The following is a 57671-nucleotide window of genomic DNA, read 5'->3' on the forward strand; positions in this document are numbered from 1 at the left end:
AGCGAGACGGAGAGATCCGATCGCAAGACTGCCGGCGTGGCGGAATGGCAGACGCATCAGACTCAAAATCTGACGGGGGCAACCTCGTGCCGGTTCAAGTCCGGCCGCCGGCATTATATTGAAAAGAGCATACAAAAGGAGCTGTGAATATCATTCACAGCTCCTTTTGTATGCTGGATCCGCAGCGCATGTTTAAGAACTTGAAATGCGTACGGCATAAATGTGTACGGTATATTGTCTGTGCCTGTCCGCAGCGGTTATGCCTGGACAGGAATCTTTTTGTCGGAATAGAGGATATGGTTGATCAGCCATCCAAGCAGAAATTCGATCAGGCTCTCCATATATTTTTGCGGATTTTCGTCCAGCTCGATCAGGTTGATGCTCTCAAGTCTGGCGACGAAGGAAGCGTGCGCATTTTTCTGTGCGGCAAGCCCCTCATAACCGATCTTCTCCATGTAAGCCTCTTCGTCGGCAAAGTGGGTTACGGTATATTCCGTGAGTTCGTGAATGATAGATAAAAGCTCATCGTAGCACGTAATGACGTCGTTGGATTTTACCAGCTGATAGGCGCGCTCCACGATGCAAAAGAGCTGCTGATGCTCCAAATCAACTATTTCAATGCCGGTCAGATAATCGTCTGTGAATTCACACGGGTTGTCGCGGATCATCCATTCCTCTAACGGCGGCAGCTTGCCGATCATGATGTCGCTTCCGAGAATATGGTGATACAGCCATTTGGCAAGGAAATTCAAAAGATCGGTGACAACCTGCTGCTGCTTTCCGGGGTCATCGATGTCTGCAAAGGAAAAATCGCGGATTTTGTCGCGGAAAAGAGAGTGCTGCATGCGCTGACGGATCAGCTCCGGATCGCGGATCTGCTCCATGTAAGCCTCCTCATGTGCAAAATGGGTATCGGCATACCGCGTCAGCTCCTCCAGCAGATGGGTGATCTGGGTGCAGCGGTCGTTGGAATCGGTATGGTTGAGTACATCCATAGCCTGATTGATCAATGAGAACAGACGGCGGTGCTCGTCGTCCAGCTCCTTGATCCCGATCAGGCAGTCATCTGTAAATTGGAACATGGTTTTATCCTCCGTGAAATCATGTGTTGTAAAAGATAGTTTTCTGTGTGCTTATTATAACACTGTCACACGAAGAAAGCTACTTTTGCAATCCAGGTTTTTTCTCGCCCAGAATAAAATAATCAATCATGCGGTTGATGGTATTCTGCTGTGTCTGAATAATTTTTTTGAAATTATCGTTTTCTTTTGCTAAGCGGTCCAATTCGAGATTCTCGTTCATAACAGCCACCTTTTCCATGAATTTATCATACAAGTGTAAGCATAGTCGAAGAACTTCCGGATGTCAATGAAAGTTGTTTGAATTGTGCGAATCAAAGCGGTCTATTAACAAGATGTGTCAAAAAATGAGCCATATTCGACAAAGTATGTGGAAAACTGGAAGAACATACGGAAATGCTTTTGTGAATTTTTTGCGAATTAAATAGGAAAAACAAATGCAGTGTGCTAAAATAAGAACCAAAATAATATGAGGCAGTCAAAATGAGTCAGAAAAAAACTTTATCAAAATATACAAAGTATGTGATGTGGGGAACTGTGGCATTGATTCCTCCCGCCGCATTTTTTTATTTGCTGGAATTTTACACACACAATCCGTTTGCGGAGGTACGGCCATGGGCGCAGCTTTTTAACATTGTATTGTTTGAACTGCTCGCCGGGATTTTTTTGTGCATTACCGGACGGCTCCGGGCAGCATATCGGATCGAGGGTACCGCGGCGCTGGTATTCGGGCTTGCCAATGCCTATGTGGTGCGTTTCCGCACCAACCCGCTGGTACCGTGGGACATTCTGTCCTGGAGGACGGCGGTAAGTGTGTCCGGCAATTATGACTTTACACCGGATACGCGTATGATCGTTGTGACAATTCTGTTTCTGGCGCTGATCATTGGATTGCAGCCGGTGAAGTTTAAAATTGGCAGACCCGGATTTTTTAAGCGGTGCCTGCCGGGCGTGGTGCTTGGCGCGGTGCTTGTGATGTTTGCGGGAACCTTGCAGCAGGAGAATTTCCAGAACGAGCACAGGCTTTACAATAAGCTGTTTACACCCGTCTTTATGACACAGGTGGACGGAATACCGGTTACTTTTGTGATGAACCTTGCGTATATGTCGATTGAGAAACCGCAGAAATACAGTGTAGGCGAGGCAAAGGAATTTTTAAAAAAATACGAGGAACCGCAGGAGACGGAGGAGTCGATCGATGCAATCCTGGAGGAAGAGGGAAAAGATGCCTCGGATGACACTTCGCAGAGCGGTGCAGATACCGGGATGCCGAATATCATTGTCGTGATGAATGAGTCGTTTTCGGATCTGTCCGTGTTAGGAGATTTTAAGACCAATGAGGACTATATGCCGTTTCTGCACAGCCTGCAGCAGGGGGCGGAAAATACCGTGACCGGCATGTTGAATGTCTCGGTGTGCGGTGGAAATACCGCAGATACGGAGTATGAGTTCCTGACCGGGAATACGATGGCGTTCCTGCCGCAGGGAAGCATCCCGTATCAGCAGTATGTGAGCGGAGAACGCCCGTCGTTAGCATCCTATCTGCAGTCGCTCGGGTATGAGACGGTGGCGACCCATCCGTATTATGCCACCGGCTGGAACCGTGACAAGGTCTATCCATGGCTGGGATTTGAGCAGAGCATTTTTAAAGATCAGTATTACGGGGCACGTTTTGTCAGAGATTATGTGAGCGATGCAAGTTGTGCGGACAAAATCATCCAGCTGTATGAGCAGAAGGAGGAGGGCAGACCGCTGTTTGTCTTTAATGTGACGATGCAGAACCACGGGGGATACGACCAGACCTACACGAACTTCTCGCCGGGTATTTCGGTGGACGGAGTGAACAGCATATCGGTCAGCCAGTATTTTTCGTTGATAAAGCTGTCGGATCAGGCATTAGAGCAGCTGATCGATTATTTCTCCGGTGTGGATGAGCAGACGGTCATCGTCTTTTTCGGGGATCATCAGCCGAGCGATACGGTGGCGGCGCCGATCCTCGCCATGAACGGCATGCAGTGGAATGCGCTGGATGAGGAACAGCAAAAGCTGCGTTACCAGGTGCCGTATGTCATCTGGGCGAATTACGATATTGATGAGGAACAGAATGCGGATACCAGCGCAAATTATCTGGGAGCAGAGGTGCTAAAGCGCGCCGGGGTACCCACGGATGCCTATCAGAATTTTCTGCTGACATTAAAGGAATCGTATCCGGTGATATCGGCGGTGCGTACCGTGGAAGCGGACGGAAGTGAGACTCCGGCGAAGGAGGAGCACGGCGAGATGGATATTTACCGCAAACTTCAGTATTATTTCATGTTTGACTGGGAAGAGGAGTCTGGAGAATGAAAAAGAGAGGACCGTTACTGGCAGCGTTTTGCATACCGCTTCTGATCACGCTGATCATCTGTGTGAACCGGGAAATCTATCCGTTCGGGGATCAGTGTATGCTTCATATTGATATGTACCATCAGTATTGTCCGTTTTTTACAGAGCTGATGGAAAAACTCAAAACGGGAGGCAGTCCGTTCTATTCGTGGAACATCGGGCTGGGAGCGGATTTTGTATCCCTGTATGCGTACTACCTTGCCAGCCCGTTAAACTGGCTTTTGATTCTGTGGCCGAGGGGATATGTGATTGAATTTATGACGGCTCTGTCCATCCTTAAGATTGCACTGAGCGGTCTTACGTTTACCTATTATCTGGGAGAGCATTTTCTTGTGTGGCAGGATGCCGGAAATGCGGCGGCAGTCATACGGACAGAGAAGAAGACGGCAGTGCGGCTTCCGGCAGATGTGGCATCCTATGCGGCGGCTGTATGCGGCGCGGCGTATGCGCTGTGCGCGTTTATGGCGGCATATGCCTGGAATCTGATGTGGACGGACTGCATGGTGCTTGCGCCGCTTGTGATTCTGGGATTAGAGCGGCTGATCCGTGATAACAGACCAGGGCTTTATTATGTGTCGCTGGCGGTCTGCATTCTGAGCAATTACTATATTTCGATCATGATCTGCATTTTTCTGGTGTTGTGGTTTTTGCTCTACTGGATGGAACACCGGGCATCGGGGTACCGGGCATGGATCCGCTTTGCGTGGTATTCGCTGCTTGCGGGAGCCACAGGCGCAGTGCTGATCCTTCCGACGGCAAAGGTGCTCTCCTTAAGCGGTGCATCCGGAATATCGTTCCCGGAGACGATGGAGTGGTATTTTAATATCGTATCGGAGCTGGCGCGGTCCCTTCTGGCAGTCGATGTATACACGGGAGATTCCCACTGGCCCAATCTGTACTGCGGAATTTTTGCGCTCTTTCTGCTGTTTCTGTATGTGTGGAACAGAGCGGTTCCATGGAAGAAAAAACTGCCAAGGCTGGCACTCGTCGTGTTTTTCTGGCTTAGCTTTTCAAATAATATGCTGGATTTTATCTGGCATGGCCTTCATTTCCCGACATCGCTTCCGGGAAGACAGTCTTTTTTGTACGCGTTTCTGGTACTTGTGATTGCCTATGAGGCGCTGCTTTACATCCGTGAATTAAAGCTGTGGCAGGTGTTTGCAGCGGGTGGAATGAGCGTTGTATTCCTGCTTTTCTGCAATCATTTTATGGACGAAACGACGATGGAGCAGACCTCCATATGGGCAAGCGGGGCATTCTTTGCCTGCTATTTTGTGATTGTACTCGGCATACTCATAGGAAAAAAGAGAATCCGGCAGCTGATGCTGGCGACCGGGTGTCTTGCGGTTGTGGCGGAGCTTGTGATCAACTATAACCTGACAGGGCTTGACACGATAAGCAGGACGGATTATGTGAAAAATCTGGCGGATTACCGGGCGGTTCTTTCGGAGACGGCGGAAAAAAGTGATGAAGATTCCGTGTTTTACCGGACGGAGGAACTGGAGCGCAAGACCAAAAATGATGCGGCGCTGTCCGGCTATCACTCCGGTACACAGTTCTCATCCCTGATGAATCTGAATGTCAGCCATTTTTATCAGGATGTCGGAATGGAGGGCGGCAAGAACTTTTATTGTGCCGGCGGTGCGACACCGCTTCTTTCGGCAATGCTTTCCATCCGCTATGTGCTTGCGGACAATGCGATGGAGGAAGGACCGCTCCGCACACTTGTGGCGCAGCGTGGAGACACGTATCTGTATGAGAACGCGTATGTGCTGCCGCTGGGATTCATGATGGATGAAGATGTGGCGGAAAAATGGGACTATGCCGGCGGAGGCGACATCGGCACACAGAATCAGCTCGCCAATCTTCTGGGAAGCGACAGACTGCTTCTTACCGCGGTGGAATCCGAATCAAAGGCGGGAGAGAGCTCTTTTGTCGCGCAGGATTCCGCATATTATTATGCCACCTACAGCAAGACGGGCGTTGACAATCTGCAGGAGCAGGTAAGCTCGGGAAGAACCAGAGGCTTTACAAAAGTTTCCCACGGATATATTCTGGATTTGGGATATTGTGAGGCGGGAGAAGAGGTAAAAGTTACCAACACCGCCAATGAGCTGGTGCAGCTTGTGGTTTACCGGCTGGATCTCATGGCGCTTCGTACGGCCTATGAGGCGTTTGCCGCACAGGCGGTGGAAGTGACGGAAGTTTCCGATACCAGGGTAAAGGGAAACGTGGACGTCACACAGGCGGGCAGACTGATTTTTTCCATCGCGGATGAGGATGGCTGGACGCTGTATGTGGACGGAAAGAAAACGGACAGTGAGACGTTTGGCGGCGCTTTTATCAGCACCTATCTGACGGAAGGCACACATGAGTTTGAACTGCGGTACAAAAGCCCCGGATTTCTGACGGGAGCCGTAATATCGGCGGCAGCCGTGGTGCTCTTTGCGGCGACCATGGCAGTGAGAAGAAAGAGGAAAAAAGGATGAAATTTGATTTTACAACGATTATGGATCGAAAAGGAAAAGACGCACTGGCAGTAGATAAGATTCCCTGTAAAGATGTAACGGTGCAGGAGGGGTTTTCTACCATCCCGATGTGGGTGGCAGATATGAATTTTGCCACGGTGCCGTCGGTACAGAAGGCGATGACAGATCGTATCGCACATCCGGCATTTGGGTATTTTGAGCCAAGAGAGGAATATTTCGATGCAATAATCCGCTGGCATGCGAAAAGGAATGGCGTACAGGGGCTGACGAGAGAATGCATCGGCTATGAGAACGGGGTGCTCGGCGGTGTCTTAAGCGCACTCAATGTGTTCTGTTCGCGGGGAGATAAAGTGCTCGTGCATTCGCCGACCTACATCGGATTTACCTTCAGCCTGAAAAACAACGGGTATGAGATCGTGCACAGTCCGCTTGTGCTGGATGAGAATGGCGTGTGGCGTATGGATTATGAAGACATGGAGAAAAAAATCCGCGAGAACCACATTCATGCGGCGATTTTCTGTTCCCCGCACAATCCGTGCGGCAGGGTGTGGGAGCGCTGGGAGATCGAGCGTGCCATGGAGATCTATGAGAAATATCAGGTTGAGGTGGTTGCGGATGAGATCTGGTCGGATATCATCCTCGGGGATCACCAATTCGTGCCGACGCAGAGTGTTTCTGAGTATGCCAGAATGCACACGGTGGCAATGTACGCACCGTCAAAAACCTTTAATCTTGCGGGTCTGGTGGGAAGTTATCATATTATTTACAATCCCGTTATCCGTGACCGCGTGAAAAAGGAATCATCGCTGTCACATTACAATGAAATGAACGTGCTTTCCATGTATGCACTCATTGGTGCGTATCAGCAAGAAGGCTATGAGTGGACAGATGAATTATGTAAGGTATTGACGAAGAATGCAGAATATGCGTATGATTATATCAGATCCCATTTTAAGGGCGTACAGGTAGCTATGCCACAGGGAACCTACATGCTGCTCTTAGACTGTACAGAGTGGTGCAGAAAGCACGGCATAACGATCGATGAACTGCAGAAGCGGGGTGTCGGTGTCGGAGTGATCTGGCAGGATGGAAGACCGTTCCACAGCCCGTGCGGCATCCGTATGAATCTCGCATTGCCGTTTTCTCTCGTGGAGGAAGCGATGGATCGTCTCCGGAAGTATGTATTTGTGTAGAAGTTAAGAAAATATTGCAGCGCGAACGAACAGATAAAAGGTGAAGGAGTCGTGCTATGGAAAATCATAAGACCGATGACCGGATGGAAGATCTGATGCAGAAAGTGAGAGAGGGTCGCGGCACGGATGCGGCGAGCATGCTTGACTACTGCACGCAGATTGAGGAATATGCAGAACGTGCGGGGGATGCCAGGCTGCTTGGATTTTCGCATTATTACAAGGGCAGAACCTACTATCTTAGCAATGAGACCGGAAAGGTGTTTGAGGAGATCGGCGAGGCACTCGGATATCTGGAACAGTCCGGGCAGTGGGAACTGGTGGCAGCCTCCTACAATCTTATGGCGATTGTATCCGTCGGCAAGGGCAATCTGTCGTTTGCGATCGAGTATTATCTGGCAGGATTAAAATATTGCAAAAAATATCAGCTAATTGAGGTGGAAAGCCGGATTGAGAGTAACCTGGGTTCCCTGTATATGGAGTGCGGACAGTACAGTGATGCCAGAGATTATCTGGAGCAGGCGCATCTCGATTACAAGCGCGTACCGGAAGAGGAGCGCAGCCTGGCAAGCCTTACCGCGATTTACAACAATCTGGCCCTGTGTTATATGAAAAGCGGCAGCCTGGAGAAGGCAGAGGAATATATCCGCAAACTGGAGACAGAGTGCGAAGCGCATTTTGAGGAGATGGATTACATTTATGTAAACTGTATGCGTGCACGTTACTGTCATCTGTGTGGCAATATTTCCATGAGAGACCAGTATATTGCGGATATTCAGAATCAGCTTTCCGGTGATGTACTGATTCTGGATTTGTTTGATGATCTGTATGATTTCTGTGAACTGATGTTAGAGATTGACCGCGGTGATGTCTGCCGCAATATCGGAGAAAAACTGAAGGCATTCGTGGAGCAGACCGGCATCGCCAATATGCAGCGGAAGATGACAGCGCTAGAGATGGATTATGTTAAGAAAACGAAGGACAGGGAACGCTATCTTAAGACGGCTGGCAGATTCTATGAACTGACCGAGATCGTGGAACAGGAAAACAGAAGCATGATTGTCAATATGCTTTATCTGCGCAAATCCTTAGAGCGGGCAAGAGAGCGCTGCAGGAAGCTGGAGGAGGATGCGGTGGAGCTGACGGAAAAGTCGGAGAGAGATCCGCTGACTGGACTGGCGAACCGGTACCGTCTGACAAATGATTCAGAAAAGATCGTGGAACAGTGCTTTGCGGAACATAAACCGTTGTCGTTTGAGATTTTGGATATTGATTATTTTAAGCAGTACAACGACCGTTACGGACATCAGGCGGGGGATGACTGTGTGCGTGCCATCGCGGCACTGATCCGGCAGATGGAAAGTGATCAGATTTTCTGTGCGCGCTACGGCGGAGATGAATTCGTCATTATTTACAGTGGAATGAGCGCGGAGGAAGTCTGTGAGCGCGCGGAGAAGCTGCGGCAGGATGTGATGGCACTGCATATAGAACGCCGCTATGCGGAAGGATCGTTCGGTGTGACCATCTCGCAGGGCATCTGCCATGACATCCCGAGCAACGGGAACAAGAACTGGGATTTTCTCCACGTGGCGGATCAGGCGCTCTACCGTGTGAAGAGGCGGGGGAGAAACCGGCTGTGTATGACCGATATTCACGGGCGTGAGATTGAGGTGTAAGGGTATGGTTTGCCTCGGATGTGGTACACATATAGCATGCGGTGCCGGGGTATTTATGTATTTGCTATACGATGATGTCATTTTTGTAATGAAATGCATTGGAGATTAAGCAGAGCATGAGGCTTGGCTTTTTCTTCTTATTTGAGAGACAATAGAATCGAGGATGTGATAGAGGATTAGGATCAGCTTGGGCTGGTCCTTTTTCAATTATGGCTTTAGCCAGTTGAGTACATCGGAATTTCTCAAAAGAGAAATGGAGATGCACGAAACAAAAATCCACCTGCTATGCGGGTGGAGTCAAATCGTTATACAGAAAAACACCTTTCCGTTACAATAGAGTTGTTCAGTCACTATTGCAAGAAAGGAAAGGTGTTTTATGGCGAATAAGTCTAATGATCTCGCCCATACAAAATGGATGTGTAAATACCATATTGTATTTACTCCTAAGTATAGACGAAAAATTATTTATAATCAATTAAAAGAGGATATACGTGATATTCTGAAACAGTTATGTGCATATAAGGGCGTGGAGATTATTGAAGGGCATCTCATGCCTGACCATATTCATATGCTAGTAAGTATTCCGCCAAAGATGAGTGTGTCGAGTTTTATGGGATATTTAAAGGGAAAGTCATCGCTTATGATTTTTGACAGACATGCAAATCTCAAATATAAATTTGGAAACAGACATTTTTGGTCAGAGGGATATTATGTCAGCACCGTAGGATTAAATGAAGCGACAATAAAAAAATACATTCAAGATCAAGAAAAGTACGATATCATGCAAGATAAATTAAGTGTGAAGGAGTACGAAGACCCTTTTAAGGGTTAAGTCGAAGTAGTACAAACGCCCATTCATGGGCATAAGCAACGCGTCAAGTGCAATAGTGACTTGAACGAAGAGAAAGTCTAGGGCGCCTTGAGACGCTGTCGGGTACCAAGGGGTTACACCCAGCGTCTCGAGCCACCCTTTTTAAGGGTGGCGGCGACTTGCGTCATAATGAATGAAATGACGAAGTTGAGTTCAAAATGAGGTAATTAGAATGAGACAATTTGATTACACGAAAAAATGGAAAAAAATGCTTACGCCAGAAATCGTGCGTTACCTTACAACAATTCATGAATACAAGGGGGAACAGCGCTTAATTGCGGAACACCATGCGGATGTATTAGAAAGTCTTGTTGAGGTGGCTAAGATTCAAAGTACAGAGAGTTCTAATAAAATTGAGGGTATCTATACTTCTGATGAATGTTTGAAAAAGAATGTTTTGGATAAGACAATGCCAAAGACAAGAAATGAGCGTGAGATTGCAGGATATAGGGATGTGCTTAACACAATACACGAGAATTTCCCTCACATTCCAATCCGTAAAAGTTCGTCCAACAGATCGCCCGATGACAACACCTTTATTTTTGCTTCGTTGCGTACAACTGGGGATTAGTATCCGAGACCTGGATTTGCTTACCATTGGCCTCGTGAATGATATGTATGCTGAAAACAGTGACGATGATTATAAAGGATATAAGGAAGTGGCGACTCAGGAGGACTTCGACAAATTTTAATCAACTGGTAGATTTTGGAGTATAAACAATTTGTAAAATATTGATTTTGTATTGCTTTTGTCCGTACAAATAGATATAATATAGTTAGAAAAACTCGAAAGGAGTGTTTACTATGGCAACGAAATCAGCAAATGTATACGCACGCATTGAGCCTGATGTAAAAGAACAGGCAGAAGGAATCTTAGCAGCATTAGGAATTCCTGCATCCAATGCAATAAATATGTTTTACAAACAAATTATTCTTCAAAGAGGACTTCCTTTTGAAGTGAAAATGCCATCCGCTCGTCCTGTAGACGTTAGTGCATTATCAGAAGCACAGATGAATGCAGAACTAGAGAAAGGATATGCGGATATGCAGGCTGGTCGCACTAGATCAGCAAAATCTGTTTTTGCTGATCTCCGCAAGGATTACAATTTATGATTTATGATATCGTGATTTCAGATCAGGCCGAGATAGACCTTCGTGGAATCTTGGAATACATTGCTTTTGAACTGCAGGCACCAGAAAATGCAAGTGGTCAGCTTGATAGGCTTGAAGCATGTATTATGGATCTTGATCATATGCCGAAGAGATATCGACAATATGAATTGGAACCATGGAAAAGTCGAGGGCTACGCGTAGCGCCAGTAGACAATTATCTTATTCTATATATTCCGGATGATGATACACAAGTGGTTACGATTATCCGTGTTATGTACGGTGGACGAGATGTGGATACGCAATTAAACAGATTTACAAAAACAAAATAATTTGAAAGCATCAATCAGAAATGGTTGGTGCTTTTTTCGTGAATGGAGAAATCTGTGCTTTTTTATGCCCATTTTTACGGAAGGAGGTATCGGCCGTGGCTAACAGAATTATGGGTATTACTGTCGAGATCGGCGGAGATACCGCCAAACTACAAGCAACATTAAAGTGCGTAAACGGTCAGATAAAAAGTACACAGCAGCAGTTGAAGGACGTGGACAAGTTATTAAAACTTGATCCAGGAAATACAGAGCTGCTTGCACAGAAACAAAAATTGCTTGCTGCTGGATTGGAGATGAGGTTCCTTTCCAAGGAAAGACATATATTATAGAAGCAATTCAAAAGTAGAGAACAGTTAAAAAATTGTTTTCAGTGGTGACACTTTTTAACGATAGCCTCGACCTATTGTTAAAAGGTTCATGGATATGTTTCTTTTCACGATGGTAATTCATAGACAGCAGTCCTTTCATGTGGAGACGATAGTTGTACTACATCGGACAGATTTGTAAAACTTCTCGACTTCCGACACTTTGAGAGGTTTTTCAGGTTTGACCAGAGTGACCGAAAAACATACAAAAAAGTAATTTCAGATGGTGTGAATGTCTCAGTCGTATTGGACTGCGGCTTCGGAAACGTATCAAAGAGAAAATAATATCATCATCATTCAACTAAATAACAGAGGCATGAAAGACCGTTCATTTTCAAGAAAAATTGAAAGTGAGCGGTCTTTCTTTGTATCTGAAGGTCATCGTATCAGATGGATTTCAGGTGAGGTATATTCGATGTATTCGAGAAAGGTGATTTTATGGAGACAATACGGAAGAAGATGATGTGAGGAACGCAAGAGTAGCGCCACTCGGTGAGACCTTTGAGGATTTGAGGCAGATGCTGCGGGAGGGATAGAATATTGAATTATAAAGTTGTCCAGACAGAAACTGCAGATGCTCAGATCCGAAAGATTATTTTGTATGTAGCAGAAAACTTTGGAAGGGAAGTTGCACTTGAAAAACTTGAAGAATTAGAACGGAATCTTCTTGACTTAGGCAAGTATCCGCAAAAATGTGTAGAACTTCGTTATCTGGTGCTTAAAAGACAGGGGTATAAAGTACTGGTACTTGAGAAAAATCTTGTGTTTTACAAGATAAATGAGGAGAAGCAGGAAGCTATTATTTATGCTGTCGTAGACCATAGACCGGATTATTTGAACATCATCCGGGGATTGTAAGATACAGTATAATATTTTACAAAGAGAAAGTGAGAAATATTTCCGGTTCTGGGTTGGAGCAAGCGCGGTTCCTATGCCAAGAATCTCTTCCATGGATACGCCTGAGCGTTCTGAAAAATGAAATAACATTGCAAACGAGCCCCTGTTAGTGTATAATAATCGTGCTAATTTGGGGCTCTTAGAATAGCGCCATAAGACAGCTGCGAGGAGCGTTGGCCCGCCGAAGCACAGGACGGATTTTGGGAGAACGGCGCAGCGGTCAAAGCGGTATACAGCAAAAAGCCCGTAAAAAGGAAATAAAGGAGATAGATATATATGAAACTAGGCATCGTCGGACTTCCAAATGTCGGAAAGTCTACATTATTTAATTCACTGACCAAAGCAGGAGCGCTGTCTGCAAACTATCCATTTGCAACCATCGATCCGAATATCGGTATCGTTTCTGTGCCGGATGAGAGAATCGTAAAGCTCGGTGAGCTTTATCATACCAAGAAGGTAACACCTGCAACGATCGAATTTGTGGATATCGCAGGTCTTGTGAAGGGAGCAAGCAAGGGCGAGGGACTTGGCAACCAGTTCCTTGCAAATATCCGAGAGGTAGACGCGATCGTTCATGTGGTGCGCTGTTTTGAAGATACCAACATCATCCATGTAGACGGATCGATCGATCCGGCAAGAGATATTGAGACCATCAATTTGGAGCTGATCTTTTCTGATATTGAGATCCTTGACAGAAGAATCGCAAAGATTGCAAAGCAGGCGAGAATGGATAAGACTCTTGCAAAGGAACTCGAACTTGTAGAGGCGGTCAAGGCACATCTTGAGGACGGCAAGATGGCAAGATCCTTTGAGGTGCCGGATGACGAGGATGCACAGATCTGGTTCAAGGGATACAATCTTTTGACGGCAAAGCCTACGATCTATGCAGCGAATGTCGCCGAAGATGACCTCGCAGATGACGGCGCATCAAACCCACATGTCGCAAAAGTAAGAGAGATGGCAACAGAAGAGGGCGCAAAGGTATTCGTCATCTGTGCGCAGATCGAGCAGGAACTGGCAGAACTTTCGGAGGAAGAGAAGAAGGAATACTTAGACGATCTCGGCGTGGAATCCAGCGGACTGGACAAGCTGGTGGCTGCAAGCTACAGTATTCTCGGTCTGATCAGCTTTTTGACGGCAGGCGAGGACGAGTGCCGTGCATGGACAATCAAGAAGGGAACCAAGGCACCGCAGGCAGCCGGCAAGATTCATACGGACTTTGAGAGAGGCTTTATCAAGGCGGAGGTTGTCAACTACCAGGATCTTCTGGACAACGGAAGTCTCGCTGCAGCGCGTGAAAAAGGCATTGTTGGAATGGAAGGCAAGGATTATGTGGTGAAGGACGGAGATGTGATCCTGTTCCGCTTTAATGTATAATTTCAGACAAACATGATTATGAAAAAAGACGCATATACTTATCCGAGGAAGCAAACGGGGGAGTATATGCGTTTTTGCGATTTGGCGAGGAAAGAGGTCATCAACGTAAATGACTGTAAGTGCCTGGGAAATGTGCGGGATCTGGATTTTGACGAGTGCGACGGATGCATCAAGGCGCTGATTGTGCCGGGACCGGCAAAGTGGATGGGCTGCATGGGAAGGGAGTTTGAAGTGTTTATTCCGTGGTGCAGGATTGTAAAAATCGGACCGGACATTATTCTTGTGGACATTGATGAGAAAGAGGCAAAACATAAGGTAAAATAGGCGTAGGGGACAATAAAACAGAAAGTTTGTACAAAAAATTACAATTTCGTGAAAATACATAAAAAACTGGTCATATAATCGTGTAAATTTCATTGACAAGCAACAAATGTATAGATATACTACAATATATAGGCAAAATTGCCCATGGAGGTAGCAAATGAAGTGTCCATTTTGCAGCAGTGAAAATACACGAGTGATCGATTCCAGACCGGCAGATGACAACAATTCCATCCGCCGCCGCAGACTTTGCGATGATTGCGGAAAGCGCTTTACCACCTATGAGAAAGTGGAGACCATTCCGCTGATTGTGATTAAGAAAGACAACACCAGAGAGCAGTATGACCGTTCCAAGATCGAGGGTGGTGTGCTGCGCGCCTGCCATAAGCGGCCAATCTCGGTCAATCAGATTAACCAGCTTGTGGATGAAGTGGAGACGGAGATCTTTAACCGCGAGGAAAAGGAGATTCCGAGTTCCCTGATCGGCGAGCTTGTGATGGATAAGCTTAAGGATCTTGAGGCGGTTGCCTATGTCCGTTTCGCGTCGGTGTACCGTGAGTTCAAGGACGTCAACACGTTTATGAGCGAGCTGAAAAAAATGCTCGACAAATAAGAAAAGAAGGTAAAGTTTCTGTTTTTATTTGTCGATATAATAAAAAGTTATAGTAATATTTTTTTCTGGTTACAATGGAGAGTTTCTAATGAATTTGTCAGGAATCCGCATCAGTGCGGGATTTTATGATTACAACTCCATAGAGAATCAAACTGTTACCGTGGGATCGGAACTGCCGGCAGAACTTCCGCAGAGCGTAACAGGGCAGGCGCCGTCCACAGAGGAGTATACTGCGCCTGCAGCCATCAGGAAGAGCGGACCGGATCAGGGAGCCATCGATTACGCAAACAGCTACCAGCCGGATGCGGTCTACGAGCTGAAGGGCGTGGACAGCGACATTGCCAGACTGGATGTTGAGCGCGCCATTTCGGATATGCGTAAGGATCAGGTACTCGAGCAGTATCAGTTTTTTGTAGGAACGAATCCTGACGAGGTACAGCCGGTCAGACCGGATGAGAATTTTATACTATAGAATCATGAGCGGATGAGGACTGTATACACATGTGTATGCAGTCTTTTTTGTGTAATAGGAAACTTCGTTCCTATTACACAAAAACGCTCTGCGGGGATGCGCACCTCGCGGTGAGGTAAATAATGCTCTGAGAAAAACGAACAACGCGAATTGGAAATTCCGGGTGGATATTTTGGTAGAAATGTAGTAATCTATGTAAGGATGCGCACTAAGTGAGATGAGTAAAGGAGCAAAAGGGCAATGCTGGAACGGTTTTACCCGGGAGAATACGTAGATTCTACCTATGAGATCGATTTTGACCACCTTTATGAGGATGGATATCGAGGCGTTATTTTTGATATTGATAATACGCTGGTGCCGCACGGAGCGCCGGCGGACGAGCGGGCGTGCGCGCTTTTTGCACATTTGAAGGAGCTGGGATATCATTGCATGCTGCTGTCGAACAATAAGGAACCGCGCGTGAAAATGTTCAATGACGCGGTGCAGGTTTCTTATATCTACAAGGCAGGAAAGCCGAATCCGGCGAATTACAGAAAAGCGATGGAACAGATGGGAACGGATGAGAAAAACACATTGTTTGTGGGAGATCAGATTTTTACGGATGTCTATGGCGCCAACCGCACGGGAATCCGCACGATTCTGGTAAAGCCGATCCATCCGAAGGAGGAGATCCAGATTGTCTTAAAGCGCTATCTGGAAAAGATCGTCCTCTTTTTCTATCGGAGAAAATGCCAAAAGCAGCAGAGCGCAGCGCAGAAGCGATAAAAGAAGCAGTTTGTGCTGCAGAAAACAGTGGCAGCATGTGACAATGAAAAGGACGGGTGCCAAAACCCGGGATGGAGGAAAAAATGAAAATAGCAATCGGAAATGATCACGCGGCAACAGAGTTAAAATTTGTCATTATGGACTATTTAAAGGAACTGGGACATGAGGTTATCAACTTTGGAACCGACGGAACGGACAGCTGCAATTATCCGGAATACGGAGAGAAAGTCGGCAGGGCAGTTGTGGCAGGCGAGGCTGACTGCGGCGTACTGATCTGCGGAACCGGTGTGGGAATCTCCATCGCAGCCAATAAAGTCAACGGTGTGCGTGCAGCAGTGTGCTCCGACACAGCAACTGCGCGGCTGGTAAAAGAACACAACAATGCCAACATTATTGCATTCGGTGCCAGAATCGTCGGCACAGAGCTTGCGAAAGACATCGTCAAGGCATATCTGGATGCAGAATTCCAGGGCGGAAGACACCAGACCAGAATCGATATGATCCATGAGATTGAGAAGCGCAACGCTTAATAATACCGGGGAGATTGCGCCAGGAACAGAGCAAAAAGCGTGCAAATTCGCATGGCGCAGTGCGGTATATGAAAAAAAGCTTGAAATATAGCGCTGTTTATTATAAAATAGAAAAATCAGAGAGTAAAACTCGAGCGTATTTTTAAGGAGGAAATTTACATGATTTCAGCAGGCGATTTCAGAAATGGTATTACCATTGAGTTAGAGGGTAATATCTATCAGATTATCGAATTCCAGCATGTGAAACCAGGAAAAGGTGCAGCATTTGTAAGAACTAAGTTAAAGAATATTAAGAGTGGTGGTGTGGTTGAGAAGACATTCCGTCCTACAGAGAAATGTCCGACTGCCCGCATTGACAGAAAAGATTACACTTATCTGTATGCAGATGGTGACTTATACAACTTTATGGATGCAGAGACTTATGAGCAGATCGCACTCTCCAAAGATGACATCGGCGATGCGCTGAAGTTCGTGAAGGAGAACGAGATGGTGAAGATGTGCTCTCACAACGGAAGCGTATTCGCAGTAGAGCCGCCTCTGTTCGTAGAGCTTCAGATCACTGAGACTGAGCCGGGCTTCAAGGGTGATACCGCTACTGGTGCAACCAAGCCGGCAATCGTCGAGACAGGAGCTACCGTATATGTACCTCTGTTCGTAGAGCAGGGCGATGTGATCAAGATCGACACACGTACAGGTGAGTATCTGTCCAGAGTATAATTTGAGATCAGATTTAGCACTTTTAATGAGAATAAAAATACCGGTAAACCGTAATCTGGCTTGCCGGTATTTTTTGTGCATATTATTTTGCGGATGCAGAGCGGGAAGTGGGATGTGTCTGGCGCAGCAGAATTCCGATGGAGAGGAGAGCCATGACGGCCTGACTGATGAGAAGTCCACACAGATAGCCGCGGATACCGTAGACGGGGAGGGCAAACAGCACAAAGAGGATGCGGATGCCGCAGGCAATCAGATTCAGCACGAAAGTGATGCCCGGGTAGCCGAGCCCGTGCAGAATACTGCTCAGCGTCACGCCGAGGTACAGGAAAGGACAGATCCAGCCGAGCGTCCGTATAAATGTTCCGGCGAGCGCGTTCCCAAAAAGCACATTCCCGATAAAGTGACCGGTAGCAAGAAAACCCGCTGTACAAAAAAAGCCCCACAGAAGACAGACCCGGATGGTTTTTAAGACCGCGCGCCGTATGAGCGCATCGTTTCCGCCGGCTTTGGCTTCTGAGATGGCGGGCATAAGAAGTACCGAAATGGAGTTGGTGATGACGGACGGAAACATGATGACGGACATCGCCATGCCGGTTAAGATGCCGTAGACGCCAAGCGCCTCGGAAGCCGTGTAACCGAACAGGCGCAGGCGGCTGGGAATCATGATGTTTTCAAAACTGGAAAAGAGCGTTAAAACAACCCGGTTTGCCGTGAGCGGAACCGCCATGGCAAGGAGATTGCGCGTGCCGCATTTCACGGAAAGCGCCGTGTCCGTTCCCTTCGGAAGTTTTGCGACGCTGACGGAGACGAGCGTGCTTGCCACTTCGCCCATCACAGCGCCCCACATTGTGACGGAGAGCGGAACGGCGGTCTGCTCCCGCATATGGATCTGATAGAGCAGCCAGACCGTGCCGACGCGGGCGATCTGCTCTGTGAGCTGTGTGAGAGCGGGGACGCCCGTCTTTTTCTGTCCATAGTAGCAGCCGTTGATGCAGGCGTGGATACAGCAAGGGACAAAGGAGAGGGAGATGATCTTAAGGAGCGGGATGCACCGCACATCCCCGAGCATGGAAACACCGATAAAGTCTGCGTATTTCCAGATTACAAAGCCGGTCGCGGCAGATAAAAACAGCGACAGCAGCAGGCCGATCCGAAAATAGAGCCTCGCACCCGCGGGATTGTTCTGCGCAAGCTCGGAGGAGACGAAGCGTGAGATCGCAGTCTGAATTCCGGCGGCGGTGACGGCGAAACCGAGCGCCATCACCGGGGACAGCAGCTGGTAGATCCCAAGACCTTCTGCACCAATCAGCCTTGAGAGGAATATTCTATAGAAGAAGCCGATAATCCGTGTGAGCACACCGGCGAGTGTGAGCAGCAGTGTGCCGGTGATCAGGGAATTTTTCAGAGAATTTCCAGAAACGGAATTCCTGGGAAAATGAATGTCTGGCAAGTGTGTCTCCGGGAATTGGAATCTTTTTATTATATGTAAGGTGTGGGGGAAAAATGTGCGATCAGGAATATAAAGCAGGTGTGGTCTATCTGGATAATGCTGCAACGACGCGGATGGCGGAGGAGGCCGAAGCCGCTATGCAGCCTTATCTGGTGGAAAAGTTTGGCAATGCGTCAACGGCTTACGGTTACGGGGAGGAAGCGCAGGCGGCGATTGCCCATGCGAGAGAGGTGATTGCAGCATCACTGGATGCCAGACCGTCGGAAATCTATTTTACATCGGGCGGATCGGAGGCGGATAACTGGGCAGTTAAGGGGGTGGCGGAAGCGTATGGAAAATACGGTCGTCATATCATTACCAGCAGGATTGAACATCACGCGGTCCTAAACTCCTGCCATTATCTCGAGGAGCAGGGCTACGAGGTGACTTATCTGGACGTCGATCAAAACGGAATGATCTCGCTGGAACAGTTAGAGCATGCCGTCCGGGAGGATACGATCCTGATCTCGGTCATGTTTGGAAACAATGAGGTCGGAACGATCGAACCGGTCATGCAGATCGGAAGGTTTGCAAGAGACCATCAGATTCTGTTTCATACGGATGCGGTGCAGGCGTATGCCCAGATCCCGATCTCGATGCAGCAGTATCACATCGATCTGCTGAGTGCGAGCGCCCACAAATTTCACGGACCGAAAGGCGTGGGATTTTTGTATGTAAGAGACAGGGTTACGATGCCTTCCTTTATCCACGGCGGTAGCCAGGAGCGTGGAAAACGCGCGGGAACGGAGAATGTGCCGGGGATCGTCGGGATGGGGAAAGCGGTGGAACTGGCATTCTGCAATATGCGCAGAAGAATCCGCAGGGAGATGATGCTGCGCAATTATCTGATTGAAAAGATCATGCATGAGATCAAGGGGGTCCGCCTGAACGGACATCCCACGAACCGCCTGCCGGGGAATGTGAATGTGAGCTTTTCCGGCGTGGACGGTGCATCACTTCTCATTCTGCTGTATGAGGACGGAATCTGCGCCTCGGGCGGCTCCGCCTGCAACACCGGGGAGGAGCGGGTCTCCTATGTAATCGGGGCGTTGGGCGTGCCGGACGAATACGCACCGGGGACCGTGCGTATGACGTTGTCGGGAGAGACGACAAGGGAAGAGATCGACCGCGCCGTGGAGGCGCTCAAGCAGAATCTTAGGAAACTGAGAGATGAAAAATAGTTTTCTCTGGGGAAAAAATATGTGAAAATATTACAAAAACGAAACGTACCTTTGCGGGAAATGAGAAAGTGTGCACAAGAATAATTATGCAGTTTGCTTTTTGAGAGAAAATCGCAAAAAGAGATTGCAAAAAACGGCAAAAATCGGGCACAGAAATGAGCAGATTGCCCGTACTTTCAAGTGGTTTACCGGTTGCGTCAAATTTGACAAAGAAAAAAATTTATGCAATAATTGCGCGGAAATCAGAGAAACACGTTTGGTTTATAGTAGGAAAGGATGAATAATATGATAGAGAGAAAAATCAGATTGTCTGACACGGAGGAAGTAAAGGAGTTTGTGAGAGCTGCCGGAAAATGTGATTTTGATATCGATGTTTGTTATAACAGAGCTGTGATTGATGCAAAATCACTGCTCGGAATGCTGTATCTTGGACTCAGCAAGGATCTGACCGTAAAATACGGCGGACAGAACACCGGGTTTGAGAATACGGTACAGAAATATGCAGTCTGCTAGTCAGACAGACGGAGACAGGGCTGCTGCCGGAGAGAAACCTCTTCGTGCAGCAGCCCTGTTTTTGTGTTACACTGTATGATAAGAAACTGGAAAGTAGGGAGCGCTGCCGTATGGATGCACAACAGGAAAAAGACGAAAAGAAAATCATAAAGATCTCGGTGCGGAATCTGGTGGAGTTCATTCTGCGGGAGGGAGACATTGATAACCGCCACGGGAGAACTGCGTCCCCGGAGGCCATGTGGGAGGGCAGCCGTATCCATAAGCGCATTCAGAAGAGCAAAGGCGCGAATTACCATGCGGAGGTGCCGCTTAAGATCGAACTTAGCGAGGGAGATTACACGCTTGCCATCGAGGGACGGGCGGACGGAATCGAGATTACGTGCGACGGGGAGAGACAGCTTGATTTTTCGAATAACTTCAACCATCTTACGGTGGAGGAAGACATGCATGTGACGATTGATGAGATCAAGGGGATCTACATGAATCTGGATGCGCTGGATGAACCCGTGGGCGTGCATCGCGCGCAGGCGATGTGTTATGCCTATATCTATGCCTTGCAGCATGATCTTGCAGAGATCTCCGTGCAGCTGACCTACTGCAATCTGGATACAATCGAACTGACAAAGACGGCGTTTCTGGGGAATCTGAAATATTTTAGGGAAACATTTTCGTTTGCGGAGCTGGCGGAGTGGTTCACCCGGCTGACGGACGAATATAAAAAGTGGGCGGATTTTCAGTTCGCCTGGCAGAATCTGCGGCAGGCTTCCATCAAAAAGCTGGAGTTTCCCTATGCATACCGGAAAGGACAGAAAGAACTGGCGTCGGACGTATACCGCACGATTGCGCGCCGGAAGAATCTGTTTATCCAGGCACCCACAGGCGTCGGGAAGACCATTTCGACGGTCTTTCCGGCGGTGAAGGCGGTCGGCGAGGGACTCGGGGACAAGATTTTTTATCTGACGGCGAAGACGATCACGGGCACGGTGGCAAAGGAAGCATTTGAACTTTTGCGCACCAGGGGGTATCAGGCGAAGATCATCCAGCTGACGGCGAAGGAAAAGCTGTGCCTGTGCGAGGAGATGGACTGCAATCCTGTACACTGTCCCTACGCGAAAGGACACTACGACCGCGTGAACGATGCGGTGTACAATCTGTTGCAGAAGGAGGATGTTTTTACCAGGGAAGTGATCTTAGAGCAGGCGCGGGAGTACCGGGTCTGTCCGTTTGAGATGTCGCTGGATACGGCAACCTGGGCGGATGATATCATAGGGGATTATAATTATGTCTTTGACCCGAATGTTTATCTGAAGCGTTTTTTTGCGGAAGGAACGCGCGGGGACTACATTTTTCTGGTGGATGAGGCGCACAATCTTGTGGAGCGGAGCCGGGAAATGTACAGCGCGGCGATCTATAAGGAAGATTTCTTGGCGGTCAAAAAGCTGCTGAAACCCTATCAGGAAAAGCATGACAGACGTGCGGAACGTGTGATCCGGCATCTGGAAAAATGCAACCGAATTCTCCTTGGGTACAAGCGTGAGTGCGAAAACTATGTCGTATATGAAAATATCGGTACGCTGATCTTTGCACTGACGCGCCTTGCGGCAGATCTCGATGAGTATCTGCAGAAAAGTCCCGATTTCCCGGAACGCAGGGAAGTGAACGAATTTTACTTAAACCTGCGCAATTTCATGAATATCTACGAACTGGTGGACGAGCATTATGTCGTGTATTCCGAGCATGAGGAGGACGGGCGCTTCAAGCTGAAGTTTTACTGTGTGGATCCCTCCCTCAATCTGCAGGAGCGCATAGACAAGGGAAATGCGACGATCTTTTTCTCGGCGACACTGCTTCCGATCCAGTATTATAAAAGCTTGCTGTCCACCCGCAGGGATAATTATGCGGTCTACGCGCAGACGGCGTTTTCCGAGGAACAGCGCCTGCTGCTGTTTGGAAATGACGTCAGCAGCAAGTACACGAGGCGCGGCAGGGCAGAGTATGAGCGGATTGCATTATATATAGAAAAAACAGCGCGCGCGAAGCAGGGAAACTATATGGTGTTCTTTCCGTCCTACCGGATGATGCAGGAAGTCTACGATGTGTTTTTAGAGGGCGGGGAGACGGATGAAATGCGTCCGCAGGAGTATTTTCCGGAAGGAGCAGAGAATGCAAAGATTGTGGAGCATCCCGAAGAGGCAGAGATTGCGGAGCATCCCGAAGAGGCAGAAATTGCGGAGCATCCCAATGATGCGGAAAATTCCGGAAATGCAGAGCCGCGTCTCTGGTGCATGATGCAGCAGACCGGGATGCGTGAGGCGGAGCGCGAGGCTTTCTTACAGGCATTTTCCGGTGAGACATCGAAACGGCGAGGCGGTTCACTGGTGGCATTCTGTGTGCTCGGAGGTATTTTCGGAGAGGGGATTGATCTGAAAAAAGAACAGCTCATCGGGGCGGTGATCGTGGGAACCGGACTGCCGCAGATCAGCAATGAACGCGAGATTTTAATGCATTATTATGATGAGAGAGCGGGGGCAGGCTTTGATTATGCGTACCGCTTTCCGGGAATGAACAAGGTATTGCAGGCGGCCGGACGCGTGATACGGACGACAGAGGATGTGGGAGTGATTGAACTGCTGGACGAGCGGTTTTTAAAGAGTGATTACAGAGGGCTGTTCCCAAGGGAATGGGAACAGCGCCGGATATGTAACGTAAATGAAGTAGAACAGATGTTAGCCGAGTTCTGGGAGAGACGGCAGGAGCTTTAAGAATTCTTCCGTAGACTGCGCGATTGGAAGCGTCGGGTTGACTGCGGCGACCATCTGGCGCGCCGGGAGCTTTTCCCTGATCTTCACGATAAAGAGCTCTCTGGACTCGCGGTTTAGGCAGTAGTCCGGAATAAACGCGATTCCCAGGCCGATACGTGCCAGATCAATCAGAAGATCGTTGCTGCTCAGCTCGATCTGCGGCATCAGTTCAAGCTGGTGCTGCAGAAAGAGGTTATGCAAAAATTCGCTGGTGGTGCTCTTGCGGTCGAGCATCAGGATCGGGTACTGCTGCAGATCCTCTAAGGCAATCTCCTGCTGCTTCAGATTAAAATAGGCAGGGTTGGCGATAAAGACGTCGTGAAAGCTGCACACAGTCTTGCGGATGTAGGACTGGTTTAAATTAGAGTTGGGAAAATTGGTCACAATCAGATCGACTTTTCCCTGCTCCAACAGCTCTACGCAGCTGAGAGAGGTTGAGTTTGTCACTTTGATCGGGACATTCGGGAACTTCTTGTGGAACTGCTTTAAATACGGCACGAGAAAATAGCGGCAGATGGTGTCGCTCGCGCCGATGTGAAGCTGCCCCAGACCGAGGCTGCCGGAATCTAACAGCTGGCTCTCACCGCGCCGGATTAAATTCATGGCAGGTTCAATATGCTTGAGCAGAATCTTTCCTGCCGGAGTCAGCTGTACTTTTTTGGTACTCCGGATAAAAAGCGGCTGCTCCAGCTTTTTCTCCAGCGTCTTGATTGACTGGCTGACGGCGGATTGGGAGATATAGAGCTGCTTGCTCGCCTCGGAAAAGCTGAGGGAGGTTGCAACATAATAGAAAACTTTATACAATTCGTAATTGATATCCATGGTTCCTCGTTTCTGTCGGAGCGCTGCTCCGAACCGTTCTGTAGCGTGTTAACTATAATTATAAGACCTGCTTATAAAACTGTCAAATAAATCTTATGTGATATATTAACCATAATAATAGAAGAGATTAAATATATTAATTATGCTTATTTGTTCGCATATGCTATACTTCATATAGAAAGTAGGATAAGATAGAAATACAAACGATCAGTAGTTTCGCCGATGGCGTGCGCAGATGGAGGGAAAATATGAGCAACGTAAGACGCGTATATGTGGAGAAAAAACCGGCATTTGCTGTCAGAGCAAGAGAGCTGGAAGCAGAGATCAGAAATTATCTCGGTATCAGTGACGTGAAGGGAGTGCGTGAGCTGATCCGTTACGATATGGAGCATGTATCGGAGGAAACCTACCGCAAGGCTCTGGTTACCGTTTTTTCCGAGCCGCCGGTGGACGATGTGTACGAGGAAACTTTTGAGTTAAATGGCGCGAGAACTTTTTCCGTAGAATTCCTGCCGGGACAGTTTGACCAGAGAGCGGACTCCGCCGAGCAGTGCGTGAAGCTGTTAAATGAGAACGAGGAGCCGCTGATCCGCACGGCTGTGACCTATGTGATCGAGGGAGAGATCAGCGATGCAGAGTTTGAGGCGATCAAAAAGCACTGCATCAACCCGGTTGACTCCAGAGAGACCGGTCTTGAGAAGCCGCAGACGCTGGTGCAGTCGTTCCCGGAGCCAGAGGATGTAAAGATTTTCGACGGATTTTCTGCGATGCCTGAGGCAGAACTGAAGGAACTTTATGATTCCCTCGGTCTGGCGATGACTTTCAAGGACTTTTTACATATTCAGAATTATTTTAAGAATGAGGAGAAGCGCGACCCGTCCATGACGGAGATCCGCGTATTGGACACCTACTGGTCCGATCACTGCCGTCATACGACGTTTTCCACAGAACTTAAGGACGTAAGCTTTGACGACGGCTATTACCGTGCGCCGATGGAGGAGACCTATCAGGATTACCTCGCCACCCATAAGAATCTTTACGCAGGACGTTCAGACAAATTCGTGTGCCTGATGGACATTGCCTTAATGGCGATGAAGCGCCTCAAAAAGGAGGGCAAGCTGATGGATCAGGAGGAATCCGATGAGATCAATGCCTGCTCGATTGTCGTTCCGATCGAGGTGGACGGAGTGACTGAGGAGTGGCTTGTAAACTTTAAGAACGAGACACATAACCACCCGACAGAGATTGAACCGTTCGGTGGTGCTGCGACCTGTCTGGGCGGTGCGATCCGTGATCCGCTTTCCGGACGTACCTATGTCTATCAGGCAATGCGTGTGACCGGTGCGGCAGATCCGACAGTTTCCGTGAAAGACACGATCCCGGGCAAGCTTCCGCAGAAGAAGCTTGTGCGCGAGGCGGCACACGGTTACAGTTCTTATGGTAACCAGATCGGTCTGGCAACCGGTTATGTCAAGGAGGTATACCATCCGAATTATGTGGCGAAGCGTATGGAGATCGGTGCAGTGCTCGGTGCGGCTCCGAGACGTGCGGTGCAGAGACTGACCTCCGATCCGGGAGACATCATCATTCTGCTTGGCGGCCGTACCGGTCGTGACGGCATCGGTGGTGCGACAGGTTCTTCCAAGGCACATAACACAGAGTCCACCGCAGTCTGCGGTGCAGAGGTGCAGAAGGGTAACCCGCCGACAGAGCGCAAGATCCAGAGATTATTCCGCCGCGAGGAAGTGGCGCATATCATCAAGAAGTGTAATGACTTCGGTGCAGGCGGTGTATCGGTTGCCATCGGAGAGCTGGCAGACGGACTGCGCGTGCAGCTGGATAAGGTGCCGAAGAAATATGCGGGACTTGATGGAACCGAACTTGCAATCTCAGAGTCCCAGGAACGTATGGCGGTCGTAGTGGCACCGGAGGATGTACAGAAGTTCCTTGCATTTGCGAAGGAGGAGAATCTGGAAGCTGTCGAGGTTGCGGTTGTGACCGAGGAGCCGAGACTGGTACTCACGTGGAGAGGAAAGGAAGTCGTAAACTTATCCCGTGCATTCCTGGATACCAACGGTGCACATCAGGAGACCAATGTGGCAGTGGATATGCCGGACCCGAAGGAAAATTATCTGAATAAGATCGATACACCGGCGGTTTCCGAGGCGTTAGCAGCAGGCGATATGAAGAAAGCATGGCTCGCAGAACTTGCCGACTTGAATGTGTGTTCTCAGAAGGGACTGGTGGAGATGTTCGACGGTTCCATCGGAGCGGGAAGCGTATACATGCCGTTCGGTGGGAAATATCAGCTGACCGAGACACAGTCCATGGTGGCAAAGATTCCGGTGATGACCGGCAAATCCGATGCAGTCACGATGATGGCATACGGCTTCGATCCGTATCTGTCTTCCTGGAGCCCGTATCACGGTGCGGTGTATGCAGTGCTTGAGTCTCTGTCGAGAATCGTGTCTGCAGGCGGCGATTACAGCAAGGTGCGCTTTACCTTCCAGGAGTATTTCCGCAGGATGAGCGAGGAGCCGAAGCGCTGGAGTCAGCCGTTTGCTGCTCTGCTTGGCGCGTACAATGCACAGATCGGCTTCGGACTGCCGTCCATCGGAGGAAAGGATTCCATGTCCGGAAGCTTCAACGAGATCGACGTACCGCCGACACTGGTATCCTTTGCCGTGGATGTGGCAAAAGAGGGCGACATCATCACGCCGGAGCTTAAGGCAGTGGGAAATCAGCTGGTACTTTTCTCCATCGAGAGGGATTCTTATGATCTTCCGGTCTATGCGCAGGTAATGAAGCTCTATGCGGTGCTGCATGAGCTGATCGGAAAGGGTGCGGTCGTATCCGCCTATGCGCTGGATGGAAAAGGACTTGCGGCGGCAGTCAGCAAGATGGCATTTGGCAATAAGCTTGGTGTGACGATTGAGAAGGAAGTGTCGGAAGAGACACTGTTTGCACCGGGATTTGGTAATATCGTGGCGGAGGTTCCAGTGGAGAAGGTTGGTATTGTCAAGGAGACATTAAAGGCAGCGGGACTTTCCGGAAATGAGGAGCTTGTCGGCTGGGTAAATGAGGAACAGAGCTTCTGCTACGGCGGCATGAAGCTTGCACTCGACGAGGCGATCGCAGCATGGAGCGGCACGCTGGAGAAAGTATTCCCGACCCGCGTGACAGATAATAAGGACGAACTTGACACCGGCATCTATCAGGCAGACAGTATCTATGTCTGCAAACACAAGGTGGCAAAACCGACCGTGTTTATACCGGTATTTCCGGGAACGAACTGCGAGTACGACAGTGCGAGAGCATTTGAGCGCGCAGGTGCGGACACGATCGTAAAGGTATTCAAGAACCTGAATGCAGAGGACATCCGCGATTCGGTTGAGGAGTTCACAAAGGCGATCGATCAGGCACAGATTATCATGTTCCCGGGCGGATTCTCCGCGGGAGATGAGCCGGAGGGCTCCGCGAAGTTCTTTGCGACCGCGTTCCGCAATGCGAAGATGACAGAGGCGGTCATGAAGCTTTTGAACGAGCGCGACGGACTGGCGCTCGGTATCTGCAACGGTTTCCAGGCACTGATTAAGCTGGGGCTGGTACCGTACGGAGAGATCCGTCCGCAGACCGCAGATTCACCGACATTAACCTACAACACGATCGGCCGTCATATCAGCAAGATGGTATACACGAAGGTTGTGACGAACAAGTCCCCGTGGCTGGCACAGGCAAAGACCGGCGAGGTATATTGCAATCCGGCTTCCCACGGCGAGGGACGTTTTGTCGCTCCGAAGGAATGGCTGGAGAAGCTGTTTGCAAACGGTCAGGTGGCAACACAGTATGTCAACGAGGCGGGTGTTCCGACCATGGATGAGGAGTGGAATGTCAACGGCTCCTACATGGCAATCGAGGGAATCACAAGCCCGGACGGAAGAGTGCTCGGCAAGATGGCACATTCGGAGCGTCGTGACCGGAGTGTGGCGATGAATATTTACGGTGAGCAGGATTTGAGACTGTTTGAGTCCGGCGTGGAATATTTTAAGTAAAAGAAAAAATAACGGGAAGTAAAAGAGACCCTGCAGCGAGGAGAAAAACCTTTCTGCGGGGTCTTTTGCCGTTCGGTTCTTGGGGGATTGTTGATAAAACAACGCAAAATGAGTATAATAGTGCGAAAGGGAACGGAAAACGGGAAGAAGAAAGATGGAGAAACGTATGAATATTTTAGTGCTGGGCGGAACGGGATTTTTCGGAAAACATCTGGTGTGGGAACTTTTGCACCGGGGACATGAGGTGACGATCGCAACACGCGGCCGGACGCCGGATGATTTTGGAGACAGAGTCAGACGTCTGATCGTCGACCGGACGGATGTCCGGCAGATGGAGCAGGTGTTTGCCCATAAATATTATGACGTTTTCTACGACGATCTGGCTTACTGTGCGGGGGATGTGCGCACCGTGCTGGAGGCGGTGCCCTGCAGAAGGTATGTGATGGTGTCCTCGGCATCCGTGTATGATCTGCATTTTCAGACCGTGGAGACGGACTATGAGCCGGAACATGACAGACTGGTCTGGTATACGGATTACAGCGGATCGTATGACGTATTGAAGAAAAGTGCGGAATGTGCGCTCGTGCAGCAGTATCCGATGAAAAATGCGGCTTTTGTGAGATTCCCCTACGTCATCGGCAGGGATGACTACACGGACCGGCTGTACTTTTATGTGGAACATGTGGTGCGGCAGAAACCGATGTATATTGATAATATGGACGCACAGATGAGCTTTATCAGCGTGGACGATGCGGGGCGCCTTCTGGCGCATCTCGGCGGGGATGAGATCCAGGGTGCCGTCAACGGAGCGAGCCGCGGGACCATCTCGCCGCGGGAGATCCTGACTTACGTGTACAGACGCACCGGAAAAGAGGCGTTTCTTGATGAGACCGGCGATCCGGCGCCATATAATGGGACGCCCGGCTACAGCATCAATACAGAGCGCGCCGGGCGTACGGGATTTGTGTTTTCCAATCTGAAAGACTGGATCTATGAACTGCTTGATTTTTACATAGAGCGCGCCGCAGAAGAGATGCGTAAATAAAAACAGGACATCAACGTATAAAATGTCAGTGAGAATGAGGACTGGAGCGCCGGATGCGGCGGTCAGTCCTCAATTTTTATGAATTCCGGCTTGCGTTTCCGGAAGACCGTGTAGTAAATAAAACCGGCGTCCTTTAAAATCTGAGGCACTTTCTCAAAGGCAAAGCCGACATGTTCCGGGGCATGGGCGTCCGCGCCGACCGTGATGATCTCACCGCCAAGCTCACGGTAGCGCGCGAGGATCTCCTCGCAGGGGTTCGGATGTCCCAGTCCGTATTTGAAGCCGCCGGTATTGATCTCGATGCCTTTCCCTTTTTCAATCAGAAGTCTTAGAATCTCGTCGATCACGTCGCTGTATCTGGCGTAGGTATAATTCTCGTTGCGCGTCGGACCGTAGCGCACGACATAGTCGATGTGACCGTAGACGTCAAAGTCATCAAATGCCCGGATGTTTTCCAGGATGGACTCAAAGTATTCGCGGTATCCTTCCTCCTCGGTGTGCGTCTTCCAGAATGGCGGAAAATACGGATCATAGCCGTGTACCACATGGGAGGAACCGATGACAAAGTCGAAGTCATACTGCGAGAGAATATCGGCATGCAGCGCTGCCAGATGCGGCTGGAGCCCCAGCTCGATGCCGTAGCGCACGCTGATCTGATCCCGGTACTGTTCCTGCATGGCGAAAACGGATGACGTGTAGTTCGGCAGGTCTAACAGGAACGCTTCCGGGTTGTCCGGATAGTCGATGTCCAGATGATCCGTAAAACAGATGCCGGGGAGCTTTGCCCTGATTGCAGCGCGGATCATGTCCTCCTGCGGGGCGTCGCTGTCACCGGAATATTGGCTGTGCATATGTGTATCCCATAACATAGAGATCTTCCTTTCTGTGTGAGTTTAATGGATCAGTTCGTTGAAAAATTCCGGGAACCCTACGCGGAACTGTTTCTCGCGGATCACATATCTGCGGTTATCTGTGTGCAGGGTAAGCGTCCGGAGCCCCTGACTGCCGGAGGTACATTCAAGCTGGCGGATATCCCGGCGCAGCAGGGTTTGTGTCCGGCGGGGGAAACGGGAAATAACAATTTTTTCGCGGTCGTAGGTGATTTTCTGCAGACTGACATAAAACAGTGCCAGAACGGTGCCGACAAACGCGACCGGAAAGAAAAGGGCGCCGTAGAGCTTTTCTTCGCGGATGATCTGCAGCGTTCCCGAAATGCTTTCCCCGGAAAAAACGGTCAAGCCGAAAAACAGAAACATGACAACCGCATAGAGGATGAGGAGCGCGTAATATTCGCCGGTCCGGTAGCGCAGTGTTCCGCAGCCGGATGCCGCAGACACCGGATTGTCGTACGGGGTGCTTTTTTGCTTTGCGGTGTATTCGGGACGGGTGAACCGTAACGATGCCTGATAAAATTGCCGGTAGCCTTCCAGATTCGCATTTGCGCTGACGCAGCGGCGGCCGTTTCTGTCATACAGATCAAAAAAGTCCTGATTTTTGATCCGCATCTCAGAGATTTCATACCAGTGAATGGTCTGGTAGGGGCGGAACGGTTTCCCGATCAGAAGGATTTCTTCATTATATAGAACATGACGTGCCTGCATGGCGTAACCGCCGAGAAAGCAGACGACAACTAACAGGATGGTGATGCCGATGCATGAGAGCAGAGAGCCTATATCCGATGCCTCAAAACCGATGTCCTGATACATAAGCACCATAAAAAATGTGACGATACACGCGCAGAGACAGCCCAGGGCAGGGAGCAGCAGGACCCTGCCGCGGGAAGTGGCAAGCAGCTGCATGCCGGAACTCTCATAATCCCGCTGGCTGCGGCTTTTGCGAAACAGCGGCGTCGCGGATAATATAAGAACAAAAACAAACAAAATCAGTAAAAAAATAAGGTCTGACATAAGAAAACTCCTCTTTGGTATGTTTACAGGTTACCAGAAAAAAGTATAACACAGCGGGCGTGCAGCGTCAGCAGATTTTCCGGCGTATTTTCAGATTTTGTATATTTTTCCGGAAAAGGGAAAAAAAACCTGTGATATAGTGAAAAATTTAACAAAGTGGCAATAAAGTGGAGAAAAAGGCTTGAACTTTCTATGGAAATTGGTTAGAATATAGGAAGCACGGAGCCAATAAGCATAAGTACCTTGTGCTTGCCGGTTCCAGGGGATTTATGCCCGGCGATTACATTTACAAATTCTAGGAGGAATTAAAAATGGCAGTAAGAGTAGCAATCAATGGTTTTGGCCGTATCGGTCGTCTTGCTTTCAGACAGATGTTTGGAGCAGAAGGATATGAAGTAGTAGCAATCAACGATCTGACAAGCCCGAAGATGTTAGCACACCTGTTAAAGTATGACTCATCTCAGGGTAAGTACGAGCATGCAGATGAGGTATCTTCTACAGACGATTCCATCATCGTATGCGGCAAGGAGATCAAGATCTACGCATTCCCGGATGCAAATAACTGCCCATGGGGAGAGTTAAAAGTAGACGTTGTATTAGAGTGCTCCGGTTTCTACACATCCAAGGAGAAGGCTCAGGCTCATATCAACGCAGGCGCTAGAAAAGTTGTTATCTCTGCTCCAGCAGGAAATGACCTTCCTACTATCGTATACAACACCAACCACAAGACATTAAAGGCTTCTGATACCATCATTTCCGCAGCTTCCTGTACAACAAACTGCTTGGCACCGATGGCAGACGCTCTTAACAAATACGCTCCGATCCAGTCCGGTATCATGGTAACCATCCATGCTTATACAGGAGATCAGATGACTCTTGACGGACCGCAGAGAAAGGGTGACTTAAGAAGATCCCGTGCAGCAGCAGTCAACATCGTTCCGAACAGCACAGGTGCTGCAAAGGCAATCGGTCTTGTTATTCCGGAGTTAAACGGCAAACTGATCGGTTCTGCACAGCGTGTACCGACCCCGACAGGTTCTACCACAATCTTAACAGCAGTTGTTAAGAAAGCCGGCGTTACAAAGGAAGACATCAACGCAGCTATGAAGGCAGCAGCAAACGAGTCCTTCGGTTACAACGAGGATGAGATCGTATCTTCTGATATCGTTGGTATGAGATTTGGTTCCTTATTCGATGCAACTCAGACCATGGTAAATCAGGTATCTGATGATCAGTATGAGGTTCAGGTTGTTTCATGGTATGACAACGAGAACTCCTACACATCTCAGATGGTAAGAACCATCAAATACTTCTCCGAGTTAGCATAATTGAGAGAAAGAGATTGTTCTCGGACAATCACGTGATAGACTCAGAAAGGGGTCCGGTCTTTTATGGACCGGGTCCCTTTTTGACATTTTGCATATTAAAGGGGGACATGGCATATGTCATTAAACAAAAAATCCGTAGATGATATCAATGTAAAAGGCAAGAGAGTGCTCGTAAGATGCGATTTCAACGTACCGCTCAAGAATGGCGAGATCACAGATGAGACCCGTATCGTGGCTGCACTTCCGACAATCCAGAAGCTGATCAACGATGGCGGCAAGGTTATCCTCTGCTCCCATCTTGGAAAAGTAAAGAACGGACCAAACGAGGGCGAGTCCTTAGCACCGGTTGCAAAGAGACTTTCCGAGAAGCTTGGCAAGGAAGTTGTATTTGTATCTGATTACAACGTAACCGGAGAGGCAGCTACCAAGGCGGTAGAGGCTATGAAAGAGGGAGATGTTGTATTACTTCAGAATACACGTTTCCGCGGCGAGGAAGAGACCAAGAACGGCGAGCAGTTCAGCAAAGAGTTAGCAGATCTTGCAGATGATTACGTATGCGACGCATTCGGTTCTTCCCACAGAGCACATGCTTCCGTAGCAGGCGTGACAAAGTTCATCAGCGCAAAGGGCGGTTCCAACGTTGTCGGCTACCTGATGGAGAAAGAGATTGCATTCCTTGGCAATGCAGTTGAGAATCCGGTAAGACCGTTTGTTGCAATCCTTGGCGGTGCAAAAGTTGCAGACAAGTTAAACGTTATCTCCAACCTGCTTGAGAAGTGTGATACCTTGATCATCGGTGGCGGTATGGCTTACACTTTCTTAAAGGCACAGGGTTATGAGATCGGTAAATCCTTAGTGGACGACAGCAAGATCGACTACTGCAAGGAGATGATGGCAAAGGCTGAGAAGCTTGGCAAGAAGCTGTTACTTCCGGTAGACGCAGTGACAATCGCTGATTTCCCGAACCCGATCGACGCTCCGGTTGAGGTTGAGGTTTGCGACGTTAAGAATATGCCGGCTGACAGAGAGGGCTGTGATATCGGACCGAAGACGGCTGAGTTATATGCAGAGGCTGTTAAGACAGCAAAGACCGTTGTATGGAACGGACCGATGGGTGTATTCGAGAATCCGACACTTGCAAAAGGTACGATCGCTGTAGCAAAGGCACTGGCTGAGACAGACGCTACCACAATCATCGGCGGCGGCGATTCCGCAGCAGCAGTAAACCAGCTTGGTTTTGCAGACAAGATGAGCCATATTTCCACAGGTGGCGGCGCATCCTTAGAGTTCTTAGAGGGTAAGGAACTTCCGGGTGTTGTAGCAGCAGACGACAAATAAATAACAAAATCCTGCTGTCGTGACGGTACAAAACGTCGTGGCAGCAGATACATAAATGGGATCATTCTTAAGGGAAAGAGGATTTTAAAATGGCAAGAAAGAAAATTGTGGCCGGCAACTGGAAGATGAACATGACTCCAAGCCAGGCAGTAAAGTTAGTAGAAGAGTTAAAGCCGCTTGTAGTAAGTGATGATGTTGAAGTTGTATACTGTGTTCCGGCAATCGATATCGTACCGGTTGTAGAGGCAGTCAAAGGTACTAACGTTGCAGTCGGTGCAGAGAATATGTACTACGAGGAGAAAGGTGCCTACACAGGAGAGATCTCTCCGGAGATGCTGGTAGACGCAGGCGTGAAGTATGTTATCATCGGTCATTCCGAGAGACGTGACTACTTCAAAGAGTGCGACTGCATGCTGAACAAGAAAGTTAAGAAAGCATTCGAGCACAATCTGACCCCGATCCTTTGCTGCGGAGAGACATTAGAGCAGAGAGAGATGGGCGTTACTCTTGACTGGATCCGTCTTCAGATCAAATCGGACTTAAAGGATATTACCGCAGAGCAGGTTGCTTCCATGGTAATCGCATATGAGCCGATCTGGGCAATCGGAACCGGCAAGACAGCAACAACCGCACAGGCACAGGAAGTCTGCAAGGCAATCCGCGACTGCATCGCTGAGGTATATGATACCGATACAGCTGAGAAGGTTCGTATCCAGTACGGCGGATCTGTCAATGCAGGAAATGCGGCAGAACTGTTCGCACAGCCGGATATCGATGGCGGTCTTGTAGGCGGCGCATCCTTAAAGGCTGACTTTGGAAAGATTGTAAACTATAAGTAATAGTTTAAAATTACAGGGAATCAGGATCGCTGCGGAGCGGTACGATCATGGAACGGGGACCCGCTTCTCTCTGCGGTAACAGGCGGAGAGAGACGGGTTTTCGTGAAAATTTGTAAGTGGTAATATAAGAGAATTTTGAGTGACAGCGGAGAAAATGTATGCCCAAAAAGTGCAAGGGAAAAAGAAATGCACTTGTAGTAACCGTGGTGGCTGTACTTCTGGGAGATATTTTTGCAGGAGGACAGAATATTCCGGCACAACAGAAGACCTGGAATGCCGGAGATACAAAACGTACGCAGATGACAGAGAGCGCAACACAGAGAATGGACCTGACAGACGCATTTGCAGTGATATTACAAGGTGCGACGAAGAAATTTATCGCAGGATATGCAGTCGATGATTCGTTTTTGATGTGGCTGGCTGCCAGATACGGAGATGAGAAGGTAGTGCGGATCGCGAGTGCCGTTCTGGATGGAACGGAGGATCCGGAAGTCTGGTATGACATTACCGGCAGCTCCATCCATGTACTGTGGTTGATGTATTGCAGGGACAGTGGTTTTCAGCAGTACCGGCTGCAAAATGTATACTGGAAAGAGGCCGGAGAGGATGGAAAGATCGTGCTCGGCTTTGCGGGTGACATCAATTTTGCCGACGACTGGTATACGATGGAGTATATGAACCGGCAGACGAATGGCATCTATGACTGCTTTTCGGAGGATCTGCTCTCGGAGATGCAGAACGTGGATGTGATGGTGATGAACAATGAGTTCACCTACGCAGAGAGCGGGAGCGTGGAGGCGGTTCCCGGGAAGGCATATACCTTTCGGGCAGATCCGGAGGATGTAGAACTCCTCTCTGTTTTTGGAACGGATGCTGTGACGCTTGCCAACAATCATGTGTATGATTACGGGGAAGAAGGACTGCTGTCGACCTTAGATTGTCTGCGGAAAGCGGACATCCCTTATACGGGGGCGGGCGAGAATCGAAAAGAGGCATCCAAGATCCTCTCTTTTGTGATCGGAGGCAGAAAGATTGCCATTGTTTCCGCCACACAGATTGAGCGGGCGACCAAGTATACAAAAGAGGCGACGGAGACGGAACCGGGAGTATTAAAGACCTTGAATCCTGCCGCATTTCTGGAGGTGATCCGGGAAGCGGACGCCACAAGTGATTATGTGATTGTGGAAGTGCACTGGGGAACGGAAGGCAGTCTGCACGAAGAAAAATCCCAGCGTCTTCTGGCGGAGCTATATGCGGAGGCAGGCGCAGACGCGGTGATCGGCGGACATCCGCACCGGCTGCAGGGATGTGGTTTTACCGATGGTGTGCCGGTTGCGTACAGTCTCGGAAATTTCTGGTTTTCCACCGGGACGCTGTATACAACGCTTGCCAAGATTACGATCACAGAGGACGGCGCGGTGACACTTTCCTATGTCCCGTGTATACAGAAGGGACTAGTTACAAGCATTCTGACAGAGCAGGATGATAAAGACGGGTTTTATCATTACCTGGCTGCAATTTCCGATGACATCGGAATGGATGCGGACGGTAATGTTTATGATAAAACAGCGGGGGATTATCCTTCGCAGGTAATCGTGTACGATTCGGATACAAGCAAGACAAAGATCCGCGGCACGACAGATAATGATGGGTATGCCATCGACATTGTTGGCAACCGAAAATAAAGAGAGAGGGAAGAACAATGAGTAAAAAACCAACAGTACTGATGATCCTGGATGGATTCGGATTAAACGATAAGACGGAAGGAAATGCCGTTGCACAGGCGAAGAAGCCGAATATCGACGCACTGATGAAGGAATATCCATTTGTAAAGGGAAATGCCAGCGGACTGGCAGTAGGTCTTCCGGACGGACAGATGGGTAACTCCGAGGTAGGACACTTAAATATGGGCGCAGGCAGAATTGTATACCAGGAGCTGACACGCATTACCAAAGAGATCAATGACGGCGAATTTTTCAGCAATCAGGCGCTGCTTGACGGTATTGCAAATGTGAAGGAGAACAATTCTGATCTGCATTTATACGGACTTCTTTCGGATGGTGGTGTACACAGCCATATTACACATCTGTATGGTCTGCTCGAGCTTGCCAAGAGACAGGGCGTAAAGAATGTATACGTACACTGCTTCCTGGACGGACGTGACACGGCTCCGACTTCCGGTAAGGGATTTATCGAGGCACTGGAAGCAAAGATGGCAGAACTGGGCATCGGTAAGATTGCTTCTATTTCCGGACGCTATTATGCGATGGACCGTGATAACCGCTGGGATCGTGTGCAGAAGGCATATGATGTGCTGACCAAGGGCGAGGGAGAGACCGCAGAGAGCGCTGTTGCTGCAATGGAAGCTTCCTACGCAAAGGATGTGACGGATGAGTTCTTCGTACCGACCGCGATTACCGAGAACGGCAAGCCGGTAGCGACGATCAAGGACAAAGATACCGTGATCTTCTTCAACTTCCGCCCGGATCGCGCACGTGAGATCACAAGAACCTTCTGTGCCGATGAATTTGACGGATTTGACAGAGGCGCGAGAAAGAATGTGAAATATATCTGCTTTACCGAGTATGATGTGACGATCCCGAACAAGGAAGTTGCTTTCAAGAAAGTGGAGCTTAAGAACACATTTGGCGAGTATCTGGCAGCGCACGGCATGACACAGGCAAGAATCGCCGAGACAGAGAAGTATGCGCACGTCACATTCTTCTTCAACGGCGGCGTTGAGGAGCCGAACGTTGGTGAGGACCGTATCCTTGTGAAGTCTCCGAAGGTGGCTACCTACGATCTGCAGCCGGAGATGAGCGCACCGGAAGTGTGTGAGAAGCTTTGTGCAGCTATCCGTTCCGAAAAGTATGATGTCATTGTCATCAACTTTGCTAACCCGGATATGGTTGGACATACCGGTATCATTCCAGCAGCCATCAAGGCAATCGAGACCGTAGATACCTGCGTTGGAAAGGCAGTGGAGGCATTAAAGGAAGTAGACGGACAGATGTTCATCTGTGCAGACCACGGAAATGCAGAGCAGATGGTGGATTACGAGACAGGTGCACCGTTTACCGCACATACGACGAATCCGGTACCGTTTATTCTGGTCAATGCAGATCCGTCCTACACACTCAGAGAGAACGGATGCCTGGCAGATATTATCCCGACGTTAATCGAACTGATGGGAATGGAGCAGCCGGCAGAGATGACAGGAAAGTCACTTCTGGTCAGAAAATAAAGAATAGAACGAGAAAAGCAGTCCCGGGGGAGGGGCTGCTTTTCTTGTGTTAGGATTCAGAAAACGGGGGGACCGTTTTCTGGAACATCTGCCCTGGTGGCAGATAAAGAGGAGTTATATGAAATTAGATAATTGCAAAAGTAGTGCTTTTGTCCTATCTACGCAGTTATTATAACTCTGGTACTAAAGTACGTCAAGGGAGAAACATGTATTTTTTTTAAGACAAAATATGAATTAGGCTGTGTGAACAAGCCTATAAGTCACGCTAATGAAATAATGAATATGTACAAAAATACTAATAAAAAGAACTCGATTTTCTATATCGCAGAAATGGTGTGAGCGGGTAAAAACATTGACTTTCCAAAAGCGGCTGTATTATAATTTTGAAGTACAGTGCAGAAATAGTCTGCGGAAGTGGGTAAAGCTGTAAATATCAACAAAAGAAGCCGGGAAGGCTTCGGAAAAGAGGATGAAATGCAGGAATTTAAGCCGGTAAAAGAGGGAAAAGTACGTGAGGTATATGATAATGGAGACAGTCTGATTATTGTAGCCACAGACAGAATCTCAGCTTTTGATCATATTTTAAAGAATAAGATCACAAAGAAGGGCGCAATTCTTACCCAGATGTCGAAGTTCTGGTTCGATTACACCAAAGATATCGTGCCGAACCACATGATTTCCGTGGACGTAAAGGATATGCCGGAATTTTTCCGGCAGGAACGTTTTGAGGGAAACAGCATGATGTGCCGGAAGCTTGAGATGCTTCCGATCGAGTGCATCGTGCGCGGATATATTACAGGAAGCGGCTGGGCAAGCTATCAGGAGAACGGCACCGTATGCGGTATTAAACTGCCGGAAGGACTGGTAGAGTCCGACAAGCTGCCGGAGCCGATCTACACACCGAGCACAAAGGCTGAGATCGGTCTGCATGATGAGAACATCTCCTTTGAGGAAAGCGTGAAAGTGCTGGAGAAGATCTACCCGGGCAAAGGTGCGGATTACGCAGCACAGATTAAGGACAAGACGATTGCTCTCTACAAAAAGTGTGCAGAGTATGCATTAAGCAAGGGCATCATTATCGCAGATACAAAATTCGAGTTCGGTCTGGATGAGAACGGCAACGTTGTTCTGGGTGACGAGATGCTGACACCGGACAGTTCCAGATTCTGGCCGTTAGAGGGATATGAAGCCGGAAAAGGTCAGCCTTCCTTTGACAAGCAGTTTGTCAGAGACTGGTTAAAGGCAAATCCGGACAACGATCTGCTTCTGCCGGAGGAGGTGGTAGAGAAGACCGTGGCCAAGTACAAGGAGGCATTTGAGCTTCTTACCGGAAAGCCGTTTCAGGCATAAAAAGACAGAATATCAGATTCGTAGATGGGGAAATCAATGAGCGATAATAGAATCAATAAAAATCAGCCGGTGGGGGATGAACTGCATGAGGAGTGCGGCGTCTTCGGAATGTACGATTTTGACGGCGGAGATGTGGCATCCACAATATATTACGGACTGTTTGCATTGCAGCACCGCGGACAGGAGAGCTGCGGTATTGCAGTCAGCGAGACGAACGGTCCGAAAGGGAAAGTGACCTCCTACAAGGGAATGGGACTGGTCAATGAGGTTTTTACCGAGGAGAATTTAGAGCCCATGCACGGGGATATCGGCGTGGGGCATGTGCGCTATTCGACAGCCGGTGCGTCGACCAGAGAAAACGCACAGCCGTTGGTGCTCAACTATGTCAAGGGAACTCTGGCGCTGGCGCACAACGGTAACCTGATCAATGCGGCGGAACTCAGACATGATTTGGAGTATACAGGAGCTATTTTCCAGACCACTATTGACTCGGAGGTGATTGCCTACCATATCGCAAGGGAGCGTCTGAAATCCAGTACGGTGGAGGAAGCAGTGGGGCGTGCCTGTCGCAAGATCAAGGGAGCGTATTCCCTTGTGGTCATGAGCCCGAGAAAGCTGGTCGGAGCAAGGGATCCCTATGGTTTTAAGCCGCTTTGTATCGGAAAGCGCGATAATGCCTATATCCTTGCATCGGAGACCTGCGCACTCGATACGATCGGCGCGGAGTATGTGCGTGACGTGCTGCCGGGAGAGACGGTGACGATCACGCCGGAGAATGGAATTGTCTCGGATCTGTCCCGCGCACTGCCAAAGGAGCAGGAAGCGAGATGCATTTTCGAGTACATATATTTTGCAAGACCGGACAGCCATATCGACGGCGTGAGCGTATATGCATCCCGCATCAAGGCAGGACGGTTCCTGGCGATGGATTCGCCGGTGGATGCAGATCTTGTGGTGGGCGTGCCGGAGTCCGGCAATGCCGCTGCGCTCGGTTATTCGCTGCAGTCCGGCATCCCGTACGGAACCGCTTTTGTCAAAAACGGCTATGTGGGACGTACGTTTATCAAGCCGAAGCAGAGCAGCCGTGAGTCCAGCGTCCGCGTGAAGCTGAACGTCTTAAAAGAGGCGGTGGACGGCAAGCGCATTATCATGATCGATGACTCGATTGTGCGCGGAACCACATCCGACCGCATTGTAAAAATGCTGCGGGATGCCGGAGCGACGGAGGTGCATGTCCGCATCAGTTCACCGCCGTTTTTATGGCCGTGCTATTTCGGTACGGACATTCCGGAGCGGGAACAGCTGATTGCGTACAACCGCACGATCGAGGAGATCCGGGACATCATCGGAGCGGATTCGCTCGGTTATCTCGGAATTGACCGTCTGAGTGAGATGGCAGACGGACTGCCGATCTGCAAGGGATGTTTTAACGGTATTTACCCGATGGAGCCGCCGAAGGAAGATATCAGGGGAGACTACGAGAGGTAAAAAGCTTCTTGAAAATATAGAAGAATGTGGCAGGCAGCAGAAAAGTTTAGATTCGAGGAAAATGCAGCAAGCGGCAGGGGCGCCGGGAGCAAAGGGAAATGCAGCAGGTGGCAGGATATCTTGAATTTTAGAAAATGCAGCAAGCCTATGGATAAAGGTAAGGAGAAAAAATGAGTACAGACAGATATTCAAGTCCGCTCTCAGAGCGGTATGCAAGCAAAGAGATGCAGTATATTTTTTCACAGGATATGAAGTTTTCCACATGGAGAAAGCTGTGGATTGCACTTGCCCAGACAGAGATGGAGCTGGGACTTTCCGAGAACGGAAAGCCGGTCATCACGCAGGAACAGATTGACGAGATGAAAGAGCATGTGTACGACATCAATTATGATGTGGCAAAAGAGCGCGAAAAACTGGTGCGTCATGATGTCATGAGCCATGTATACGCGTTCGGACAGCAGTGCCCGAAGGCCGCAGGCATCATCCATCTGGGAGCGACTTCCTGCTACGTGGGCGACAATACGGATATTATTATCATGAACGAGGCGTTAAAGCTGGTGCACAAGAAGCTGGTCAATGTCATTGCGGAACTGGCAAAGTTTGCGGATACTTACAAGAATCTGCCGACGCTCGCATTTACGCATTTCCAGCCGGCACAGCCGACAACGGTTGGCAAGCGCGCCACACTCTGGACACAGGAGTTTTTGATGGATCTCGAGGATCTGGAATATGTGATGAGCACCTTAAAGCTGCTTGGATCCAAGGGAACGACCGGTACGCAGGCAAGCTTTTTGGAGCTGTTTGACGGGGATCAGGAGACCATCGATAAGATTGACCCGATGATCGCAGCGAAGATGGGATTCAAGGAGTGCTATGCGGTATCCGGACAGACATATTCCAGAAAAGTGGATACCAGAGTGGCAAATATCCTTGCCGGCATTGCAGCAAGTGCACACAAGATGTCCAACGATATCCGTCTGCTGCAGCACTTAAAAGAAGTGGAAGAGCCGTTTGAGAAGAACCAGATCGGTTCCTCCGCAATGGCGTACAAGCGCAACCCGATGCGTTCAGAGCGTATCGCGTCTCTTTCCCGCTATGTGATGATCGATGCGTTAAATCCGGCGATCACCTCTGCAACCCAGTGGTTTGAGCGTACATTGGACGACTCTGCCAATAAGCGTCTTTCTATTCCGGAAGGATTTCTGGCGATCGACGGAATCCTGGATCTGTGCTTAAATGTTGTCGACGGTCTGGTGGTCTATGACAAGGTTATCACAAAGCATATGATGGCAGAACTGCCGTTTATGGCAACGGAAAATATTATGATGGACGCGGTGAAGAACGGCGGCAACCGTCAGGAGCTGCATGAGAAGATCCGCCAGCTGTCCATGCAGGCAGGAAAGAATGTCAAGGAAGAGGGTAAGGACAACAATCTGCTGGAGCTGATTGCGGCAGATCCGGAGTTCAATCTGACGTTAGAGCAGCTGCAGGCAACCATGGAGCCGTCCAAGTATGTCGGACGCGCACCGGTACAGGTGGATGCATTCCTTGCAAACGTTGTAAATCCGGTATTGGAGAAGAATCAGGACGAACTCGGCGTAAAGGCGGAGATCAACGTATAATAGAGAAGTGGCTAAAAAACAGGCAAAGCACCGTGGTGCTTTGGCCTGTTTTTTTATGGAACTGTCCCAATAAGCATATCATGTTTGCTTTGATAAGTAATATTATAAGAAGACCACACCGTGGGATTTCAGATGGAAATGCAGATGGAAATTCGGTTCAAAAAATATGGAATTTCTAACCAGCCGAATGTCTGCATCTTCGATGATCCGTGTCTTTCCAAGTTTGGAGCACTCCGCGGGTCATGTCCGCATCCCGGAAGACAATTTGTAGGACTTTTGTGTGTGTCCCTTGCGGCACCAGACAACAGATGGCATAAATGCCATCTTTATGTCGAACAAAACATAACCGCGCGAAGCCGCTGTCTGAGGCGGCATCTGCCCTATTTTCAATAGCAGATGCCGGCGAGTTCGGTTCGCGCGGTTTTATATTGTCTGTGAAGAGGTGCCATTAGGGACACCAGAAAGTCCGCCCATTGTCTCCGGTGTGCCGGACATGCACCCGTCGGATTGTCCAAACGTGGAAGCGACACGGAATCCGATGCAGACATTCAGCTGAAAGAAATTCTCACATTTTTCTCAAACAAATATTCCATCTGCATTTCCACATGAAATCCCGAAGTGTGTTTCTGATAATATTACTTATCAACCCAAAGAGATCTATGCTTATTGCGACAATTCCACAAAAAAGGCGCTTCCGATTAACGGTAATCGCCCATATAAAACAGTGCAACGACGCCCGGACCCGTGTGTGCGCCGATGGTCGGACCGACATGGTTGATCAGGAAGCTTTCATAGCCGAAACGGTCTTTGATGAGATCAGCAACATATTGTGCATCTTCAATGCAGTCGCCGTGGCTGATGAAAATGATGTCATTCTTGTCACGCCAGCTGCCGATCTGTTTTTCCATGGCATCCACGAGAGCAATCAGCGACTTTTTGCGTCCGCGCACTTTGGAGAGCGGAATCAGATGTCCCTCATCATCCACATGGAGAAGCGGCTTTAAACTGATCATCGTACCGAGAAAAGCAGCGGTTTTTGACACGCGGCCGCCGCGGTAGAGATGAAACAGATCATTGACGGTGAAATTATGTACAAGGTGAAGTTTGTTTGACTCAAGCCAGTCTGCGGTCTCTTCCAGTGTATGTCCCTGCTCCTTTAAGGTGACGGCTTTGTGCACCAGAAGTCCCTCGCCGAGAGAAGCGCAGAGAGAATCGATGACGATGATTTTCCGGTCGGGGTATTTTTCGGAAAGCTCCTCCGCCGCGAGCCTTGCGCTGTTGTAGCTTCCGCTTAAACCGGAAGAAAAGGCGATATGAAGAATATCGGCATTCTGTTCGTTGATTATTTTTTCAAAAACAGCGGCAGCCTCCTCGGGATTGGCCTGGGAGGTCGTGGGAAGAGAACCCTGACGCATGCAGTCATAAAATTCCTTTACCGGAAGCGGATGCTCCCAAGAATAAGTAGTATCGTTAATCGTATATGTAAGAGAAAGCATGCCGATCTGATGCTGTTCTACATAGGCAGCCGGAAGATCGGATGTGGTATCGGTTGTAATGATAAAATTATTCATAAGACCTCCTGATACATGTATTTGTATTTATTATAATGGAAGCAATGCGAAAAGAAAAGTTTCCGGTAGTAATTTCTAAAAAAAATATAAATTTGAAAAATGCTATTTACATATGTAAGAAAACGATGTAAAATAAGCACATCTTTTATCAAATAGTTGGATTTTATCCACATTTCTAAGTATCACGCTATATGGAGGCAGTTTCATCCATAATTCCAGTAAGGACAATCACACAGCACAGAGTGAAGTGAGGAACAAATGAATATTGTATTTTGGGGAGAAACACACCGGAGCGGTACGACGGCGAACTATACTGCAATGGCAGGCATTTTGCCGCACTTATGCCCGGACAGGAAGATTGTGTGCGGCAGCCTGCAGAGGGAGCGATGCGAGGATTCGGCACTCTTTTTGTGGGATGCGGGAGTGTGCAGTCCGGCGGGTCAAAAGAAGCTCCTTTTGACAGCGGATCTTGTGGTGGTAAATTTTGAACCGCAGGATTACGACGGAATGGAGCAGTTCTTTTTGCGCCATATGTATCTGGAGAAGCGCATGGTGTATCTGTATGCCAACTGCATCGGGACACCGGAGCCGGATGTGCTAAACAGAGTATATCGGGTGGATGAGGGGCAGATTGGCATCGTGCGGTACAATGCAGCGTATGACTGTGCATTGAAGCGCGGACTGGGCAGCTCTTTTATAGCGGAGGAATACGGGTCTGCGAGAAGCAGCAGGAATCAGGAGTTTATCGATGGATTAGTAAAAGCGGCGGATCGTATTTTAAGGGAGGTATGTAAGATCGATAAAACCGGACATGTTTGGTAAAAGAAAAAGACACAACAGAAGGGTGAAGGAGGAAATTATTATGGAACAGGTAATGAAACATTATGGAAATGCAATCCTTGCAATTATTGTATTGCTTGCACTCGGCGCAATCATTATTGCGGCGCTCTCCTCGGACGGATATGTGGCGACGGAGTTCAAGAATGCGCTGACGGGATTCTTTTCCCGCATGAATGGCTTAACGCCATAGGGAGGATGACATGGGGGAGATCATGACGTTTGAACCAACGGAAGCGCAGTTTGGGGTTTTCTGGAAATATCTGCAGCGCCCGAATGTTACCGATGTGGACTACAACGGAAGCGAATTGTGGATTACGGACTTAAAGATCGGAAGGTATCGTGTAAAAGAGCATCTGTCCGATGCATTTATCAGCACTTTTACGCACAATATTTCCAACTGCGTGAATCGTCAGTTCAATAATGCCAATAAGGTGCTGGAGGCTGATACCAGAGAACTGCGTATCAGTATTATCCATGAGGCGGCGGCCGCATCCGGCACCAGTATCTGTATCCGGAAGTCGCCGAGCATGGTGCGCATGAACATTGAGAGAATGCTGGAAGAATCCTATTGCCCGGAACGGATTTTACAGCTTTTGATGAACTGTGTGTTGGCGGGCATGAATTTTGTGTTCGGAGGAGAACCCGGTGCGGGAAAGACGGAGTGTGCGAAATTCTTTATGCAGTTTATACCGCGCGAGGAGCGGGTAATTACGATTGAGGATTCGCTCGAGATCCATTACCGGGACATCAATCCGGGGGCGGATGCGGTGGAGCTTCGTGTCGGAGAAGATTTTTCCTACACGGATGCCATCAAGGCGAGCCTGCGGCAGAATCCGAAGTGGCTTGTCCTCTCGGAGGCAAGGTCGGTGGAGGTGACGTCGCTGCTCGAGCAGTGGAGTACCGGCGTGAGCGGCTTTACGACGATCCACCTGGATGATGTCAGAAAGCTTCCGGATCGCATTCAGAATATGATGAGCGATGCGCGTGACGCAGAGCGTATGGAGAACCGGATCTACCGCTATGTGAATGTGGGGATTCTGATCCGCTGCGTCAGACAGCCGGACGGAAAGATCCGAAGATATATGGATCAGCTGTGTTTTTACAGCAGGGAGCAGTATGAGAATCGTATTTATATGATACTGGAGGATGGGGAACTGCTCTCGGAAGAGCTTCCGCCTGCGATTGTGAGACGCCTTGGACAGGCGGGAATAGAGGATCCGTTTTGCTGCGCACACTGGCAGAGATACAGGAGAGAGGGAAAATAGATGAAAAGAGAAGGACTGTGGGAGAAACTGCGGCTGTTGAATCCGAAAAATCTGCAGCGCGAAGTGCATGTGTACGGTTATCGTTTTTCGTGGAGGACGCATCTTATGGCGGTGATAGCCGCTCTGGTTGGAATCGGTGGGATTGGAATGGTGTTTCAGCTAAAACCGCTGTTTTTGGCAGGGGTGCTTTTGACAGTGCTTTTCGTATTCCCGGTACTGGTACTTGATATGTATAAGAAAATGTATGAGCAGAAGCGTTTTGGAGATGCATGTGCCTACATGGAACAGCTGCTCTATGCGTTTCAGAAGACCGGAAAGATCGTGAGTGCATTGAAGGAGGTGCGCGGAATTTTTGGGGAAGGACAGATCCGACTCTGTGTGGAGGAAGCGATTGCGCATATGGAGTACGGGCATCCGGTCGGAGAGCAGGGCGTTCTGCGTGAGGGTTTACAGAAAATCGAACGGTATTATGCCTGTGATAAGCTGGCGACGGTACATGAACTTCTACTGAATACGGAGGAATATGGCGGGGATGTGGAGGCATCGGTCACGCTTGTTCTGGAGGATATTGAGCGGTTCAAAAAGCGTGGATACCAGCTTCAGGCGGAGAAGCGGAAGAGTCATACAGATAATGTGATTTCCATTGTGGTGGCAGTGCTCTTGTGCGCGGCTGCATTGTATCTTTTAAATGAGATGCAGGAGATGTTTACATCAGAGGTTGACGTATCGGTGTTTACCGTTCCTGTGATCCAGATATCTTCGATGGTGTTTCTTTTGTTGCTGCTTGCATTTTATGTGAAGAGTGTCAGAAGCCTGACGGCTGACTGGCTGGAGGAAAAGCCGCTGTATGACACGGCATATATCAGACACAGCTATGAACTGGTAATGGGGTATGAAAAGAAAGCACAGCAGTATCGGCGCCTGATTCCTGCAGGAATTGTGACTATGACTGCGTTTGTGTTTTGGACTGTGGGATGGCGCATTGCGGGAATACTCCTGCTGGTGACTGGTTTACTGGTTGCAATGCAGCCGAGAATCAGTTACCGCATTGCCGAGCGGGACGTGACGGCGGAATTGTATCAGGTGCTGCCGCGCTGGCTTTTTGAGATGGTATTACTTTTACAGAACAATAACGTTCAGATGGCGATTACAAAATCTGCACAACATGCCCCGGCGGTGCTCGGGAGCGAACTTGCGGAGCTTTGCGCGAGAATGGACGAGCGTCCGGATCAATTACAGACATACACGGACTTTTGCAAAAAGTTTGATCTCCCCGAGATGTTAAGCTGTATGAAAATGCTGCATGCTTTTTCTGAAAACGGAACAGGAGATATTGATGTGCAGATGAATCATCTGATTGAGCGTGTGGTTCTGATGCAGGAGCGCGCCGATGTTTTGCGCAGTGAAGAGCGTGCATTCCGGATGAAGTTGATTTTTGCATATCCGGTGCTGGCAGCCACTGGAAAACTGCTGGCAGATCTTACGGTCGGAATGGCGTTGATGATGCAGGTTCTTGGAGGCATGGGAGGTGCGTGAGTGAAATATATCATAGAAGTGTTCAGTGTGATGCTGGTGCTGGTTTTTAATCTGCTGCTGTGCATCAGTATGCTCGGGGTGAGTGCCGATGTGGCAGCGGCGAAGGAATTTAAAGCTGCAATGATTGCAGAAATTGAGAACAGTGACTTTAATCCGTACGTGATTGATGGCTGCAAGGCGCAGGCAGGAACAGAAGGGTACGAACTGGAAGTGCAGTCCTACACCTACGGTGGACAAAGCGACCGCAGGATTGCGGGGATCAATCTCTATTATAGATACCGGATACCACTGTTAGGGGTCTCGCAGCAGCGGGTGACGAGAGGAATCGCACGGTAAAAGGAGGAGCAGGATGCAATGGAGTCTGGAAGAACTTGGAATGACAATGCTGGTATTGCTGGTGGGCTGGTTTGGATGCACGGCAATTCAGGAGATATGGATGCAGGTGGCTGGCATGCTATAGGGGGATTTCGTGCCCGGACGTGTCAGAGAAAAGGAGCGTACAGATGAAAGAGATCGCAGAGGTTTATGGCAATGGATTTTTGCAGATTGCAGGCGGAATAGGGGCATTGCTCTTATTCTTCCATGCCGTGGATGGGCAGGGGATGATCGGTATGGTCCTGCGGTATTATATGACGGGAATCTGTGGGAGTTAAGTGTCCAACAGGAAAAGAACAGAGGTGATCAGATGGAGCAGGTACTTCAATGCTATGGAAAGGGAATTGCGGCAGGAATTGTGCTGATAGCAGTCATGGTACTGCTGTTTGCAGGAATTCGTGACGAGCAGGGCAACCGGGGAATTATTAACATCGTAAAGACATGGATACCGGAGGAAGAGACAATCACAGAAAACGCTGCCATTGACGCTTTTGCGGAGGCGGGGGAGGTGGCGTACCCCACGATCCGGTATGCGTACAATGGTATGCTGCACAGGGGAGCATATCTGCCGGGAGACTTATTTTCTGCGGTAGACGGAATGGGAGAAGAACGGAGTGTTTTGTGGTGTGAGATGACAGATCCGCATGGAAACAGCTGCACAATAGAATCACAGCAAGGTGAGGTTGTGTTTGATGTGGAGGGGATCTATACGGTGCGGGTCTGCGCGACAGACGAAGCAAACCGCAGAAGCGTCTGTGAGTTTCAGATACCTGTGAACCGATGAGAAGACAGAAAGCCGGGAAAGGAGATATATGTGAAAAATGCAGCGATGATCATTGTCAGTGCAATCATGGGATTTCTGATACTCGGGATTGTGCTGACGATTGGCGGAAGCATGAACCGCAGATGTGAGGTGGAGACGATTCTTCCTTCCACAATGGAAAAGACGGTCGAGGGGATGCCGTTTGCGGAGGCGGGGTGTTCTTCCGGAGAATTGGTGATTGCGGAGTGTGTGGAACTTCTGGCGGCGGAAATCGATACAGACTCCGATGTGGTTTTGAAGGTCTATCAGAATGATGTGCAAAAGGGGGTATTGTCAATGAAATTACAGGAAAAGTTTCAACATCCCAATGGAATGGAAGGTACGGCAGAAGCGGTCAGAACAATTATCCGGGAAGAGAGGGAGAATGTATCAAAAGAGCAGTACCGGGTGCGGTTTTACCAGAACCGGGAGGGAATGCTCGGTGAGGGAAGCTGTTATAAAGTATATACCGTGGAGGAGGGACAATGTCTGCAGCCACCGGCAGAACCGGGAGGCAATGGTGTGGTATTTGCCGGCTGGCATGACTGGAATGATTACGCGGCGGACTTTTCACAGCCGATAGAAGAAAATCGTGATTATTATGCCGCCTGGGAATAGATATGGGAATTGCAGGGAATACGGCAAATGTGTATGGTGCAGATCGTGGCACCGGATCATGACAGGCAGTTGTAGACTATATTATCAATGCGATGATACGATCTACAGAGAGAATCGGTAAAAAGAGGGTTAACTGGAAGTGATAGAGGGAAGCATTAAAAGCGTAGCTGAGATTATAAAAATATAGAAAAAACGTACTGTGTAGTGTATACTAATGTAGTAGTAGATATGCCTCTTTAAAAGCGAACGAAAGTGTTGATTTGTATGGCAAGTGTTCAAAGAATTGGATTCAAGTGAAAGGAGCTATGAGAAACTGGTGGAAGCATTTATGAATGAAGTTTTTTAAAGGGAAGCGGCAAAGACAGAAAAGGAAATTATAAGAATCAGGGAGATTAGTTTATGAAAAAGAAAAGCGTAGTAGTATTATTAACAGTAACAATGGTGACAGAAATGACAGCAGCAGGTTGCGGAGATAAGCAGCTTGCGCTTGCAACAGATAGGGTAAGTGTCGAACTGGGGTATGAGCTTAATACGGATGTAGCGGCTTATGTGGCGGATGCGGATATCGCAGTGGAGACAACAATTGATTTTGGGGCGGTTGATGTAAGTAAGCTTGGAACTTATACGGCAGTGGTTACTTATAAGGATCAGACAGCGTCCCTTGAAGTGGACGTAGTAGATACCACAGCGCCGGAGGCGGAGGTGGTGAATCAGGTTACAGTCGGTGTGGACGAGCCATTGTACGTGGAGGATGTTTTAACGAGTGTAACCGAGCTGACCGGGAATGTAATGGCAACATTTGACGATCTGGCAGATGAGTCTACCGATGCCACCGAGAAAGTAGAGACCACTGAGGGTGTAGAGGCTACCGAGGGTGTAGAGGCTGCCAAGGATGTGGAGACCACTGAGGACATGGAGGTCACCGAGGAAGTAGAGGCCACCGGAGCGTCAGAAGATATGGAAACATTTGTGTTAGACGATGTAACGGTAACAAATGACGCGATAGTCTTTCATACAGTGGGGGAGTACAGTGTAAGCTTAACACTCGCAGATGAGAGTGGAAATAGCAAGCAGGTAGAAGTGCCGGTACTGGTTGGTACAGAACCGACATTTTTGGGAATTGAGGATCTTACCGTAACAACCGGAGCAGAGAATGTGGACTATCTTTCGGGTGTAACGGCAACGGACAGCAATGGGAATGATCTGACAGATAAGATCGAATGTGATGACAGCAAAGTAGACCTGTCTTTGGCAGGAGAGTACGAGATTACTTACACGGTAACAGATGAGAACGGGTTTACTGCAAAGCAGACTGCTAAGGTGACAGTTGCAGATGGAAAGACCTCTAAGAAGGATACCAAATCTGCTACAACAAAGTCGGAGACAACAAAGGCTGAAACCGGATCAACCAACAGCAGTGCTACAAATACTGGAAGCAGTAATACTGGAAATAGCAACAGTGGAACATCTGAAAGCAGCAATTCCGGAAATAGCAACAGTGGAACATCTGGAAGCAGCAATTCCGGAAACAGTAACAGCGGAACATCTGGAAGTAGCAATTCCGGAAATAGCAACAGTGGAACGTCTGGAGGCAGCAACAGCGGAAGCAATAATACCGGAAGCAGCGAGAATGGAAGCACAACGCCGAGTGGTGACAGCGGAAGTACCGACACTGGAAGCTCCACACCAAGTGCAGACACTGGAAGCAACAACGGTGGAAATTCAAGTTCAGATGGAACGATGTCAGTTCCAGATGATTTTATCCCACTAGATCCGTCACTTGGAGATAACTCCGGGACTGGCGGAAATGGCGGGGGAAATTCCACGATCACATTTAATTAGATATAACGGAGGATAATTATATGTATAGTGAGCGCAAGCTCAGATACGACAGAAGTACAATATATAAGATTATTTTATGCGTATTGTTTGTGATAAGTGCGTTATTATTTTCTGATAAAGTTATGGCGGGAACATTGGCAGAAGGCGCGGCAAGTGAGATACAAAAAAATGTATTTAATGTTTTGCCAGTAGGACAAAATGATGAGAATACTACGGTAGGCAGATATGCTTTGAATTACACGGGCAATATAAATGTCTATTCCTCACCGTCACCGAGATATGATGATGAATCTTATTGTAGTCAGACGTTACTGGGATGGTCTAATAGTTCGATGGCGACGCTACATGGTGATAATAACACGACTCATATTGTAAAAGCATATTTGATATGGGAAACTCGGAAGAGATATAACAAAGATGATAGTAATGCAAATCATGTAACATTCATCATGCACGACGGAAGATCAGGAGCAAACATTTATCCTGATTGGGTCTATGTAGACGATCGCAGTTCGCGGTATGTTTCTGGATGGGAGCAGTCCCGCCCCCGAATTTACTGCAACGTTGCGGATGTAACAACTATCGTTAAAACATACGGGTATGGTGATTACTATGTAGCCAATATACCGGTATGCCGTGCATCCGATCTCTGGGAGCAGGATACGGGAGGCGGTGGAACGCCGACCGGCTGGCAGCTGATTGTCGTGGAGGAAAATGCTTCTTATCCGGTACGTGCGGTGACTTTAAGTGTGGGATCGAGATTCCGGTTCGGAGATGTTGATTGGGAGGGCGATGATTATGGTTTCGATCCTGTCTCCAGAGCAACTGTTACGATGCAGGCAGAGTTGTTTGATGGTTTAAAAACCAAGGAATACGGAGACGTGACAGGACAGATACTTTTTGGATGTATCGATGCGGCAAGGGTTACGGAAAATCCCAAACTGATATCCATGTTTACACAACAAGCTCGGGATAGTGAAAAAAATGTAAGGAACGGCGGGACTGTAATAGAGGGGCTTTACCGTGATGGATCACTATTTTGCCAACAAACGGATATGTGCTCCGTTTTGTATAACGTTTCGGGATTATCATATGGTGCGACAGTGTTTGGGGTGGATGTTGCCAATGTCCGTTGGGATACCCAGCTTTACATCGGAGCGGCGGTAGACATTGCTTTTCCGGAGTTTGAGTCGCAGCAGACAACAAGTATATCGGATGGAAAGGTTATCGTAAAAGGGAAGATTGAAAATACATCTGCACAGGATGATACTGGTCTTTTTGACGGCGAACTGACGGTGACACTGGATCCGAATCTGACTCCGGATCTGACGAATTACAACATTGCGGTAAATAGCAATATTGTGTCCAGTGCTACTGTGAGGCAGGGTACGGTGACGGGTGCGGACGGGACAGTACATAATACGGTTATCTTTTCTGGTGGTGGCATATCAAGTTGGTTTAAGGGAGATAAGATTGAGTATACGATCTATTGCCGGATCAGCGGATCCGGTATGAGTCGGTTTGATAACAGGGATCAACTTGATGGGTATTTAAAATCTGCAGGAGTTGACACGGGACACTGGATCGACAAAGCATGCATTGCATCCAGCTGGTGCAATGCTTTATTCCGGGTTGATCTGATTGCAGGAAATGGAATTCAGAGTGTCAGTGGTGTACGCAATTATATGTCTGGGGCAGCGGTTACAATTGATGCGGTGGTAAAAAATGGTTACCATTGGACGGGATGGACTGGCACGTATGAGACGGATAGAAAGCAGTATGCGTTTGCCATGCCTGTACAAAATGTGCGAATGACTGCAAATGCGCAGATTAACCACTCAACTTTAAAAGTTGATCCCAATGGGGGAACATGGCAGGGAAGTACCGCTGTGCAGAGTTTTACGGAGCACTATGGAACGGCTAAATCCATTCTGCATCCGGTAAGAACCGGATATACTTTTTCGGGCTGGGTGAAATCGGATCCATTTAACGGTAGTCTGAACAATGCGGTGTATACGTTTGGCGCAGAAGATGATGCGACAGATGTTCTGACGGCGTCTTGGACAGCAAACAGTTATACGCTGCATTTTGATCCGAACGATGGCAAAGAACAAGCGCCGATTGATGATATAACGATCATGTACGATCAGAATGTGACGTTGCCGGATGCTACGGGACGTTATATCCGCTATACGTTGGACGGAGAGGATATCACGCAGCAGGTATTAGACGGCACGATTGTTTTGGATGATTCTGGCGTAGTGGTTATGGTGATGGATGCGGATACGGGTCTGATGATGACACCGGCAGGTGGCATTATAAATGAGGATGGAAGTATTACGCAGCTGGATGGAAGCATCACGAATTCAGATGGAAGCGTAGCAGATCCGGAAGTAGTAGAAGCGGATGCTTCCAGTGAATCGACAGAAGCACCGGAGGAAGATGCAACAGAAGCAGAAGCGGATGTGGAAGAACTGGAAGTTCTGGAAGAATCGGAAACTCCGGCTGCTGATCCGGTGTCGGATAAAAAGGCATATGCGGCTGTTTTTATGGGGTGGTCGCTCGAGGATGGGCGCGATAGCTTTATACCGCAATGGACAGCAGGAATGCAGGTCAGTGTGGCGGATCTGATAGAAGCATCCGGCGTGGCAGATCAGAACGGTGCGATGATCACGCTGTATGCGTCGTGGGATGACTGTCCGTGGATTGTTGCCACAAATCTCTACTATACACTGGAGCAGGCACAGCAGGGGGGTATCACAGACAGTGAGATTTTAAGCCATGCGACTGCATCGGATCGTGAAGATGGAAGCCCGATCGAGGCAGGATTTCATGAAAATGGAACATCTTTTTCGATTCCGGATTATCAGGCATCGGATTTTACTCAGTTTTTGCGTGGAGGAAGCTGTACGGAAAATCTTATGGTAGTTGACAGCGCCGGGAGTATCTATTGTAAGCAGATAACGGTTTATGTGGTGGATACAACGCCTGCAGATGTACGAACGGAGAGAACGACACGTTTTATTGATGAAAAATATTACGGAAGTTCTTATGAACGGGGAGGGCTTTTGGATGATTCGATCTGGAAGACGGATACTGCGTACGTGTCTGCACTTCGGACGGCGTTTGAAAATCTGGAAAATGATGCACCGGTTGAAACCTATACGATTAATGGTGAGACACGCCGGAAGATCCGCCAGTATGTAGATGCACACGGATTCGGAGATAGCAGAGAAGCAGGAGCATTACAGGGAATGTATGATCAGTATCTTGCGCCAAATCGTGTAAGATGAAAATAAAAAAAGCCGGCGGCAGGCGTTTCCTGCCTGCCGCCGGCTGTAGATCTTTCATTCTTCTGTGAGGAAGAGTGGAGAGAATGTTTCCTAATATATTCTTGTTGATTACGGACAGCCCTTATGTGTGTTCTTCTGCATCTGAGACCGGAGCTTCCGGCTTCTTGATATAGATCTTTTCAATCCGGTTTTTATCCATCTGTTCCACACGAAGCAACACATCATCATCGGTAATAATCACTTCGTTCTTTTCCGGAAGGTGATCCAGCAGACCGATGAGGTAGCCGCCAATCGTATCATAATCCTCGGATGTAAAATTCAAGCCGATTTCATCACAGAGATCTTCCAGGTTGGTGGAGCCGAGAACCATGTATTCACGGTCGCTAAGCTGGACAATTGGATCTTCTTCGTCGGTATCATATTCATCACGGATTTCACCGACAATCTCTTCCAGAAGATCTTCCAGCGTGATCAGACCCGCAGTAGCGCCATACTCATCCAGAACAATGGCAAGTGAGATAGAGGACTTACGCATTTCCATAAACAATTCCGCAGTGTTCTTGTGCTCGTATGTAAAATACGGTTCACGCATAATATCACGAACAGAAAAATGATCCTTGTCGCGACAGAGAAGCAGATCTTTCATATTGAGGATACCAATCACGTTGTCGGTCGTATCTTCATAGACTGGCAGCCGGGTAAACTTATCCTCCTGAAAAATCTGAATTAGCTCATCGTAGGAACTGTCTACCTGCGCAAAGGTCATATCAATTCTGGGAATCATGACTTCTTTGGCCTGTGCATCGCCAAAATCAAACACATTGTTAATCATGGTGTGTTCTTCAGACTCAATGACACCGGATTCTTTGCTGACATCCACGATCGTGCGCAGTTCTTCCTCGGTCATCTTCTGGGTATCGGCATTCGGATCAACACCAAATAATTTGCAGATGCGGTTGGCAAGCTTATTGATGATAAAAATGACCGGAGTCAGAAGTTTCATCAGTACCTCAATCACATTTGCATAGGTGAGAGCCAGTTTCTCGGAATTGACGGTCGCCAGTGTCTTCGGTGAGATCTCGCCAAAAATCAAAATGAGAATGGTAAGGATACCGGTTGCAATACCTGCACCGACATTGCCCCAGATCTTGATTGCCAGAGAAGTTGCGAGGGAGGATGCCGACAGATTCACGATGTTATTACCGATTAAGATTGCAGAAAGCATTTTTCCAGAATTATCTGTGATGCGAAGAACAGTGGCAGCGCGTTTGTTCCCGTCTTCTGCCAAGGTACGCATCCGGATGCGATTGACGGTAATTAAAGCCGTCTCTGCGGATGAAAAGAATGCAGAGAGCATAAGTAAGAGCACTAAGAAAATTATTTGAAATATGTCACTTGAATCCAAGTATGTTCACCTCATTAAATAGCAGGATGAGCACAGATATATGTGTCATGCCTTTGGTTAATAGTATTCCGGCACACAGGGCGCCGGAATACGAAAGTGTAATATAAATGACATTATATAAAGAAAATGTCTATTCGTCAATACTGTAGTTTGGAGCTTCCTTTGTGATGTGGATGTCATGCGGATGGCTCTCACGAAGAGCAGCAGCGGAGATTTTTACAAACTTGCTCTTTTCCTTGAGATCCTCGATCGTTGGGCAGCCACAGTAACCCATACCGGAACGGATACCGCCGACCAGCTGGAAAACAGTGTCTTCCACATTGCCCTTGTAAGCCACACGGCCTTCGACGCCTTCCGGTACCAGCTTCTTGGCACCTTCCTGGAAATAGCGGTCTTTGCTGCCGTTCTCCATAGCTGCAAGAGAACCCATGCCGCGGTAAACCTTGTATTTTCTTCCCTGATACAACTCGAAAGTTCCGGGAGCCTCATCACATCCGGCAAAGATACTTCCCATCATGCAGACATTTGCACCGGCTGCGAGAGCTTTAGTCATATCGCCGGAGTATTTGATACCGCCGTCGGCGATGATCGGAATACCGGCTTCCTTTGCAACCTTATAGCAGTCCATGATAGCGGTAATCTGTGGAACACCGATACCTGCAACGATACGGGTGGTGCAGATAGAACCAGGTCCGATGCCGACTTTTACCGCATCTGCACCGGCAGCGATTAAGTCGCGTGTTGCTTCTCCGGTAGCCACGTTACCTGCAATGACCTGCAGATCCGGATAAGCGGTCTTGATCTTCTTGACAGCCTCAAGGATATTTCTGGAATGTCCGTGAGCGGAATCCACAACAATGACATCTACGTGAGCCTTTACGAGAGCTTCCACACGTTCCATCATGTTGCCGGTAATGCCGACACCTGCACCGCAAAGCAGACGACCCTGCTCATCCTTTGCGGAGAGCGGATACTTGATCTGTTTTTCGATATCCTTGATGGTGATAAGTCCCTTCAGATGAAAATCTTTGTCGACGATCGGCAGCTTTTCTTTTCTCGCCTTGGCAAGAATCTTTTTTGCCTCTTCTAAGGTAATGCCTTCAGGAGCAGTGATAAGACCTTCGGAAGTCATACTTTCACTGATCTTCTTGGAAAAATCTGTCTCGAACTTTAAGTCACGGTTCGTGATGATGCCGACGAGCTTGTTATTCTCGCAGATCGGAACACCGGAAATGCGGAATTTTCGCATCAAGTCTTCAGCATCCTGCAGTGTATGGCTTGGAGAAAGGAAAAATGGGTCTGTGATAACGCCGTTTTCTGAACGTTTTACCTTGTCGACTTCATCTGCCTGAGCCTGAATGGACATATTTTTGTGGATAATACCGATACCACCCTGTCTTGCCATGGCAATGGCCATTCTGTGCTCTGTGACAGTATCCATTGCAGCACTCATCATAGGGATATTGAGCACGACCTTTTTGGTAAGGTGTGTCGTTAAATTAATCATGTTCGGAGTTACTTCTGAATACTGTGGAACCAAAAGCACATCATCAAAAGTAATTCCTTCACCGATAATTGTTCCCATTTTTATTTTCCTCGCTTTCCTTGTATAAATGTTTGTTAAAAAAGTATATTAGTTTCTCTATAATAGCAAAAAAAAATGTGTGTGTCAATGTAGTATAAGTGTCAGTTGATAAAAAAATATATTGATAAGTTAGACTAATATATAAAAATATTCACAAACGGACAGATGTGTGCTATGATGGCAGTGGGCGACGGAGCCACTGTTACAGGGGGTACGTTGCCTAAATTTATATTACGAGAGCAGTGTATAAGGAGGCAGTATGGAGTTTCGTCCCTGTATTGATATACATAACGGCAAGGTCAAGCAGATTGTCGGCAGCAGTCTTGCGGAT

49 protein-coding genes, 1 tRNA gene and 1 pseudogene (1 of these 51 running past the window's edge) are annotated in these 57671 nt (G+C 48.5%); 42 read left to right on the forward strand and 9 right to left on the reverse strand.

What is annotated here, in order from left to right; genetic code table 11:
• The first annotated feature begins 30 nt into the window (after window positions 1-30).
• A tRNA-Leu gene (locus tag RHOM_RS04945) sits at window positions 31-113 on the forward strand.
• Window positions 114-257: 144 nt separating this feature from the next.
• Here the strand turns inward: RHOM_RS04945 and RHOM_RS04950 are convergent.
• Both RHOM_RS04950 and RHOM_RS04955 read right to left on the reverse strand, forming a co-directional pair.
• Window positions 258-1082, reverse strand: coding sequence for a bacteriohemerythrin (locus RHOM_RS04950; protein WP_014079169.1), 825 nt, complete (start codon window positions 1080-1082; stop codon window positions 258-260).
• A 79-nt stretch (window positions 1083-1161) separates the two neighbouring features.
• Window positions 1162-1302: a hypothetical protein gene (locus RHOM_RS04955; RefSeq protein WP_014079170.1), complete on the reverse strand. Its 141-nt coding sequence runs from the start codon at window positions 1300-1302 to the stop codon at window positions 1162-1164.
• A 260-nt stretch (window positions 1303-1562) separates the two neighbouring features.
• Here RHOM_RS04955 and RHOM_RS04960 point away from each other — a divergent pair, with 260 nt between their 5' ends.
• From RHOM_RS04960 to efp, 17 genes and pseudogenes are all read left to right on the forward strand, one after another.
• Window positions 1563-3425, forward strand: coding sequence for an LTA synthase family protein (locus tag RHOM_RS04960; RefSeq protein WP_014079171.1), 1863 nt, complete (start codon window positions 1563-1565; stop codon window positions 3423-3425).
• Entirely contained in the window at window positions 3422-5953 is a 2532-nt protein-coding gene (locus RHOM_RS04965) for a YfhO family protein (RefSeq protein WP_014079172.1), read from the forward strand. Before RHOM_RS04960 ends, RHOM_RS04965 begins: the two co-directional genes overlap by 4 nt.
• Window positions 5950-7146 (forward strand): MalY/PatB family protein, encoded by a 1197-nt coding sequence (locus RHOM_RS04970; RefSeq protein ID WP_014079173.1) that lies wholly within the window; start codon window positions 5950-5952, stop codon window positions 7144-7146. The genes RHOM_RS04965 and RHOM_RS04970 overlap by 4 nt, the downstream gene beginning before the upstream one ends.
• 56 nt (window positions 7147-7202) lie before the next feature.
• Window positions 7203-8819 carry a tetratricopeptide repeat-containing diguanylate cyclase gene (locus RHOM_RS04975; protein ID WP_014079174.1) on the forward strand — a complete coding sequence of 539 codons (1617 nt, stop codon included), beginning with the start codon at window positions 7203-7205 and terminating at the stop codon, window positions 8817-8819.
• Between the two features lie 376 nt (window positions 8820-9195).
• Complete coding sequence (gene tnpA / locus RHOM_RS04980; protein ID WP_014079175.1) at window positions 9196-9651, forward strand: IS200/IS605 family transposase; 456 nt, start codon at window positions 9196-9198, stop codon at window positions 9649-9651.
• Between the two features lie 211 nt (window positions 9652-9862).
• A complete protein-coding gene (locus RHOM_RS04985; protein ID WP_014079176.1) occupies window positions 9863-10261 on the forward strand; it encodes a Fic family protein in 399 nt (132 codons plus the stop codon).
• Between the two features lie 233 nt (window positions 10262-10494).
• Entirely contained in the window at window positions 10495-10803 is a 309-nt protein-coding gene (locus RHOM_RS04990) for a type II toxin-antitoxin system RelB/DinJ family antitoxin (protein ID WP_014079177.1), read from the forward strand.
• The gene (locus RHOM_RS04995) at window positions 10800-11132 is read left to right on the forward strand and encodes a type II toxin-antitoxin system RelE/ParE family toxin (RefSeq protein WP_014079178.1); all 333 of its coding nucleotides are present in this window, start codon (window positions 10800-10802) and stop codon (window positions 11130-11132) included. The genes RHOM_RS04990 and RHOM_RS04995 overlap by 4 nt, the downstream gene beginning before the upstream one ends.
• Window positions 11133-11227: 95 nt before the next feature.
• A pseudogene (locus RHOM_RS05000) lies at window positions 11228-11413 on the forward strand (tail tape measure protein); the annotation flags it as partial.
• Between the two features lie 624 nt (window positions 11414-12037).
• On the forward strand, window positions 12038-12355 hold the full coding sequence (locus tag RHOM_RS05005; protein WP_014079180.1) for a type II toxin-antitoxin system RelE/ParE family toxin: 318 nt from the start codon (window positions 12038-12040) through the stop codon (window positions 12353-12355).
• Between the two features lie 315 nt (window positions 12356-12670).
• Window positions 12671-13771, forward strand: a complete 1101-nt coding sequence (gene ychF, locus RHOM_RS05010; protein WP_014079181.1) for a redox-regulated ATPase YchF — start codon at window positions 12671-12673, stop codon at window positions 13769-13771.
• A 66-nt stretch (window positions 13772-13837) separates the two neighbouring features.
• Entirely contained in the window at window positions 13838-14095 is a 258-nt protein-coding gene (locus tag RHOM_RS05015; RefSeq protein WP_014079182.1) for a YlmC/YmxH family sporulation protein, read from the forward strand.
• 157 nt (window positions 14096-14252) lie between these two features.
• Window positions 14253-14705, forward strand: a complete 453-nt coding sequence (gene nrdR, locus RHOM_RS05020; RefSeq protein WP_014079183.1) for a transcriptional regulator NrdR — start codon at window positions 14253-14255, stop codon at window positions 14703-14705.
• A gap of 88 nt (window positions 14706-14793) precedes the next feature.
• Window positions 14794-15177 (forward strand): hypothetical protein, encoded by a 384-nt coding sequence (locus RHOM_RS05025; protein WP_014079184.1) that lies wholly within the window; start codon window positions 14794-14796, stop codon window positions 15175-15177.
• A gap of 240 nt (window positions 15178-15417) precedes the next feature.
• Entirely contained in the window at window positions 15418-15942 is a 525-nt protein-coding gene (locus RHOM_RS05030; protein ID WP_014079185.1) for a YqeG family HAD IIIA-type phosphatase, read from the forward strand.
• Window positions 15943-16025: 83 nt separating this feature from the next.
• A complete protein-coding gene (rpiB, locus tag RHOM_RS05035; RefSeq protein WP_014079186.1) occupies window positions 16026-16472 on the forward strand; it encodes a ribose 5-phosphate isomerase B in 447 nt (148 codons plus the stop codon).
• Window positions 16473-16631: 159 nt separating this feature from the next.
• Entirely contained in the window at window positions 16632-17189 is a 558-nt protein-coding gene (gene efp, locus RHOM_RS05040) for an elongation factor P (protein WP_014079187.1), read from the forward strand.
• 82 nt (window positions 17190-17271) lie between these two features.
• On the opposite strand, the gene RHOM_RS05045 is transcribed toward efp, so the two are convergent.
• Window positions 17272-18639 (reverse strand): polysaccharide biosynthesis protein, encoded by a 1368-nt coding sequence (locus tag RHOM_RS05045; RefSeq protein WP_014079188.1) that lies wholly within the window; start codon window positions 18637-18639, stop codon window positions 17272-17274.
• Between the two features lie 53 nt (window positions 18640-18692).
• On the opposite strand from RHOM_RS05045, the gene RHOM_RS05050 reads away from it, so the two are divergent.
• The 3 genes from RHOM_RS05050 (at window position 18693) to RHOM_RS05060 (ending at window position 23134) form a co-directional block, all read left to right on the forward strand.
• Entirely contained in the window at window positions 18693-19859 is a 1167-nt protein-coding gene (locus tag RHOM_RS05050) for a cysteine desulfurase family protein (protein ID WP_014079189.1), read from the forward strand.
• A 285-nt stretch (window positions 19860-20144) separates the two neighbouring features.
• Window positions 20145-20372 carry an HPr family phosphocarrier protein gene (locus tag RHOM_RS05055; RefSeq protein ID WP_014079190.1) on the forward strand — a complete coding sequence of 76 codons (228 nt, stop codon included), beginning with the start codon at window positions 20145-20147 and terminating at the stop codon, window positions 20370-20372.
• Between the two features lie 110 nt (window positions 20373-20482).
• A complete protein-coding gene (locus RHOM_RS05060) occupies window positions 20483-23134 on the forward strand; it encodes an ATP-dependent DNA helicase (protein ID WP_014079191.1) in 2652 nt (883 codons plus the stop codon).
• Here the strand turns inward: RHOM_RS05060 and RHOM_RS05065 are convergent.
• Window positions 23099-23995, reverse strand: a complete 897-nt coding sequence (locus tag RHOM_RS05065) for a LysR family transcriptional regulator (protein WP_014079192.1) — start codon at window positions 23993-23995, stop codon at window positions 23099-23101. The genes RHOM_RS05060 and RHOM_RS05065 overlap by 36 nt on opposite strands.
• A gap of 248 nt (window positions 23996-24243) precedes the next feature.
• Here RHOM_RS05065 and RHOM_RS05070 point away from each other — a divergent pair, with 248 nt between their 5' ends.
• Together RHOM_RS05070 and RHOM_RS05075 are read left to right on the forward strand one after the other, a co-directional pair.
• Window positions 24244-28047, forward strand: a complete 3804-nt coding sequence (locus RHOM_RS05070) for a phosphoribosylformylglycinamidine synthase (protein ID WP_014079193.1) — start codon at window positions 24244-24246, stop codon at window positions 28045-28047.
• Window positions 28048-28213: 166 nt separating this feature from the next.
• Window positions 28214-29092, forward strand: coding sequence for an NAD-dependent epimerase/dehydratase family protein (locus RHOM_RS05075; RefSeq protein WP_044024856.1), 879 nt, complete (start codon window positions 28214-28216; stop codon window positions 29090-29092).
• Window positions 29093-29154: 62 nt separating this feature from the next.
• Here the strand turns inward: RHOM_RS05075 and RHOM_RS05080 are convergent, their stop codons facing one another.
• Entirely contained in the window at window positions 29155-29961 is an 807-nt protein-coding gene (locus tag RHOM_RS05080) for a histidinol-phosphatase HisJ family protein (protein ID WP_014079195.1), read from the reverse strand.
• 24 nt (window positions 29962-29985) lie between these two features.
• On the reverse strand, window positions 29986-30999 hold the full coding sequence (locus tag RHOM_RS05085) for a hypothetical protein (protein WP_014079196.1): 1014 nt from the start codon (window positions 30997-30999) through the stop codon (window positions 29986-29988).
• Window positions 31000-31310: 311 nt separating this feature from the next.
• On the opposite strand from RHOM_RS05085, the gene gap reads away from it, so the two are divergent.
• The 8 genes from gap to purB all read left to right on the forward strand — a co-directional run bounded on the left by gap (window position 31311) and on the right by purB (window position 42208).
• Window positions 31311-32327 carry a type I glyceraldehyde-3-phosphate dehydrogenase gene (gap, locus tag RHOM_RS05090; RefSeq protein ID WP_014079197.1) on the forward strand — a complete coding sequence of 339 codons (1017 nt, stop codon included), beginning with the start codon at window positions 31311-31313 and terminating at the stop codon, window positions 32325-32327.
• A 114-nt stretch (window positions 32328-32441) separates the two neighbouring features.
• On the forward strand, window positions 32442-33665 hold the full coding sequence (locus RHOM_RS05095; RefSeq protein ID WP_014079198.1) for a phosphoglycerate kinase: 1224 nt from the start codon (window positions 32442-32444) through the stop codon (window positions 33663-33665).
• A gap of 89 nt (window positions 33666-33754) precedes the next feature.
• Entirely contained in the window at window positions 33755-34504 is a 750-nt protein-coding gene (gene tpiA / locus RHOM_RS05100) for a triose-phosphate isomerase (protein WP_014079199.1), read from the forward strand.
• A gap of 158 nt (window positions 34505-34662) precedes the next feature.
• On the forward strand, window positions 34663-36189 hold the full coding sequence (locus RHOM_RS05105) for a CapA family protein (RefSeq protein ID WP_014079200.1): 1527 nt from the start codon (window positions 34663-34665) through the stop codon (window positions 36187-36189).
• 17 nt (window positions 36190-36206) lie between these two features.
• The gene (gene gpmI / locus RHOM_RS05110; protein WP_014079201.1) at window positions 36207-37748 is read left to right on the forward strand and encodes a 2,3-bisphosphoglycerate-independent phosphoglycerate mutase; all 1542 of its coding nucleotides are present in this window, start codon (window positions 36207-36209) and stop codon (window positions 37746-37748) included.
• 474 nt (window positions 37749-38222) lie between these two features.
• Complete coding sequence (locus RHOM_RS05115; RefSeq protein WP_044024857.1) at window positions 38223-39098, forward strand: phosphoribosylaminoimidazolesuccinocarboxamide synthase; 876 nt, start codon at window positions 38223-38225, stop codon at window positions 39096-39098.
• A 36-nt stretch (window positions 39099-39134) separates the two neighbouring features.
• On the forward strand, window positions 39135-40586 hold the full coding sequence (gene purF / locus RHOM_RS05120) for an amidophosphoribosyltransferase (RefSeq protein ID WP_014079203.1): 1452 nt from the start codon (window positions 39135-39137) through the stop codon (window positions 40584-40586).
• A gap of 170 nt (window positions 40587-40756) precedes the next feature.
• On the forward strand, window positions 40757-42208 hold the full coding sequence (gene purB, locus RHOM_RS05125; RefSeq protein WP_014079205.1) for an adenylosuccinate lyase: 1452 nt from the start codon (window positions 40757-40759) through the stop codon (window positions 42206-42208).
• A 698-nt stretch (window positions 42209-42906) separates the two neighbouring features.
• Here purB and RHOM_RS05130 read toward each other — a convergent pair.
• Window positions 42907-43779: a DegV family protein gene (locus RHOM_RS05130; RefSeq protein ID WP_014079206.1), complete on the reverse strand. Its 873-nt coding sequence runs from the start codon at window positions 43777-43779 to the stop codon at window positions 42907-42909.
• Window positions 43780-44037: 258 nt separating this feature from the next.
• On the opposite strand from RHOM_RS05130, the gene RHOM_RS05135 reads away from it, so the two are divergent.
• The 10 genes from RHOM_RS05135 to RHOM_RS05175 all read left to right on the forward strand — a co-directional run bounded on the left by RHOM_RS05135 (window position 44038) and on the right by RHOM_RS05175 (window position 54350).
• Entirely contained in the window at window positions 44038-44601 is a 564-nt protein-coding gene (locus RHOM_RS05135; protein WP_014079207.1) for a hypothetical protein, read from the forward strand.
• 40 nt (window positions 44602-44641) lie between these two features.
• Entirely contained in the window at window positions 44642-44809 is a 168-nt protein-coding gene (locus RHOM_RS17670) for a hypothetical protein (RefSeq protein ID WP_014079208.1), read from the forward strand.
• 10 nt (window positions 44810-44819) lie between these two features.
• A complete protein-coding gene (locus tag RHOM_RS05145) occupies window positions 44820-45884 on the forward strand; it encodes an ATPase, T2SS/T4P/T4SS family (RefSeq protein WP_014079209.1) in 1065 nt (354 codons plus the stop codon).
• Window positions 45885-47420, forward strand: a complete 1536-nt coding sequence (locus RHOM_RS17895; protein ID WP_014079210.1) for a hypothetical protein — start codon at window positions 45885-45887, stop codon at window positions 47418-47420.
• Window positions 47421-47756: a hypothetical protein gene (locus tag RHOM_RS05155; RefSeq protein ID WP_014079211.1), complete on the forward strand. Its 336-nt coding sequence runs from the start codon at window positions 47421-47423 to the stop codon at window positions 47754-47756.
• A gap of 167 nt (window positions 47757-47923) precedes the next feature.
• Window positions 47924-48073, forward strand: a complete 150-nt coding sequence (locus RHOM_RS17570; protein WP_014079213.1) for a hypothetical protein — start codon at window positions 47924-47926, stop codon at window positions 48071-48073.
• 32 nt (window positions 48074-48105) lie between these two features.
• The gene (locus RHOM_RS16475) at window positions 48106-48579 is read left to right on the forward strand and encodes a hypothetical protein (RefSeq protein WP_014079214.1); all 474 of its coding nucleotides are present in this window, start codon (window positions 48106-48108) and stop codon (window positions 48577-48579) included.
• A gap of 30 nt (window positions 48580-48609) precedes the next feature.
• Window positions 48610-49215 carry a hypothetical protein gene (locus tag RHOM_RS05165; protein WP_014079215.1) on the forward strand — a complete coding sequence of 202 codons (606 nt, stop codon included), beginning with the start codon at window positions 48610-48612 and terminating at the stop codon, window positions 49213-49215.
• A gap of 399 nt (window positions 49216-49614) precedes the next feature.
• Entirely contained in the window at window positions 49615-51057 is a 1443-nt protein-coding gene (locus RHOM_RS16480; RefSeq protein ID WP_014079216.1) for an immunoglobulin-like domain-containing protein, read from the forward strand.
• Between the two features lie 449 nt (window positions 51058-51506).
• Window positions 51507-54350, forward strand: coding sequence for an InlB B-repeat-containing protein (locus RHOM_RS05175; RefSeq protein ID WP_014079217.1), 2844 nt, complete (start codon window positions 51507-51509; stop codon window positions 54348-54350).
• Window positions 54351-54471: 121 nt separating this feature from the next.
• On the opposite strand, the gene RHOM_RS05180 is transcribed toward RHOM_RS05175, so the two are convergent.
• Entirely contained in the window at window positions 54472-55755 is a 1284-nt protein-coding gene (locus tag RHOM_RS05180; protein ID WP_044024617.1) for an HlyC/CorC family transporter, read from the reverse strand.
• 130 nt (window positions 55756-55885) lie between these two features.
• The gene (gene guaB, locus RHOM_RS05185) at window positions 55886-57340 is read right to left on the reverse strand and encodes an IMP dehydrogenase (protein WP_014079219.1); all 1455 of its coding nucleotides are present in this window, start codon (window positions 57338-57340) and stop codon (window positions 55886-55888) included.
• 259 nt (window positions 57341-57599) lie between these two features.
• On the opposite strand from guaB, the gene hisA reads away from it, so the two are divergent.
• Window positions 57600-57671, forward strand: the start of a protein-coding gene (hisA, locus tag RHOM_RS05190; RefSeq protein WP_014079220.1) for a phosphoribosylformimino-5-aminoimidazole carboxamide ribotide isomerase. It continues 702 nt past the right edge of the window; only the first 72 of its 774 coding nucleotides appear in the window; its start codon is at window positions 57600-57602; the stop codon falls past the right edge of the window.

The organism is Roseburia hominis A2-183 (assembly GCF_000225345.1).
In the GTDB taxonomy this organism is placed as follows: domain Bacteria; phylum Bacillota; class Clostridia; order Lachnospirales; family Lachnospiraceae; genus Roseburia; species Roseburia hominis.

What these genes read in the sequence shown, in the direction of transcription:
- RHOM_RS16480 (WP_014079216.1), top strand. Translation starts at nt 49,615, where the DNA reads ATGAAAAAGAAAAGCGTAGTAGTATTATTAACAGTAACAATGGTGACA.
- tpiA (WP_014079199.1), top strand. Translation starts at nt 33,755, where the DNA reads ATGGCAAGAAAGAAAATTGTGGCCGGCAACTGGAAGATGAACATGACT.
- RHOM_RS05130 (WP_014079206.1), bottom strand. Translation starts at nt 43,779, where the DNA reads ATGAATAATTTTATCATTACAACCGATACCACATCCGATCTTCCGGCT.
- RHOM_RS04975 (WP_014079174.1), top strand. Translation starts at nt 7,203, where the DNA reads ATGGAAAATCATAAGACCGATGACCGGATGGAAGATCTGATGCAGAAA.
- rpiB (WP_014079186.1), top strand. Translation starts at nt 16,026, where the DNA reads ATGAAAATAGCAATCGGAAATGATCACGCGGCAACAGAGTTAAAATTT.
- RHOM_RS05075 (WP_044024856.1), top strand. Translation starts at nt 28,214, where the DNA reads ATGAATATTTTAGTGCTGGGCGGAACGGGATTTTTCGGAAAACATCTG.
- RHOM_RS05015 (WP_014079182.1), top strand. Translation starts at nt 13,838, where the DNA reads ATGCGTTTTTGCGATTTGGCGAGGAAAGAGGTCATCAACGTAAATGAC.
- RHOM_RS17570 (WP_014079213.1), top strand. Translation starts at nt 47,924, where the DNA reads ATGAAAGAGATCGCAGAGGTTTATGGCAATGGATTTTTGCAGATTGCA.
- ychF (WP_014079181.1), top strand. Translation starts at nt 12,671, where the DNA reads ATGAAACTAGGCATCGTCGGACTTCCAAATGTCGGAAAGTCTACATTA.
- RHOM_RS05060 (WP_014079191.1), top strand. Translation starts at nt 20,483, where the DNA reads ATGGATGCACAACAGGAAAAAGACGAAAAGAAAATCATAAAGATCTCG.
- efp (WP_014079187.1), top strand. Translation starts at nt 16,632, where the DNA reads ATGATTTCAGCAGGCGATTTCAGAAATGGTATTACCATTGAGTTAGAG.
- RHOM_RS04995 (WP_014079178.1), top strand. Translation starts at nt 10,800, where the DNA reads ATGATTTATGATATCGTGATTTCAGATCAGGCCGAGATAGACCTTCGT.
- RHOM_RS05105 (WP_014079200.1), top strand. Translation starts at nt 34,663, where the DNA reads ATGCCCAAAAAGTGCAAGGGAAAAAGAAATGCACTTGTAGTAACCGTG.
- nrdR (WP_014079183.1), top strand. Translation starts at nt 14,253, where the DNA reads ATGAAGTGTCCATTTTGCAGCAGTGAAAATACACGAGTGATCGATTCC.
- RHOM_RS05085 (WP_014079196.1), bottom strand. Translation starts at nt 30,999, where the DNA reads ATGTCAGACCTTATTTTTTTACTGATTTTGTTTGTTTTTGTTCTTATA.
- RHOM_RS05145 (WP_014079209.1), top strand. Translation starts at nt 44,820, where the DNA reads ATGGGGGAGATCATGACGTTTGAACCAACGGAAGCGCAGTTTGGGGTT.
- RHOM_RS16475 (WP_014079214.1), top strand. Translation starts at nt 48,106, where the DNA reads ATGGAGCAGGTACTTCAATGCTATGGAAAGGGAATTGCGGCAGGAATT.
- purF (WP_014079203.1), top strand. Translation starts at nt 39,135, where the DNA reads ATGAGCGATAATAGAATCAATAAAAATCAGCCGGTGGGGGATGAACTG.
- RHOM_RS04965 (WP_014079172.1), top strand. Translation starts at nt 3,422, where the DNA reads ATGAAAAAGAGAGGACCGTTACTGGCAGCGTTTTGCATACCGCTTCTG.
- RHOM_RS05095 (WP_014079198.1), top strand. Translation starts at nt 32,442, where the DNA reads ATGTCATTAAACAAAAAATCCGTAGATGATATCAATGTAAAAGGCAAG.
- gap (WP_014079197.1), top strand. Translation starts at nt 31,311, where the DNA reads ATGGCAGTAAGAGTAGCAATCAATGGTTTTGGCCGTATCGGTCGTCTT.
- guaB (WP_014079219.1), bottom strand. Translation starts at nt 57,340, where the DNA reads ATGGGAACAATTATCGGTGAAGGAATTACTTTTGATGATGTGCTTTTG.
- tnpA (WP_014079175.1), top strand. Translation starts at nt 9,196, where the DNA reads ATGGCGAATAAGTCTAATGATCTCGCCCATACAAAATGGATGTGTAAA.
- RHOM_RS04990 (WP_014079177.1), top strand. Translation starts at nt 10,495, where the DNA reads ATGGCAACGAAATCAGCAAATGTATACGCACGCATTGAGCCTGATGTA.
- RHOM_RS05055 (WP_014079190.1), top strand. Translation starts at nt 20,145, where the DNA reads ATGATAGAGAGAAAAATCAGATTGTCTGACACGGAGGAAGTAAAGGAG.
- RHOM_RS05135 (WP_014079207.1), top strand. Translation starts at nt 44,038, where the DNA reads ATGAATATTGTATTTTGGGGAGAAACACACCGGAGCGGTACGACGGCG.
- RHOM_RS04950 (WP_014079169.1), bottom strand. Translation starts at nt 1,082, where the DNA reads ATGTTCCAATTTACAGATGACTGCCTGATCGGGATCAAGGAGCTGGAC.
- RHOM_RS05065 (WP_014079192.1), bottom strand. Translation starts at nt 23,995, where the DNA reads ATGGATATCAATTACGAATTGTATAAAGTTTTCTATTATGTTGCAACC.
- RHOM_RS05115 (WP_044024857.1), top strand. Translation starts at nt 38,223, where the DNA reads ATGCAGGAATTTAAGCCGGTAAAAGAGGGAAAAGTACGTGAGGTATAT.
- RHOM_RS05175 (WP_014079217.1), top strand. Translation starts at nt 51,507, where the DNA reads ATGCACGACGGAAGATCAGGAGCAAACATTTATCCTGATTGGGTCTAT.
- RHOM_RS05030 (WP_014079185.1), top strand. Translation starts at nt 15,418, where the DNA reads ATGCTGGAACGGTTTTACCCGGGAGAATACGTAGATTCTACCTATGAG.
- RHOM_RS04955 (WP_014079170.1), bottom strand. Translation starts at nt 1,302, where the DNA reads ATGAACGAGAATCTCGAATTGGACCGCTTAGCAAAAGAAAACGATAAT.
- RHOM_RS17670 (WP_014079208.1), top strand. Translation starts at nt 44,642, where the DNA reads ATGGAACAGGTAATGAAACATTATGGAAATGCAATCCTTGCAATTATT.
- RHOM_RS17895 (WP_014079210.1), top strand. Translation starts at nt 45,885, where the DNA reads ATGAAAAGAGAAGGACTGTGGGAGAAACTGCGGCTGTTGAATCCGAAA.
- RHOM_RS05080 (WP_014079195.1), bottom strand. Translation starts at nt 29,961, where the DNA reads ATGTTATGGGATACACATATGCACAGCCAATATTCCGGTGACAGCGAC.
- RHOM_RS05070 (WP_014079193.1), top strand. Translation starts at nt 24,244, where the DNA reads ATGAGCAACGTAAGACGCGTATATGTGGAGAAAAAACCGGCATTTGCT.
- RHOM_RS05025 (WP_014079184.1), top strand. Translation starts at nt 14,794, where the DNA reads ATGAATTTGTCAGGAATCCGCATCAGTGCGGGATTTTATGATTACAAC.
- RHOM_RS04960 (WP_014079171.1), top strand. Translation starts at nt 1,563, where the DNA reads ATGAGTCAGAAAAAAACTTTATCAAAATATACAAAGTATGTGATGTGG.
- RHOM_RS05050 (WP_014079189.1), top strand. Translation starts at nt 18,693, where the DNA reads ATGTGCGATCAGGAATATAAAGCAGGTGTGGTCTATCTGGATAATGCT.
- RHOM_RS04985 (WP_014079176.1), top strand. Translation starts at nt 9,863, where the DNA reads ATGAGACAATTTGATTACACGAAAAAATGGAAAAAAATGCTTACGCCA.
- purB (WP_014079205.1), top strand. Translation starts at nt 40,757, where the DNA reads ATGAGTACAGACAGATATTCAAGTCCGCTCTCAGAGCGGTATGCAAGC.
- gpmI (WP_014079201.1), top strand. Translation starts at nt 36,207, where the DNA reads ATGAGTAAAAAACCAACAGTACTGATGATCCTGGATGGATTCGGATTA.
- RHOM_RS04970 (WP_014079173.1), top strand. Translation starts at nt 5,950, where the DNA reads ATGAAATTTGATTTTACAACGATTATGGATCGAAAAGGAAAAGACGCA.